This is a genomic window from Pseudomonas sp. S04 (assembly GCF_009834545.1).
Taxonomy (GTDB): Bacteria; Pseudomonadota; Gammaproteobacteria; order Pseudomonadales; family Pseudomonadaceae; genus Aquipseudomonas.
Map to the genome: position 1 here is coordinate 342,050 of NZ_CP019427.1, position 57,671 is coordinate 399,720.

The 57,671-nt window shown below is 61.4% G+C and carries 49 protein-coding genes and 2 pseudogenes (1 of these 51 cut by a window edge); 29 read left to right on the forward strand and 22 right to left on the reverse strand.

Annotation, left to right across the window (positions count from 1 at the left end):
• Positions 1-547, reverse strand: the start of a protein-coding gene (locus PspS04_RS01465; protein WP_095167361.1) for a murein hydrolase activator EnvC family protein. 749 nt of this gene lie to the left of the window's left edge; 547 of the gene's 1,296 nt are visible here — the first part of the coding sequence; its start codon is at positions 545-547; its stop codon lies off the left edge, out of view.
• Positions 548-791: 244 nt separating this feature from the next.
• The gene (gene gpmI, locus PspS04_RS01470) at positions 792-2,321 is read right to left on the reverse strand and encodes a 2,3-bisphosphoglycerate-independent phosphoglycerate mutase (RefSeq protein WP_159993218.1); all 1,530 of its coding nucleotides are present in this window, start codon (positions 2,319-2,321) and stop codon (positions 792-794) included.
• Positions 2,322-2,476: 155 nt separating this feature from the next.
• Between gpmI and PspS04_RS01475 the strand changes: the two genes are divergently transcribed.
• The 3 genes from PspS04_RS01475 to secB are packed head-to-tail and all read left to right on the forward strand — an operon-like array spanning position 2,477 to position 3,668.
• Positions 2,477-2,890: a rhodanese-like domain-containing protein gene (locus PspS04_RS01475; RefSeq protein WP_095167357.1), complete on the forward strand. Its 414-nt coding sequence runs from the start codon at positions 2,477-2,479 to the stop codon at positions 2,888-2,890.
• Position 2,891: 1 nt separating this feature from the next.
• Positions 2,892-3,146, forward strand: coding sequence for a glutaredoxin 3 (gene grxC, locus PspS04_RS01480; protein WP_095167355.1), 255 nt, complete (start codon positions 2,892-2,894; stop codon positions 3,144-3,146).
• A gap of 39 nt (positions 3,147-3,185) precedes the next feature.
• Positions 3,186-3,668 (forward strand): protein-export chaperone SecB, encoded by a 483-nt coding sequence (gene secB, locus PspS04_RS01485; RefSeq protein ID WP_095167353.1) that lies wholly within the window; start codon positions 3,186-3,188, stop codon positions 3,666-3,668.
• A gap of 111 nt (positions 3,669-3,779) precedes the next feature.
• On the opposite strand, the gene PspS04_RS01490 is transcribed toward secB, so the two are convergent.
• On the reverse strand, positions 3,780-4,235 hold the full coding sequence (locus tag PspS04_RS01490) for a tRNA (cytidine(34)-2'-O)-methyltransferase (RefSeq protein WP_032862277.1): 456 nt from the start codon (positions 4,233-4,235) through the stop codon (positions 3,780-3,782).
• On the opposite strand from PspS04_RS01490, the gene PspS04_RS01495 reads away from it, so the two are divergent.
• Positions 4,234-4,674, forward strand: coding sequence for a hypothetical protein (locus tag PspS04_RS01495; RefSeq protein WP_159993220.1), 441 nt, complete (start codon positions 4,234-4,236; stop codon positions 4,672-4,674). The two genes, PspS04_RS01490 and PspS04_RS01495, sit on opposite strands and share 2 nt — an antisense overlap.
• A 511-nt stretch (positions 4,675-5,185) precedes the next feature.
• Here the strand turns inward: PspS04_RS01495 and ntrC are convergent.
• From ntrC to glnA, 4 genes are all read right to left on the reverse strand, one after another.
• Positions 5,186-6,622 carry a nitrogen regulation protein NR(I) gene (ntrC, locus tag PspS04_RS01500; RefSeq protein WP_095167349.1) on the reverse strand — a complete coding sequence of 479 codons (1,437 nt, stop codon included), beginning with the start codon at positions 6,620-6,622 and terminating at the stop codon, positions 5,186-5,188.
• Positions 6,619-7,704, reverse strand: a complete 1,086-nt coding sequence (gene glnL, locus PspS04_RS01505) for a nitrogen regulation protein NR(II) (RefSeq protein ID WP_159993222.1) — start codon at positions 7,702-7,704, stop codon at positions 6,619-6,621. Before glnL ends, ntrC begins: the two co-directional genes overlap by 4 nt.
• 260 nt (positions 7,705-7,964) lie before the next feature.
• Entirely contained in the window at positions 7,965-8,327 is a 363-nt protein-coding gene (locus PspS04_RS01510; protein ID WP_159993224.1) for a hypothetical protein, read from the reverse strand.
• Positions 8,328-8,543: 216 nt separating this feature from the next.
• The gene (gene glnA, locus PspS04_RS01515) at positions 8,544-9,950 is read right to left on the reverse strand and encodes a type I glutamate--ammonia ligase (RefSeq protein WP_095167345.1); all 1,407 of its coding nucleotides are present in this window, start codon (positions 9,948-9,950) and stop codon (positions 8,544-8,546) included.
• A 331-nt stretch (positions 9,951-10,281) separates the two neighbouring features.
• Here glnA and thiI point away from each other — a divergent pair, with 331 nt between their 5' ends.
• A complete protein-coding gene (gene thiI / locus PspS04_RS01520) occupies positions 10,282-11,736 on the forward strand; it encodes a tRNA uracil 4-sulfurtransferase ThiI (protein WP_159993226.1) in 1,455 nt (484 codons plus the stop codon).
• Between the two features lie 139 nt (positions 11,737-11,875).
• A complete protein-coding gene (gene typA, locus PspS04_RS01525) occupies positions 11,876-13,696 on the forward strand; it encodes a translational GTPase TypA (protein WP_095167339.1) in 1,821 nt (606 codons plus the stop codon).
• Positions 13,697-13,900: 204 nt separating this feature from the next.
• Here typA and PspS04_RS01530 read toward each other — a convergent pair whose 3' ends face one another.
• Entirely contained in the window at positions 13,901-14,335 is a 435-nt protein-coding gene (locus PspS04_RS01530) for a YkgJ family cysteine cluster protein (RefSeq protein WP_095167337.1), read from the reverse strand.
• A gap of 216 nt (positions 14,336-14,551) precedes the next feature.
• Between PspS04_RS01530 and PspS04_RS01535 the strand changes: the two genes are divergently transcribed.
• From PspS04_RS01535 to PspS04_RS01565, 7 genes and pseudogenes are all read left to right on the forward strand, one after another.
• The gene (locus tag PspS04_RS01535) at positions 14,552-17,002 is read left to right on the forward strand and encodes a glycogen/starch/alpha-glucan phosphorylase (RefSeq protein WP_095167336.1); all 2,451 of its coding nucleotides are present in this window, start codon (positions 14,552-14,554) and stop codon (positions 17,000-17,002) included.
• A gap of 107 nt (positions 17,003-17,109) precedes the next feature.
• Positions 17,110-20,672, forward strand: a pseudogene (locus tag PspS04_RS01540) (DUF2339 domain-containing protein).
• Entirely contained in the window at positions 20,669-22,039 is a 1,371-nt protein-coding gene (locus PspS04_RS01545; protein ID WP_414861962.1) for a DUF3999 domain-containing protein, read from the forward strand. The pseudogene PspS04_RS01540 and the gene PspS04_RS01545 overlap by 4 nt, the downstream one beginning before the upstream one ends.
• 138 nt (positions 22,040-22,177) lie before the next feature.
• Positions 22,178-23,188 (forward strand): class 1 fructose-bisphosphatase, encoded by a 1,011-nt coding sequence (locus PspS04_RS01550; RefSeq protein ID WP_095167333.1) that lies wholly within the window; start codon positions 22,178-22,180, stop codon positions 23,186-23,188.
• A gap of 3 nt (positions 23,189-23,191) precedes the next feature.
• Positions 23,192-23,794 (forward strand): DUF924 family protein, encoded by a 603-nt coding sequence (locus PspS04_RS01555; RefSeq protein WP_159993228.1) that lies wholly within the window; start codon positions 23,192-23,194, stop codon positions 23,792-23,794.
• A 370-nt stretch (positions 23,795-24,164) separates the two neighbouring features.
• Positions 24,165-24,419 (forward strand): hypothetical protein, encoded by a 255-nt coding sequence (locus PspS04_RS01560; protein ID WP_095167330.1) that lies wholly within the window; start codon positions 24,165-24,167, stop codon positions 24,417-24,419.
• 31 nt (positions 24,420-24,450) lie between these two features.
• Positions 24,451-25,020 carry a lipocalin family protein gene (locus tag PspS04_RS01565; protein ID WP_095167329.1) on the forward strand — a complete coding sequence of 190 codons (570 nt, stop codon included), beginning with the start codon at positions 24,451-24,453 and terminating at the stop codon, positions 25,018-25,020.
• A 79-nt stretch (positions 25,021-25,099) separates the two neighbouring features.
• Here the strand turns inward: PspS04_RS01565 and PspS04_RS01570 are convergent, their stop codons facing one another.
• Positions 25,100-26,464 carry a formimidoylglutamate deiminase gene (locus PspS04_RS01570; protein ID WP_095167328.1) on the reverse strand — a complete coding sequence of 455 codons (1,365 nt, stop codon included), beginning with the start codon at positions 26,462-26,464 and terminating at the stop codon, positions 25,100-25,102.
• A gap of 187 nt (positions 26,465-26,651) precedes the next feature.
• On the opposite strand from PspS04_RS01570, the gene hutC reads away from it, so the two are divergent.
• Complete coding sequence (gene hutC / locus PspS04_RS01575; protein WP_232534619.1) at positions 26,652-27,320, forward strand: histidine utilization repressor; 669 nt, start codon at positions 26,652-26,654, stop codon at positions 27,318-27,320.
• A gap of 14 nt (positions 27,321-27,334) precedes the next feature.
• Entirely contained in the window at positions 27,335-27,907 is a 573-nt protein-coding gene (locus PspS04_RS01580) for a HutD/Ves family protein (RefSeq protein ID WP_159993230.1), read from the forward strand.
• Between the two features lie 6 nt (positions 27,908-27,913).
• Here PspS04_RS01580 and PspS04_RS01585 read toward each other — a convergent pair whose 3' ends face one another.
• The gene (locus tag PspS04_RS01585) at positions 27,914-29,557 is read right to left on the reverse strand and encodes a methyl-accepting chemotaxis protein (RefSeq protein ID WP_159998712.1); all 1,644 of its coding nucleotides are present in this window, start codon (positions 29,555-29,557) and stop codon (positions 27,914-27,916) included.
• 448 nt (positions 29,558-30,005) lie between these two features.
• Between PspS04_RS01585 and hutU the strand changes: the two genes are divergently transcribed.
• From hutU to mdoH, 9 genes and pseudogenes are all read left to right on the forward strand, one after another.
• The gene (gene hutU, locus PspS04_RS01590; RefSeq protein ID WP_159993232.1) at positions 30,006-31,688 is read left to right on the forward strand and encodes a urocanate hydratase; all 1,683 of its coding nucleotides are present in this window, start codon (positions 30,006-30,008) and stop codon (positions 31,686-31,688) included.
• 253 nt (positions 31,689-31,941) lie between these two features.
• On the forward strand, positions 31,942-33,480 hold the full coding sequence (gene hutH, locus PspS04_RS01595) for a histidine ammonia-lyase (RefSeq protein WP_095167320.1): 1,539 nt from the start codon (positions 31,942-31,944) through the stop codon (positions 33,478-33,480).
• Positions 33,481-33,586: 106 nt separating this feature from the next.
• The gene (locus tag PspS04_RS01600; protein ID WP_095167318.1) at positions 33,587-34,996 is read left to right on the forward strand and encodes an amino acid permease; all 1,410 of its coding nucleotides are present in this window, start codon (positions 33,587-33,589) and stop codon (positions 34,994-34,996) included.
• A 17-nt stretch (positions 34,997-35,013) separates the two neighbouring features.
• Positions 35,014-36,219, forward strand: a complete 1,206-nt coding sequence (hutI, locus tag PspS04_RS01605; RefSeq protein WP_095167316.1) for an imidazolonepropionase — start codon at positions 35,014-35,016, stop codon at positions 36,217-36,219.
• A gap of 10 nt (positions 36,220-36,229) precedes the next feature.
• A complete protein-coding gene (hutG, locus tag PspS04_RS01610; RefSeq protein WP_159993234.1) occupies positions 36,230-37,033 on the forward strand; it encodes an N-formylglutamate deformylase in 804 nt (267 codons plus the stop codon).
• Positions 37,034-37,268: 235 nt separating this feature from the next.
• Positions 37,269-38,240 (forward strand): prolyl aminopeptidase, encoded by a 972-nt coding sequence (gene pip / locus PspS04_RS01615; protein ID WP_095167312.1) that lies wholly within the window; start codon positions 37,269-37,271, stop codon positions 38,238-38,240.
• A complete protein-coding gene (gene dtd, locus PspS04_RS01620) occupies positions 38,237-38,674 on the forward strand; it encodes a D-aminoacyl-tRNA deacylase (protein WP_159993236.1) in 438 nt (145 codons plus the stop codon). Before pip ends, dtd begins: the two co-directional genes overlap by 4 nt.
• Positions 38,675-39,008: 334 nt before the next feature.
• On the forward strand, positions 39,009-40,781 hold the full coding sequence (locus tag PspS04_RS01625; RefSeq protein ID WP_371917581.1) for a glucan biosynthesis protein G: 1,773 nt from the start codon (positions 39,009-39,011) through the stop codon (positions 40,779-40,781).
• Positions 40,774-43,364, forward strand: a pseudogene (gene mdoH, locus PspS04_RS01630) (glucans biosynthesis glucosyltransferase MdoH). The gene PspS04_RS01625 and the pseudogene mdoH overlap by 8 nt, the downstream one beginning before the upstream one ends.
• 12 nt (positions 43,365-43,376) lie before the next feature.
• Here the strand turns inward: mdoH and PspS04_RS01635 are convergent.
• Positions 43,377-44,708: an IS4 family transposase gene (locus PspS04_RS01635; protein ID WP_159993239.1), complete on the reverse strand. Its 1,332-nt coding sequence runs from the start codon at positions 44,706-44,708 to the stop codon at positions 43,377-43,379.
• 111 nt (positions 44,709-44,819) lie between these two features.
• The gene (locus PspS04_RS27605; protein WP_237235034.1) at positions 44,820-45,008 is read right to left on the reverse strand and encodes a hypothetical protein; all 189 of its coding nucleotides are present in this window, start codon (positions 45,006-45,008) and stop codon (positions 44,820-44,822) included.
• Here PspS04_RS27605 and PspS04_RS01640 point away from each other — a divergent pair.
• The 5 genes from PspS04_RS01640 (at position 44,964) to PspS04_RS01660 (ending at position 49,463) form a co-directional block, all read left to right on the forward strand.
• Complete coding sequence (locus tag PspS04_RS01640; protein WP_238784297.1) at positions 44,964-46,115, forward strand: ISL3 family transposase; 1,152 nt, start codon at positions 44,964-44,966, stop codon at positions 46,113-46,115. The two genes, PspS04_RS27605 and PspS04_RS01640, sit on opposite strands and share 45 nt — an antisense overlap.
• Positions 46,116-46,286: 171 nt before the next feature.
• On the forward strand, positions 46,287-47,084 hold the full coding sequence (locus PspS04_RS01645) for a transporter substrate-binding domain-containing protein (protein WP_095167516.1): 798 nt from the start codon (positions 46,287-46,289) through the stop codon (positions 47,082-47,084).
• A 155-nt stretch (positions 47,085-47,239) separates the two neighbouring features.
• On the forward strand, positions 47,240-48,199 hold the full coding sequence (locus PspS04_RS01650) for an amino acid ABC transporter permease (protein WP_095167307.1): 960 nt from the start codon (positions 47,240-47,242) through the stop codon (positions 48,197-48,199).
• Positions 48,192-48,926 carry an amino acid ABC transporter ATP-binding protein gene (locus PspS04_RS01655; RefSeq protein WP_095167305.1) on the forward strand — a complete coding sequence of 245 codons (735 nt, stop codon included), beginning with the start codon at positions 48,192-48,194 and terminating at the stop codon, positions 48,924-48,926. The genes PspS04_RS01650 and PspS04_RS01655 overlap by 8 nt, the downstream gene beginning before the upstream one ends.
• Before the next feature lie 66 nt (positions 48,927-48,992).
• Entirely contained in the window at positions 48,993-49,463 is a 471-nt protein-coding gene (locus tag PspS04_RS01660; protein WP_159993244.1) for an HIT family protein, read from the forward strand.
• Between the two features lie 37 nt (positions 49,464-49,500).
• Here the strand turns inward: PspS04_RS01660 and PspS04_RS01665 are convergent, their stop codons facing one another.
• The 10 genes from PspS04_RS01665 to ubiE all read right to left on the reverse strand — a co-directional run bounded on the left by PspS04_RS01665 (position 49,501) and on the right by ubiE (position 57,534).
• Positions 49,501-51,417: a methyl-accepting chemotaxis protein gene (locus PspS04_RS01665; RefSeq protein WP_159993246.1), complete on the reverse strand. Its 1,917-nt coding sequence runs from the start codon at positions 51,415-51,417 to the stop codon at positions 49,501-49,503.
• 85 nt (positions 51,418-51,502) lie between these two features.
• Positions 51,503-52,210, reverse strand: coding sequence for a 16S rRNA (uracil(1498)-N(3))-methyltransferase (locus PspS04_RS01670; RefSeq protein WP_159993248.1), 708 nt, complete (start codon positions 52,208-52,210; stop codon positions 51,503-51,505).
• Complete coding sequence (gene tatC, locus PspS04_RS01675) at positions 52,207-53,001, reverse strand: twin-arginine translocase subunit TatC (RefSeq protein ID WP_095167298.1); 795 nt, start codon at positions 52,999-53,001, stop codon at positions 52,207-52,209. The genes PspS04_RS01670 and tatC overlap by 4 nt, the downstream gene beginning before the upstream one ends.
• Complete coding sequence (gene tatB / locus PspS04_RS01680) at positions 52,998-53,417, reverse strand: Sec-independent protein translocase protein TatB (RefSeq protein ID WP_095167297.1); 420 nt, start codon at positions 53,415-53,417, stop codon at positions 52,998-53,000. The genes tatC and tatB overlap by 4 nt, the downstream gene beginning before the upstream one ends.
• Before the next feature lie 10 nt (positions 53,418-53,427).
• Positions 53,428-53,706 (reverse strand): twin-arginine translocase TatA/TatE family subunit, encoded by a 279-nt coding sequence (locus PspS04_RS01685; RefSeq protein ID WP_095167295.1) that lies wholly within the window; start codon positions 53,704-53,706, stop codon positions 53,428-53,430.
• A 25-nt stretch (positions 53,707-53,731) separates the two neighbouring features.
• On the reverse strand, positions 53,732-54,064 hold the full coding sequence (locus PspS04_RS01690) for a phosphoribosyl-ATP diphosphatase (RefSeq protein ID WP_095167293.1): 333 nt from the start codon (positions 54,062-54,064) through the stop codon (positions 53,732-53,734).
• The gene (gene hisI, locus PspS04_RS01695) at positions 54,057-54,458 is read right to left on the reverse strand and encodes a phosphoribosyl-AMP cyclohydrolase (protein ID WP_095167291.1); all 402 of its coding nucleotides are present in this window, start codon (positions 54,456-54,458) and stop codon (positions 54,057-54,059) included. Before hisI ends, PspS04_RS01690 begins: the two co-directional genes overlap by 8 nt.
• 81 nt (positions 54,459-54,539) lie before the next feature.
• The gene (gene ubiB / locus PspS04_RS01700) at positions 54,540-56,144 is read right to left on the reverse strand and encodes a ubiquinone biosynthesis regulatory protein kinase UbiB (RefSeq protein ID WP_159993250.1); all 1,605 of its coding nucleotides are present in this window, start codon (positions 56,142-56,144) and stop codon (positions 54,540-54,542) included.
• Positions 56,141-56,764 carry a ubiquinone biosynthesis accessory factor UbiJ gene (locus PspS04_RS01705; protein ID WP_095167287.1) on the reverse strand — a complete coding sequence of 208 codons (624 nt, stop codon included), beginning with the start codon at positions 56,762-56,764 and terminating at the stop codon, positions 56,141-56,143. Before PspS04_RS01705 ends, ubiB begins: the two co-directional genes overlap by 4 nt.
• Complete coding sequence (ubiE, locus tag PspS04_RS01710) at positions 56,764-57,534, reverse strand: bifunctional demethylmenaquinone methyltransferase/2-methoxy-6-polyprenyl-1,4-benzoquinol methylase UbiE (RefSeq protein ID WP_095167285.1); 771 nt, start codon at positions 57,532-57,534, stop codon at positions 56,764-56,766. The genes PspS04_RS01705 and ubiE overlap by 1 nt, the downstream gene beginning before the upstream one ends.
• Positions 57,535-57,671 lie beyond the last annotated feature (137 nt).

The following is a 57,671-nucleotide window of genomic DNA, read 5'->3' on the forward strand; positions in this document are numbered from 1 at the left end:
GGCTGCTTTTCTGGACCAGCAGTTGGGCTTGCTGCAGGGCGATGTCCTGCTCGACATTGGCCAGTTGGCGCAGGGTTTCGTTGAAGTTCTTCAACTGCTCCATGCGCGCCTGGCTGAGGTAGTCGTAATAAGTCAGGGTGCGGGCGAATTTCTCCGGGTTCTGCTGGTTGAGCAGCAGCTTGAGATATTCCTGGCGACCGTTCTGATAGGCCGCGCGGGCCTGGGTGGCAATCAGTTGTTGCTGTTCAGTGCGTGCGCTCTGGAGTTTTTTTTTCTCGGTATCGAGTCGCTGCAGCTCGGATTCGCTTTTCTTCAGCTCTTTTTGCAGGGCATCGACCTGCTTCTCGAGCTTGCCCATCTCGGTCTCGGTGCCCTTGAGGTCCTTCTGCACCCCGGACTTTTCTTCCTGCAGCTTGCCCAGCAGCTTTTTCAGCTCGGCAATATCCTGACGCGTGGCGTCCAACTGTTGTTGGGTTTGCGCGCGCTCGTCAGCCAAGGCCGGTTGGAGCAGGCAGGTCAGAGCTAGGGCTATCAGGACGCGGAGCATAGAGGCGGGCGACACCGGGGGAAAAAAGACAGCCTAGTATGCCCGGCAAGCGTTGCAAAAAAAACGCCCAATTAGGGCGGTGTGATAACTGGAGCAGAGTTACCTCTGAAAACACCCCAAAACCAATGTGGGAGCGAGCTTGCTCGCGATGGCGTCATAACATTCAACGTAGATGTTGACTGTCAGATTGCTATCGCGAGCAAGCTCGCTCCCACAGGGTTTTGTCGGTGTTTGATGGGGCGGGTTACACCAGGATCGAGGTGCCGGTCATTTCGGCCGGTTGCTCAAGCCCCAGCAGCTTGAGCATGGTCGGTGCTACGTCGGCCAGGACCCCGCCTTCGCGGACCTTGAGGTCGCGCTTACCGAAGTAGATGAACGGTACCGGCTCGGTGGTGTGGGCGGTGTGGGCCTGGCCGGTGGATTCGTCGGCCATCTGCTCGACGTTGCCGTGGTCGGCGGTGATCAGCGCCTCGCCACCGACTTTTTCCAGGGCTTCGACAATCCGGCCGACGCACAGGTCCAGGCACTCGACCGCTTTCACTGCAGCAGCAAACACGCCGCTGTGGCCGACCATGTCGCCGTTGGCGTAGTTGACCACGATCACGTCGTAACGCTGGTTCTCGATGGCCTCGACGATGCGGTCGGTGACCTCCGGCGCGCTCATCTCTGGCTGCAGGTCGTAGGTGGCGACTTTTGGCGAAGGGATCAGGATGCGTTCTTCACCCGGGAACGGTTCTTCGCGGCCGCCGGAGAAGAAGAAGGTCACGTGGGCGTATTTTTCGGTTTCGGCGATCCGCAGTTGGGTCTTGCCGTTTTTCGCCAGGTAGTCGCCCAGTACGTTTTCCAGGCTGCCCGGGGCAAAGGCCGACGGGGCAGGGATGCTGGCGGCGTATTGGGTGAGCATGACAAAACCGGCCAGTTTCGGCTGGCGGGCACGTTCGAACTCGCTGAAATTGTCCTCGACGAACACCCGGCTCAGCTCGCGCGCACGGTCGGCGCGAAAGTTCATGAACACCACGGCGTCGCCGTCTTCGACCTTGACCGGCTCACCGATGGTGGTGGCCTTGACGAATTCGTCGCTCTCGCCACGCTCGTAGGCGGCTTGCAGGCCTTCCTGGGCGGTCGCGGCGTTGAATTCGCCGTTGCCGTCCACGATCAGGTTGTAAGCCTGGGAGACGCGATCCCAGCGGTTGTCGCGGTCCATGGCGAAGTAACGGCCGATGAGGCTGGCGATCCGGCCTTTGCCCAGGGTCTTGAAGGCTTCATCCAGCAGTTCGATCGACGACTGGGCACTTTTCGGCGGCGTGTCGCGGCCATCGAGGAAAGCGTGCAGGTAGATCTTCTCGGCACCGCGCTTGAAGGCCAGTTCGGCCATGGCGATCAGGTGATCCTGGTGGCTGTGCACGCCACCATCGGACAGCAGGCCCATGAAGTGCACGGCCTTGCCGGCGGCGACGGCCTTGTCCACGGCGGCGCAGATGGTCGGGTTGTCGAAGAACTCGCCGTCGCGGATCGCTTTGGTCACGCGGGTGAAGTCCTGATACACCACGCGGCCGGCGCCGAGGTTCATGTGGCCGACTTCCGAGTTGCCCATCTGGCCGTCCGGCAGGCCGACGTCCATGCCTGAACCCGAGATCAGGCCGTTCGGTACGGTGGCGCACAACCGGTCGAGGACAGGCTTGCGGGCCGCGAACACGGCGTTGGATTCTTCGCTCTCACTGTGACCGAAGCCGTCGAGAATCATCAGGACCAAAGGTTTAGGCGTGGTAGTCATAGATTCCACTCGTGGCTGAGTTAAAAAAGGGGCGATGAAAAAAGGGAGTGGCAGTTTAAAGCTAAGTTCCGGCGGCGTCACCGCCGGACGGGGTTTGGCCCACCATAGTGGCTGTGTATACTGGCCGACATTTTAACGCCCTGGAACCTCCTTCGATGGTTGCTCACCTGATTGAATTTGCCACTAACCACTATCTGCTCGTCGGTATCTTCGTCGTACTGCTGGCGTTGCTGATCGCTTATCAAATGCAGGGCGGCGGTCGCAGCCTGAGCACCGGTGAGCTGACCAGCCTGGTCAACAAGGACGCTGGTGTGGTGATCGACATCCGTGCGGCCAAGGATTTCGCCGCCGGTCACATCGTTGGCGCGCTGAATATTCCACACGACAAACTGACTGCCCGCGTCGGCGAGCTGGAAAAGCACAAGGCCAAGACCATCATCCTGGTCGATGCCATGGGCCAGACAGCCGGTACCCACGCGCGCGAACTGCTCAAGGCCGGCTTCACCGCCGCCAAGCTGTCCGGCGGGATCTCCAGCTGGAAGGGCGATAACCTGCCGCTGGTGAAGTGATATGGCCAGCGTCGTCGTCTACTCCAGCGATTACTGCCCTTATTGCTCGCGCGCCAAGTACCTGCTCGAAAACAAGGGCGTAGCCTTCGACGAGATCAAGGTCGATGGCAAGCCACAGGTGCGTGCCGAAATGGCCAGCAAGGCCGGGCGTACGTCCGTGCCGCAGATCTGGATCGGCAGCACCCATGTCGGTGGCTGTGATGATTTGTTTGCCCTGGACCGCGCTGGCAAGCTCGACGCGCTGCTCAAGGCCTAATTCCTTCCCTATAAGACCCAAGATCAGAAAGGATCTGAGATGACTGACCAACAGAACACTGCAGCTAGCGAAGAAGAAACCGCACCGCAATTCTCCTTGCAGCGCATCTACGTACGTGACCTGTCCTTCGAAGCCCCGAAAAGCCCGGCGATCTTCCGCCAGCAGTGGGAGCCGAGCGTCGGTCTGGACCTCAATACCCGTCAGAAAGTACTGGAAGACAACTTCCACGAAGTGGTGCTGACCCTGTCCGTGACCGTGAAGAACGGTGACGAAGTGGCCTTCATCGCCGAAGTCCAGCAGGCCGGTATCTTCCTGATCAAGAACCTCGACGAAGGTTCGATGAGCCACACCCTGGGCGCGTTCTGCCCGAACATCCTGTTCCCGTACGCTCGCGAAGCCCTGGACAGCCTGGTGACCCGTGGTTCGTTCCCGGCCCTGATGCTGGCCCCGGTCAACTTCGACGCGCTGTACGCGCAAGAAGTGCAACGCATGCAGCAGGACGGCGCTCAGACCGTTCAGTAAGCAGCGCGGCTGACAACATCGCGGGCAAGCCCGCTCCCACAGGATTGTGCAAAACCTGTGGGAGCGGGCTTGCCCGCGATTGTTTTGGCCAGGCGAAAAATCGCCGGTGGGTTACTTGAAGCCCAACTGCCGCCAGCCTTCGTACACGGCGACCGCCACGGTATTGGACAGGTTCAGGCTGCGGCAGCCTTCGCGCATCGGCAGGCGCAGGCGTTGGCCGTCGGGCAGGGCGTCTAGCACCTCGGCCGGCAGGCCACGGCTTTCCGGGCCGAACAGGAACGCATCGCCCTCGGCGAAACTGGCGTCGTGAAACGGCCGCGAACCCTTGGTGGTGAATGCGAACAGGCGTGGATGGCCAAGGCTTTCCAGGCAGCTGGCAAGGTCGGCATGCCGTTGCAAGGTGGCATACTCGTGATAGTCGAGGCCGGCCCGACGCAGGCGCTTGTCATCCATCTCGAAGCCCAGTGGCTCGATCAAGTGCAGGTGGCAGCCGCTGTTGGCGCACAGCCTGATAACGTTGCCGGTATTCGGCGGAATTTCTGGTTGAAAAAGGATGACGTGAAACATGCACGGCTCCGAAGGTAAAGATGGACGGCATTCTACGCCGGAAGTGGATCGGCGATCGAAGCTATTGCCGCGGGTGATGGCCTCGCTGGCGATTGTCGGCCTGATGGTGGGATTGATGATCGGTCGCCTGACCAGCCCCGAGCCGACCGAGCTGCAGCAGGTCGAGGTCACCGGGGATGGCCTGGTGGTGTGGTTCAACCACGCGCCCAAGACCCATGGTGAACTGATCGACGGCAGCCTCGCGCTGCTGTTCGAGGCCCAGGGGCAGGCACAGAAAGGCCAGCTCAAGCTCAACGATAAGGATGTGAACTGGCGGGTGCGTTTGAGTGACAAGGGGTTGTTGCTGACGCTGGTGGCGGCCCGGCCGCTGAAGGGCGATTGGGCCGGCAGCGAGGTGGACGATCGCTGGCGGTTGGAGATCCATCTCCAGGAGCAATAAAAGAGGAATCCCCGGCCTGCCTGTACCAAGGACCCCGAAACGGCAGGGCTCACGCGTTGCGTCGTGAGCCCGGTGTAAAGAAGGAACCCCTGACCTGCCTGTATCAAGGGCCCCAAAACTGCTTGGGCTCGTCGCTTGTGCGGTGTGAGCCCGATGTAAAGAGGGGAATCCCCGGCCTGCCTGTACCAAGGTCCCCGAAACCGGGTAGTGAACTGAATCACTGAATGAACTATTGCAGGGGGCGTGCCAGGTTTTAACGAGCTGAAACAAAATGTTGTGTTGAAACGTCGAAAGCCCCGTATTCCGGGGCTTTGGTGTTTTTTTGATAGGGGTTTTATTGCAGGTGCAGGTGGGATTTCGGATCTGTTGCCGTGCGCGATCGCGGGTCACGGTGCATTCAGGCGGTGCACGCTGGCCCTGAAAGCATCGCGGGCAAGTCCGCTCCCACAGGATTGTGCAAAACCTGTGGGAGCGGACTGCCCGCGAATGGATCTACAGGTCGGTGAAGGATCTAACCCTCATCCCCTTCATCATCGTCCCCACCATCAACTTTCATCCCCAGCTCCTTGATCTTGCGCGTCAGGGTATTACGCCCCCAACCCAGCAAAACCGCAGCATCGCGGCGGCGGCCGGCGGTGTGCTTGAGGGCGGTTTCGATCATGATGCGCTCGAACGCCGGCACCGCGCTGTCCAGCAGGCTCGACTGGCCGCGAGCCAGCGCCTGGTCGGCCCATTGGCGCAGGGCCTGTTCCCAGTTGGTCACCGGTGCCGAGTCCTGCGGCAGGCTCAGCAACTCCGGCGGCAGGTCGCCGATGTGCACTTCGCGCCCCGAAGCCATCACCGTGATCCAGCGGCAGGTGTTCTCCAGCTGGCGCACGTTGCCTGGCCACGGCAGGTTCTTCAGGTATTCCTCGGTTTCGCTTTTCAGCAGCTTTGGCTCCACCGCCAGCTCTTGTGCGGCGCGGGCCAGGAAGTGCTTGGCCAGGGTCGGAATGTCTTCGCGACGGTCCGACAGGCGTGGGATGTGGATGCGGATCACGTTCAAGCGGTGGAACAAGTCCTCACGGAACTTGCCGGCGTGGACCAGGGTTTCCAGGTTCTGGTGGGTCGCGGCGATGATGCGCACGTCGACCTTGACCGGTACATGGCCGCCGACCCGGTAAAACTCGCCGTCGGCCAGGACCCGCAGCAGGCGGGTCTGGGTGTCGGCCGGCATGTCGCCGATTTCATCGAGAAACAGCGTGCCGCCATCGGCTTGCTCAAAACGTCCACGGCGCAGGTTGGCGGCGCCGGTAAATGCACCTTTCTCGTGGCCGAACAGCTCGGACTCCATCAAATCCTTGGGGATCGCCGCCATGTTCAGGGCGATGAACGGCGAGGCCGCCCGTGGGCTGTGGCGGTGCAGGGCGTGGGCCACCAGCTCTTTACCGGTCCCGGACTCGCCGTTGATCAGCACGGTGATGTTGGAGTGGCTCAGGCGCCCGATGGCGCGAAACACTTCCTGCATCGCTGGCGCTTCGCCGATGATTTCCGGGGTACGGGTCAGGGCGACGGGCACTTCCAGGCCCTGTTGTTCCTGGGCGTGCTGGTTGGCGCGCTTGACCAATGACACCGCCTCGTCGACGTCGAACGGCTTGGGCAGGTACTCGAACGCGCCGCCCTGGTAGGACGCGACAGCGCTGTCCAGGTCGGAGTGCGCGGTCATGATAATCACCGGCAAGCGCGGGTGCTGTTCGCGAATCCGTGCCAGCAGATCCAGGCCACTGGCACCCGGCATGCGGATGTCAGAGATGATCACGTCCGGTTGCTGGCGCGCCAGGCGGCTCATCACGCCATCGGCGCTGTCGAAGCTCTGCGTGGTCATGCCTTCCTGCTGCAAGGCTTTTTCCAGGACCCAACGGATAGAACGGTCGTCATCGACGATCCACACGGTTTCACTACGGCTCATGTCGATGTGGCTCCTTGTTCCAGTGGCAGAAAGATCGAGAAGGTGGTGTGGCCTGGATGGCTGTCACATTCGATCAGGCCCTGGTGCTGGCTGATGATGTTCTGGGTTATGGCCAGGCCCAGCCCGGTACCGTCCGGACGACCGCTGACCATGGGAAAGAAGATGGTTTCCTGCAGGTCTGCGGGAATCCCGGGGCCGTTGTCGATGATCTCGATCTTGGTCACCAGGCGATGGCGCACGTGGCCGATGGTGAACTGGCGCATGGCCCGCGAGCGCAGGGTGATGCGGCCCAGGCGCAGCTCGTTCTGGCTGCTGATGGCTTGCATCGCGTTGCGCACGATGTTGAGGACGGCCTGGATCATCTGTTCGCGGTCGATCAGCACGTCCGGGATGCTCGGGTCGTAGTCGCGCACCAGAGTGATGCAGCCTTGGCTTTCCGCTTCCACCAGGCTGCACACGCGCTCAAGAACTTCGTGGATGTTGCACATGGCCAGCGATGGCAGTTTGTTCGAGCCGAGCATGCGGTCGACCAGGTTACGCAGGCGATCCGCTTCCTCGATGATCACATTGGTGTAGTCCTTGAGGCTTTCCTCCGGCAACTCGCGGGCCAGCAACTGGGCCGCGCCGCGAATCCCGCCCAGCGGGTTCTTGATCTCGTGGGCCAGGCCGCGCACCAACATCTTGCTGGTTTCCTGCTTGGACAACTGCGCTTCTTCCTTGGTGATCCGCAGCAGTCGGTCGCGCGGGTGTACCTCAAGCAGCAGCAGGGTGGCACCGTTGCTCAGGATCGGCGTCACCGCGTAGTCGACGGTCAGGGTCTGGCCGGTCAGGGCGGTGAGCATCGCCTCGCGCTTGGTAAAGGGGTGGGCCTGTTCGACCGCCTGACGCAGGGAGTTCAGCGCTTCGGTCGACTCGGTGAACAGCTCGCTGATGAATTGCCCATGACTGCGCTGGCCGCTGATGGCCAGGAGCATTTCCGCCGCCGGGTTCATGTACTCAAGGCGCAGTTCGGCATTGAGCAGGATGGTGGCAGTGGTCAAGTTGTCGAGTAGCAAGCGGTGCAGTGCGTCGCTGATGGTCATGAGGACCTCTTTTGGAGCAGGCGCGCGCGAGAAGGAGGCGCTGTTGCGAGGAAAATGCAAAAACCAAACCAAGGCTCCGAAAAGAAGCAATAACTCCCTGAAATGGGCGCTTTAAGTTGCCTTGCGTGGCGTTCTGCCAGCTTTGCCGGGTATTTTCGAACCAAAATGGGTTGATAAGTGGCAAGCGTGCAAGTCGTTGCACCAATATAGTGCGCAAACCTGAATGGCGCCTCAATGGCTGCAAAATGAGTTTGCCTGCTCTAGCGCTTGCGTACTCGCAGCACGGTGAACCTGAGGGTTGGGCTCTGTTGGATCACCTCGTCTGCGGCCAACACCTGCACTGCGAGGCTGTGCTCGCCGCGATCGATGTTCAGCAGGTGCAGTCGGGTGGTTTCGCTCGCTGGGCCGTAGGGCTGGCCATCGAGCAGCAGGCGCAAGCGATGAGTGGCCTGCAGCGGTGGCTGGATCTGTACGCCAACGCTGAATGAACCGTTATTGGCGCGCAGGGCCTGGCCGTCGGTCAGCTCGCTGAGGGCCAGTACGCAGTAGGTGGGGCGCGGTGCGCTCAGCGCGGCGGCAGACAGGGCGAGCCATATAAGCAGGCACCACCTCAATGAGCGCATGGCAGATTCCTTTTTGACGTAAGGGGAAGGGCGGGCGAGCTGGGGTGTTGCGGTGCGGCCTTGTGAAAGACTAAGTGCCCGGGCCTGCACTGGATGTCAGGCGCGACGCTGAATCAGCGAGCAGTCGATGTTTCGTGGTGTCGGAATTTTCCATAGAAAAGGCCTCCCGTAGGAGGCCTCTTTCATCGTCACGCCGCTTGCGCTGGCGCTACTGGATTAGCAGCTGTAGTACAGCTCGTATTCCAGTGGGTGTACGAAGGTCCGAACCTTGATTTCTTCTTCGCTTTTCAGAGCGATGTAAGCGTCGATGAAGTCATCGGAGAACACGCCGCCTTTGGTCAGGAACGCGCGACCTTTGTCCAGCTCTTCCAGGGCTTCTTTCAGGCTGCCGCAAACTTGTGGGATCTCTTTCGCCTCTTCAGGCGGCAGGTCGTACAGGTTTTTGTCAGCAGCGTCGCCAGGGTGGATCTTGTTCTGGATGCCGTCCAGGCCAGCCATCAGCAGTGCGGCGAAGCACAGGTACGGGTTGGCAGCCGGATCCGGGAAGCGAGCTTCGATACGGCGAGCGCGTGGGCTGGACACGTAAGGAATACGGATCGAAGCGGAGCGGTTGCGAGCCGAGTAGGCCAGCATCACTGGAGCTTCGAAACCTGGCACCAGACGCTTGTAGGAGTTGGTCGCCGGGTTGGTGAAGCCGTTCAGGGCCTTACCGTGCTTGATGATACCGCCGATGAAGTACAGGGCGGTGTCGGACAGGCCGGCATAACCTTCGCCAGCGAAGGTGTTCTTGCCATCTTTGGCGATGGACAGGTGAACGTGCATACCCGAGCCGTTGTCGCCGTACAGAGGCTTAGGCATGAAGGTAGCGGTGCGGCCGAAAGCTACAGCCACGTTGTGTACGCAGTACTTGAGGGTCTGAACTTCGTCAGCCTTGGCAACCAGGGTGTTGAACTTCACACCGATTTCGTTCTGGCCGGCAGTCGCCACTTCGTGGTGGTGAACTTCGATGGTCAGGCCCATCTCTTCCATGGCGTTGCACATGGAGGTACGGATTTCGTGGTCGTGGTCGAACGGTGGAACCGGGAAGTAGCCGCCCTTGATACCTGGGCGGTGGCCATGGTTGCCGCCTTCCACGTCCTGGTCGGACATCCACGAACCTTGTTCGGAGTAGATCTTGAACATCGAACCGGAGATATCGGACTTGAACTTGACCTGGTCGAAGATGAAGAACTCAGGCTCAGGACCGACGAATACGGTGTCACCGATAGCGGTGGACTTCAGGTAGTCCTCGGCACGCTTGGCGATCGCACGTGGGTCGCGGTCGTAGCCTTGCATGGTCGAAGGGTCGATCACGTTGCAGACGATGATCAGGGTTGGGTCTTCGGTGAACGGATCGAGGACAGCGGTGCTGTCGTCCGGCATCAGGATCATGTCGGAAGCTTCGATGCCTTTCCAGCCAGCGATGGAGGAACCGTCGAACATTTTGCCTTCTTCGAAGAAAGCATCATCCAGCGCATCGCGAGCCGGCATGGTCACGTGGTGCTGAGTGCCCTTGGTATCTGTGAAGCGCAGATCAATCCATTTGACGTCATGATCTTTGATGAGTTGAACCGACTTCGACATAGTGTCCTCCGGGTGGCTTCGGGCTTGAGTAGTGGATGCCCTTAGAATGTGGGTGATGCCGGCGCGAATACTCTGCCAAGGCAACCTGCCTCACAAGGGAGCAAATTGCATGCCAGTGCCCCGAGTTGGGTTTTTTGCCCCAATATCACGCTTATAAAGGTGCAAAGCGTGGAAAATGGCAAAATCGCGCCCCCTAATGTAGCGCTCAAAAGCATAAATGACCCGTTTTGGTGCACTGAAAACCTTCTGCACATTAACTGGTTAAACCTTGAGCAATTTCCGCTATAATCCGCGCCCCCCTTTTTCGGCTGGCCCAGCGCGCGCTGTTTTCATGAAACTAATCGTAAAAGTCTTCCCCGAGATCACCATCAAAAGCCGCCCGGTACGGATGCGTTTCATCCGTCAGTTGGCCAAGAACATCCGTGCCGTGCTCCGCGATCTGGACCCGGCTGTGGTGGTGAACGGTGTATGGGACAATCTCGAGCTGGAAACGCAGCTGACTGACCCCAAAGCCTTGAAGGACATGACCGAGCGCCTGAGCTGCATGCCGGGCATCGCGCATTTCCTGCAGGTCGACGAGTACCCGCTGGGTGACTTCGACGACGTGGTCGCCAAGTGCAAGCAGCACTTTGGCGAGGCGCTGGCCGGGAAGATTTTCTCGGTGCGCTGCAAGCGCGCCGGCAAGCACGAATTCAGCTCCATGGATGTCGAGAAATACGTCGGCAGCCAACTGCGTCGCCAGTGCGGCGCCGCCGGAATTTCCCTGAAAGACCCGGAAATTGAAGTCCGCATCGAAATTCGCGACAAACGGTTGTTTGTGATCCACAACCAGCACAGCAGCATCGGCGGTTACCCGCTGGGCGCCCTGGAACAGACCCTGGTACTGATGTCCGGCGGTTTCGATTCCACAGTGGCGGCCTACCAGATCATGCGGCGCGGGCTGATGGCGCACTTCTGCTTCTTCAATCTCGGCGGGCGTGCCCACGAATTGGGCGTGATGGAAGTGGCGCACTTCATCTGGAAGAAGTACGGCAGCTCGCAACGCGTGTTATTTGTCAGTGTGCCGTTCGAGGAAGTGCTGGGAGAAATTCTCGGCAAAGTAGATAACAGTCATATGGGCGTCGTATTGAAGCGTATGATGTTGCGCGCTGCTTCGCGAATCGCCGATCGACTGGAGATCGAGGCGCTGGTGACCGGTGAGGCGATCTCCCAGGTTTCCAGCCAGACGCTGCCGAACCTGTCGGTGATCGACTGTGTGACCGAGAAGCTGGTGTTGCGCCCGCTGATCGCCAGTCACAAGCAGGACATCATCGACCTGGCCAACGAAATCGGCACCGCCGACTTCGCCAAGCACATGCCAGAGTACTGCGGGGTCATCTCGGTGAACCCCAAGACCCACGCCAAGCGTCCCCGCGTGGAGCATGAAGAGAAAGAATTCGACATGGCAGTCCTTGAGCGTGCGCTCGAGAACGCCAAACTGGTGCCGATCGATCGGGTAATCGACGAGTTGGGCCAGGACGTGCAAATTGAAGAAGTCAGCGAAGCGCTGGCAGGTCAGATCGTCATCGACATCCGTCACCCGGATGCTGCTGAAGACGACCCGCTCGCCCTGGCTGGCGTCGAGGTACAAACGATGCCGTTTTATGCACTGAACGCTCGTTTCAAGGAACTGGACCCTACTCGCCAGTACCTGCTGTATTGCGACAAAGGCGTGATGAGTCGCCTGCATGCCCACCATTTGCTCAGTGAGGGGCATGCCAATGTGCGCGTTTATCGACCGAGCTAAGAGCCCGGGGCTGTTTGCCTGTGGCCTGCGTCACCGGCCCCCCGACTCTGCCGTCAAGCTGTAACGGCAAGGCCTGACTCTACTGTAAATCGCTGCCACGACCTGTCAGCACACCGAATCCTCTGATCGAGATACACAAGTGATCGAAAATCTACGCAACATCGCCATCATTGCTCACGTTGACCATGGTAAGACCACCCTGGTAGACAAACTCTTGCGTCAATCCGGCACCCTGGAGCGCAACGAGCTCAACGACGAGCGCGTGATGGACTCCAACGACCAGGAGAAAGAGCGCGGTATTACCATTCTGGCGAAAAACACCGCCATCAACTGGAACGGCTACCACATCAACATCGTGGACACCCCGGGCCACGCCGACTTCGGCGGCGAAGTTGAACGTGTAATGTCGATGGTTGACTCCGTTCTGCTGCTGGTTGACGCTCAAGACGGCCCTATGCCGCAAACCCGTTTCGTGACCAAGAAGGCTTTCGAAGCCGGCCTGCGTCCAATCGTGGTAATCAACAAGGTTGACCGTCCAGGCGCACGTCCGGACTGGGTTCTGGACCAGATCTTCGACCTGTTCGACAACCTGGGTGCTACCGAAGAACAGCTGGACTTCAAAGTGGTTTACGCCTCTGCCCTGAACGGCATTGCAGGTCTGGACCACACCGACATGGCTGAAGACATGACCCCGCTGTACCAGTCGATCGTCGACAACGTACCAGCGCCGAAAGTCGACCGTGACGGTCCGTTCCAGATGCAGATCTCCGCTCTGGACTACAACAGCTTCCTGGGTGTTATCGGCGTTGGCCGTATCGCTCGTGGTCGCGTCAAGCCGAACACTCCGGTCGTGGCTATCGATGCCGACGGCAAGAAGCGTAACGGTCGTATCCTCAAGCTGATGGGTCACCACGGCCTGCACCGCATCGACGTTGAAGAAGCAGCTGCCGGCGACATCGTCTGCATCAGCGGCTTCGACCAGCTGTTCATCTCCGACACTCTGTGCGACCCACTGAACGTCGAAGCAATGACTCCGCTGACCGTTGACGAACCAACCGTTTCCATGACCTTCCAGGTAAACGACTCGCCTTTCTGCGGTAAAGAAGGCAAGTTCGTGACCAGCCGTAACATCAAGGAACGTCTGGACAAAGAGCTGCTGTACAACGTTGCTCTGCGCGTTGAAGAAGGCGACTCGGCTGACAAGTTCAAAGTATCCGGCCGTGGTGAGCTGCACCTCTCGGTACTGATCGAAACCATGCGTCGCGAAGGCTTCGAAATGGGTGTTGGTCGTCCGGAAGTGATCATCCGCATGGTTGACGGCGTCAAGCACGAACCGTACGAAAACGTGACCATCGACCTGCCGGAAGAATCGCAAGGTTCGATCATGGAGCAGATCGGTATCCGTAAGGGCGACCTGACCAACATGGTTCCGGATGGCAAGGGCCGTGTGCGCCTTGAGTACAACATCCCGGCCCGTGGCCTGATCGGTTTCCGTAACGAGTTCCTGACCCTGACCTCCGGTGCAGGCATCCTGACCTCGATCTTCGACCGTTACGACGTGATGAAGTCCGGCGACATGTCCGGCCGTCAGAACGGCGTGCTGGTATCGGTTGCTACCGGTAAGGCGCTGACCTACTCGCTGGAAACCCTGCAGTCGCGTGGCAAGCTGTTCATCGAACACGGCCAGGACATCTACGAAGGTCAAATCGTTGGCTTGAACAGCCGCGACAACGACCTGGGTGTTAACCCGACTAAAGGCAAGAAGCTCGACAACATGCGTGCTTCGGGTAAAGACGAAACCATCGCTCTGGTTCCGCCTGTACGTTTCACTCTGGAGCAAGCTCTGGAATTCGTACAAGAAGACGAGCTGTGTGAAGTCACTCCTAAGTCCATCCGTCTTCGTAAGAAGATCCTGGGCGAAAGCGAGCGTACCCGCGCTGCCAAGAAGTCCAATAACTAAGTCATTTAGTTAGCGGGCAAAAAAAACGCCCCCGACCGCAAGGTCGGGGGCGTTTTTGTTCGTCTGGGATTATGTGATGACTGTGTGGGCCTTATCGCTGGCAAGCCAGCTCCCACAATTTACCGCGTTCAGCCAGGCAACTCGGTCCGTGTGGGAGCCGGGCTTGCCCGCGATGAGGGCCTTTGGAGCCATACAAAATCCAGATCAGAACTTGTCCAGCGTCCGCCGTTGGGTATCGCGCACCACTTCCTTGGGCTTGTAGGCGCAGTAGCCTGGTCGTGGGCCGATCTTGGGGTGATTGCGGCAGGTATCCGGGCGCTTGTCATAAATAGTGCAGAAACGGCTCTTACGATCCAGATACAGGCAATCGTTGTTGCTCATGCGCTGGAGCGTGAAGATTTCCGATTTCTGGTTGTAACGCTCGACGATCCCTTCCTTTTGCAGGCGCTTGGCGATGTTCTTCGGCGGGTCGCCGCGTTCGAATTCATCGACGATGCCGATGCGGATCAGATCCTTGATCTTGACCTCCACTGGCAGCGTGCAGCAGCTGGACACGCAGCCGCCGCACATATGGCTGGAGTATTTCTGCCAGGTCTCGAGACGGTCGAGTTCCGCGGCGGCGATCAGTTGAGGCTTCATCAGGGTTCCAAGGGGGAGCGTTGTATCCGGGCGCGGGATGATACGGGATTGGTGGTTTTTTGAACAACTTTTTCAAGGATCCGGCACGCCCCCTGCATCCTTTTGTTTCTGAACCGCTCAATTCAGGTGATTGTGCAAAACACCCGAACCAGCGACTGCACCGTTTGTCAGACCGTCTAGGCTCAGTCAATTCCATGCTCGCCCGAGGCCCTATCGATGACTCAAGAACCACTTGTTCGCGAAGCTGAGGTGGCCGCATTTCGCGAAGCCGTCCTGACCAAACTCACCTATGCCGTCGGCAAGGATCCGGATCACGCCTTCGACCACGACTGGTTCGAGGCCATTGCGCTGGCAGCGCGCGATCACATGGTCGAGCACTGGATGGACCATACGCGGCAGATTTACCGCAAAGGCCAGAAGCGGGTGTACTACCTGTCGCTGGAATTCCTCATCGGCCGCCTGCTCTACGACAGCCTGAGCAACCTGGGTCTGCTCGACGTAGCCCGCGAGGCCTTGACCGAGCTGGGGGTCGACCTGGAGCGGATCCGCCTGCTGGAGCCGGACGCCGCTTTGGGCAACGGTGGTCTCGGCCGCCTGGCCGCGTGTTTCATGGAAAGCATGTCGACCCTGGGCATCGCCGGGCATGGCTACGGCATTCGTTATGAGCACGGCCTGTTCCGCCAGGCGATTGTCGATGGCTGGCAGCAGGAGCAGACCGAGCACTGGCTGGATTTCGGCAACCCCTGGGAGTTCGAGCGGCCGGAGGTGATCTACCCGATCGGGTTTGGCGGCAGCGTCGAGACCGTCATCGATGCCGGCGGCAAGAGCAAGCAAGTCTGGACGCCTTCGGAAACGGTGCGCGCGGTGGCGTACGACACGCCCGTGGTCGGTTGGCGCGGGGCCAGCGTCAACACCTTGCGCCTGTGGCGGGCACGGGCCATGGAGGACCTGCACCTGGAGCGCTTCAACGCCGGTGATCACTTGGGCGCGGTGGCCGAAGTGGCCCGGGCCGAAAGCATCTCCCGGGTGCTTTACCCGGCCGACAGCACCGAAGCGGGGCAGGAACTGCGCCTGCGCCAGGAGTACTTTTTTGTCGCCGCGTCCCTGCAGGACCTGCTCCGGCGCCATCGCAACATGCACAGCTCGGTGCTGACCCTGGGCGATCATGCGGCGATCCAGCTCAACGATACGCACCCCTCGATTGCCGTGGCCGAGCTGATGCGCCAACTGGTCGACATCTACGACGTGGAGTGGGATGCGGCCTGGCAGGTCACGGTCGATACCCTGTCCTACACCAACCACACGCTGTTGCCCGAAGCGCTGGAAACCTGGCCGGTAGGGCTGATGGAGCGGATGCTGCCGCGGCATATGCAGATCATCTACCTGATCAACGCCCAGCACATCGACTCATTGCGGGCCAAGGGCATCCACGACTTCGACGTGCTGCGCGCAGTGTCGCTGATCGAGGAAGACAACGGCCGTCGGGTGCGCATGGGCAACCTGGCGTTCCTCGGCTCCCATAGCGTCAACGGCGTGTCCGGCCTGCACACGCAACTGATGCGCAGCACGGTATTTTCCGAACTGCACAAGCTCTACCCCGAGCGGATCAACAACAAGACCAACGGCATCACCTTCCGCCGCTGGTTGTACCAGGCCAACCCGGAACTGACCTCGATGATGGTCGATGCCCTGGGGCCGGAGCTGCTGGATAACCCCGAGCAACTGTTGCAGGGCCTGGAGCCGTTTGCCGAGAAAGCGGCGTTCCGCAAGCAGTTCGCCGAGCAGCGGCTGCACAGCAAGAAAGCCCTGGCCTATTTGATTCACGAGCGCCTGGGGATTGCGGTCAACCCAGCGGCGCTGTTCGACGTGCAGGTCAAGCGGATCCACGAGTACAAGCGCCAGTTGCTCAACCTGTTGCACACGGTGGCGCTGTACCAGGCGATTCGCGCCGAGCCTGAGACCGACTGGGTGCCGCGGGTGAAGATCTTCGCCGGCAAGGCGGCGGCCAGTTATCACCAGGCCAAGCTGATCATCAAGTTGACCAACGACATCGCCCGCACAGTGAACAACGACCCGACCGTGCGCGGCCTGCTGAAAGTGGTGTTCCTGCCCAACTACAACGTCAGCCTGGCCGAAAGCATCATTCCGGCGGCCGACCTGTCGGAGCAGATCTCCACCGCCGGCTTCGAGGCGTCCGGCACCAGCAACATGAAGTTCGGCCTCAATGGCGCCCTGACCATCGGCACCCTGGACGGGGCCAACGTGGAAATGTGCGAGCGCATCGGTGCCGAGCACATGTTCATCTTTGGCCTGAGTGCCCAGCAGGTCGAGGCGCGCAAGCAGAACCACGAGTTCCACGCCGCCCCGGACATTGCCGCCTCGCACCGGCTCAATGACGTGTTGCAGGCAATTCGCAGCGGGGTGTTCTCGCCGGATGATCCGGCGCGCTACACCGGCCTGATCGACTCCTTGATCGAGTACGACCGCTTCCTGGTCTGTGCCGACTTCGACTCCTACTGGGCCGCGCAGATGCGCGTCGAGACCCTTTGGCACGACTCCAAGGAGTGGTGGCGTTCAGCGGTGCTCAACAGTTCGCGGATGGGCTGGTTTTCCTCGGATCGGACCATTCGTGAGTACGCCACGGATATCTGGAAGGCGCTGGAGTAGGGGAGGCCTTTAAGAAAAGTCTCGTAGTTCGGGTGGGAGGGATCGATATACTGGTGTAGCGGGCCAATCGCAGCCTGCGGCAGCTCCTACGCGAAGGGATATCGACCATGCAATGGATGTTCATGCTGATTGGGCTGGTGCTCGGCTGGCTGCTCGATGAGTCGTTCAGCGACGCCTTGATCGGTGCGCTGATCGGGCTGGGTGCTGGCCAGGCGTTTGTGCTGCAACGCTTGAATGCGCAAGCTTTGCAGCAGGGGCGTGAATTGAAGCTGGCCCAGGTGGCCTTGGGTGCGGTCGAGCAGCGCCTGGCCTCGCTGGAGGGCGGGGGCGTTGCTGCCGAGCCGCTCTCCCATGCCGAGGCTGTCCCGGCGCCAGCGCCTCAACTCGAGCCAACGCCTGCCGCGTCCGAGCTGGTCTGGGAGCTACCGCCTGAAATCAGCATGGCCCAAGCCAGTGTCGAGCCTGCACCGGTCGACCTGTGGACGCCCCAGCCTGAGCCATTCGCCGCTCCCCAGCCCCCGGCGCCTCGCGCGCCCAACTTGTTCGACCGCGCCATCGCCGGTGCGCGTGACTGGCTGTTTGGCGGCAACACGGTGCTGCGAGTGGGTGTGGTGCTGCTGTTCTTCGGCCTGGCGTTTCTGCTGCGTTACGCCACCGAGGGCATGGTGGTGCCGATCGAGTTGCGCTATGCCGGCGTTGCGGCGGCGGCCCTGGCCTTGCTGGGGCTGGGGTGGTGGCTGCGGCTGCGCAACACCCAGTACGCGTTGATCCTCCAGGGCACCGGGATTGCCGTGTTGTACCTCACCGTGTTCGCCGCCATGCGCTTGCACCCTTTGCTCGATCCGACGGCGGCCCTCGGCCTGCTGGTGGCGGTGACGGTGTTTTCGGCGATCCTGGCGATCACCCAGGACTCCCTGGCCCTGGCCTGCGCCGCGGCATTGGGCGGATTCGCCGCACCCATCCTGACCTCCACCGGTGCCGGCAACCATGTCGCGCTGTTCAGTTACTTCGCCCTGCTCAACGCCGGCATCCTCGGCATCGCCTGGTTCAAGGCCTGGCGCCTGCTGAACCTGATTGGCTTCGTCGGCACCTTCGGCATCGGCCTGGCCTGGGGCTTGCGCTCCTATACCCCGGAACTGCTGTGGAGCACCGAGCCGTTCCTGATGCTGTTCTTCCTGATGTACCTGGCCATCGGCCTGCTGTTCGCCCGGCGCAAGTTGCTGGAGATCAGCGACGCCCCGCTGGACGGCGACCGCGAAGCACTGCTGCATTGGTCGGCGCGCAAGGGCGACTACGTCGACGGCACGCTGCTGTTCGGCCCGCCGCTGGTGGGCTTTGGCTTGCAGTTCGCGCTGGTGCATCACCTGGAGTTCGCAGCGGCCTTCAGTGCGCTGCTGCTGGGTTTTATCTACATGGGCCTGGCCCGCGTACTCAGTGGCGGGCGCGCGCTGTTGCTGGGTGAGACGTGCCTGGCGCTGGGGGTGATCTTTGCCAGCCTGGCCATTCCCCTGGGTCTGGATGCACGTTGGACGGCCGCCGCTTGGGCCGTCGAAGGCCGGGTATCTATTGGCTCGGCTTGCGCCAGCAGCGGCCGCTGGCACGGGCCTTTGCCTTGCTGCTGCAGTTGGGCTCGGCGCTGGCATTTCTCAGCGAGCTGGATGTCGGCGTCAGCAGCCTGATCGAGGGGGCACCGCTGGGCGCCTTGATGCTCGGCCTGGCGTTGTTGTTCACCTTCTATCAGCTACGCGCTGCGGCACCTGGGCACAGCCATGCCTGGGAGCGCCAAGGCATGCCGGTATTGGCCTGCGCCGGCCTGACGTTCCTTTATCTGTTGGCACCGCTGTTCTTCTTCACCCAGGGCACGGCCATCAGTTGGGCCCTGGCGGGATTGGCGACCTTGTTCGTCGGCCTGCGCCTGCAATCGCGCACTTTCCTGTTCACCGCGTTTGCCGTGCAACTGCTCGGTGGCGTGCTGTTCCTGCTACGGCTGCAGGGTGCCAGCGGCGATTCGACGGCGGTGTTCAACACCGGCTGGAGCGGTCTGCTGGCCGCATCGTTGATTGGCCTGGCATTGATCGGCGGGATGCTGTTTGCCGCCCGCGACAGCATGGTGCGCAGCGATCTGCGCTTGCTGCGCGGCTTGTCACTGGTGTTGTTGGCGGGCCTGGCGCTGATCAACCTGGCGGTGTTGTTTGTCCTGCCCTGGCAAACTGCGAGCGCGGTGTGGGCCGCCAGTGGGGTGTTGATCATCTGGTTGAGCCTGTACTTGCAGCAGCGCCTGAGTTTTGTCTTTGGCCTGGTGCTGCAGGTGATCGGCGGCGCGGCGTTCCTGATCGCCGGCCCGGACTTGCTCGGGCCTCTGGATCACCAAGGCTTGCGGCCGCTGGCCCATGGCGGGTTCTGGACGCCCATGGTGCTGGGGCTGGCGGCGATGGTCGGGGCCTGGCGCTTGCAGGTGGGCAACCATGCCAGTGCGTTTGATGCCTTGAGCCTGCGGCGCTTGTCCGAGTTGCTGTTGGCGTGGGGCGCGGCCTGGTGGGCATTGGCCCTGCTGACCGAGGTGTTGCGTTTTGCGCCGGTGCAGTTGTCTGGCGCGCTGTTGCTGGGCTGCGCAGCGTTGAGTGTGGCGCTGTGGACTTGGCTGGCCTTGCGCCTGAACTGGTCGGCCCTGGGCATCCTGTGCACGCTGTTGATCCCGGCGGCCAGTCTGTTGTTGTGGGCGGCGTCCCATGGGCGTTATCACCCGGCGGCGAATTTCGGCTGGCTGGCGTGGGCGGCGGTGTTCGCCGTGCATTTCGTTTCGTTGCGGCGTCTGGCGCCGATGCTCGTGCAACCGGTGGCGAGCGTGGCTCATGTGCTGGGTTGCTGGCTGTTGATCGGGGTGTTGGCGCTGGAGTTACGCTACGGCCTGCTGGTGCTGTCCGAGCAGTACAATGCCTGGCGTTGGTTGGGCTGGGCGATTCTGCCGAGCCTGTACCTGGTGCTGATGGCCGCGCCACGTGCCTGGCCGTGGCCGGTGTCGGCCTATGCCCGCGAGTACCGGCTGTATGCCGCGCTGCCCTTGGCGGTGCTGATGCTGGGCTGGTTCTGGTTGGCCAACACGGTCAGCTCCGGCAACGCCGAGCCGTTGCCCTACGTGCCGCTACTGAACCCACTGGATATCGGCCTGCTGTTCGCCTTGTTCGGCGTCTATGCGTGGACGCGCAGTGCCCAGGGCCAATTGGCCATCCGCTTCGAGCACGCGGGGCTCGCCAGCGATGTTGTGGTTGGGGTGTCGCTGTTCGCGTTCTTCACCGCCGTGGTGATGCGCAGCGCCCACCATTGGGGTGGCGTGCCATATGAGCTGGATGCATTGCTCGGGTCGATGCTGGTGCAGGCCAGCCTGTCGCTGGTCTGGACCCTGATCGCCCTCGGCCTGATGATCGGCGGGCACCTGCGCAAACGTCGGGAAGTCTGGCTGGTGGGCGCGGCGCTGATCGCGCTGGTGGTGGCCAAACTGGTGTTTGTCGAGTTGAGCAACCGCGGTGGGCTGGCACGCATCGTGTCGTTCATTGGCGTTGGCGTATTGCTGCTGGTGGTCGGCTACTTTGCGCCGCTGCCGCCCAAACGAATCGAAGCTGCGCCTGAGCCGCATGAAGCGGCCAATGAATCTGAAGGAGTGTCGTCTTGAACATGATGTTGAGCCCGCGCTGGCTGGCTGTGCTTGGATGCTGCATGGTGCTGTCGGCGCAGGCCGCGCAAACCGCGGCGAACTTCGCCACTCACGTGCCGCTGACCCTCAGCGGCGAAGGCCCCTGGTACCGCCTCGATTTGCCCCTGGCCGTGCAACTGCACGCCCATCAGAGCGATCTGGCGGATGTGCGAGTGTTCAATGCCGCCGGTGAAGTGCAGGCCTATTCGCTGACGCGCGAGCAAGCGCCCAGTGGTGAGAGCCTGCAACTGCATGAGGTCAAGTGGTTCCCGTTGTACGACTCGGCCGATGCCGGCTCGGCGGTGCCGAACGTGCGTGTGTTGTCCAATGCCGCCGGCACCCTGGTGCAGGTGCAACCGTCCAGCCAGCTGGAGGCCGGTGAGGAAGTGCGCCGTGGCTGGCTGCTGGACGCCAGTGCAATCAAGGCGCCGTTGCAGCAATTGATCCTCGACTGGTCCAGCGAGCAGGACGGTTTCCAGCGATTCAGTATCGAAGCCAGTGACGATTTACAGAACTGGCAGGCCTGGGGCGAAGGGCAAGTGGCGCGCCTGTCGTTTGCCGACGAACGGGTTGAGCAGCATGAAGTCGCGCTGCCCGGTCAACGGGCGCGTTACCTGCGATTGCTGTGGCAAACCCCGCAGGCGGCCCCGGTACTGACCTCGGCGCTGTTGCAGAGCCTGACCACCAGCAGCCCGGCGCAGCCCCTGGTGTGGTCCGAGCCGGTGGCCGGCAGCCGTACCCCGGCCGGTGAATACACCTGGCAGTTGCCGATGGGCCTGCGTGTCGAACGCCTCCAGGTGCAATTGACCGAAGCCAACAGCCTGGCGCCGGTGTCGCTGGCCGGGCGTCGCGACGCCAGCCTGCCTTGGCAGACCGTGAGCAGCGGTTTGCTCTACCGCCTGACCCAGAACGGCCAGGACGTGGTGCAAGACCAGTTGCAACTGCCAGGGCAGGTGGTGCAGCAGTTGAAATTGACCGTCGATGATCGCGGTGGCGGTTTGGGTGCCGAGGCGCCCAGCGTGCGTTATGCGGTGCGCGCGACCCAGTTGGTATTCCTCGCCCGGGGTGCCGGGCCTTACCGCCTGGCACTGGGCAGCAGCAGTGAAAAAACCGCGAGCCTGCCGTTGGCTACCCTGATCCCGGACATCAGCCCCAAGCGCCTGGAGAGTCTCGGCCAGGCCCGGATCGAGGAGGGGACGCTGGTGACTCCGCCGATCGTAGCGCCGCCTCTGGCCCAAGGAACCGACTGGAAGAAGCTGGGCCTGTGGGCTGTACTGTTGCTCAGCGTGCTGTTCCTGGCGGCCATGGCCTTCAGTTTGTTACGCAAACCGGCGGTCAAGCCCTGATCCCAATCTACGTTTTTGCTACTACGCTCAACCCGGCGCATGAACTCTGTCAGGCGAATCTCGTCTGATAAGAGCAATTGCGTAACGACTCGCGTTAAACTGCGCGGGTTTTTAGCCCCCACTTCTCCGGAGCCTTACATGTCCCGCGTTACCCTGAGTCGCTATTTGATCGAGCAGACCCGTAGCAACAACACTCCTGCCGATCTGCGTTTCCTGATCGAAGTAGTGGCGCGAGCTTGCAAGGAAATCAGCCACGCCGTCTCCAAAGGCGCCCTGGGCGGTGTTCTGGGCAGCATGGGCACTGAAAACGTGCAAGGCGAAGTGCAGAAGAAGCTCGACGTGATCTCCAACGAGATCCTGCTCGAAGCCAACGAATGGGGCGGTCACCTGGCCGGCATGGCGTCCGAAGAAATGGACAATGCCTACCAGATCCCGGGCAAGTACCCGAAAGGCGCATACCTGCTGGTATTCGACCCACTGGACGGTTCGTCGAACATCGACATCAACGCCCCGGTCGGCACGATCTTCTCGGTACTGCGTTGCCCGAACGAGTACCTGACCCAGAACGAACCCCTGAATGAAAAAGCCTTCCTGCAGCCAGGCACCCAGCAGGTAGCTGCCGGTTATGCCATCTATGGTCCACAGACCATGCTGGTGCTGACCCTGGGCGACGGCGTCAAGGGCTTCACCCTGGACCGCGAAATGGGCAGCTTCGTCCTGACCCACGAAGACATCACCATTCCTGCGGCCACTCAGGAATTCGCCATCAACATGTCCAACCAGCGTCACTGGGAAGCTCCGGTACAACGCTACGTGGAAGAGTTGCTGGCTGGCGAAGAAGGCCCGCTGAAAAAGAACTACAACATGCGTTGGGTTGCCGCGATGGTCGCGGACGTGCACCGCATCCTGACCCGTGGCGGTCTGTTCATGTACCCGCGCGACAGCCGCGAGCCGTCCAAGCCGGGCAAGCTGCGCCTGATGTACGAAGCCAACCCGATGTCGTTCCTGGTGGAACAGGCTGGCGGTGCGTCCACCGACGGTCACCAGCGCATCCTCGACATCCAGCCCGATGGCCTGCACCAGCGCGTAGCGGTGTTCCTCGGTTCGAAAGAAGAAGTCGAACGCGCCACGGCTTACCACAAGGAATAAACCATGACCGCGCCTTGGTTGCCGTTGCTCCAATGGTGGTTCGGTACAGCCGACAACCCCAACGAAGTGGCGGCGCAACAGGGCGGTCTGTGGTTCGGCAAGCGTGACAGCCAGGACCGTGAGGCGCGTGAGCGTTTTGCGGACCTGGTGGACCAGGCACTGGCCGGCGGATTGACCGAGTGGACGCAACGTCCCGAAGGTTGGCTGGCCCTGGTGTTGTTGCTCGACCAATTGCCGCGCATGATCTATCGCGATACCCCCGCTGCATTTTCCGGTGACCTGCGTGCCCAGCAGCTTGTGGCGCAAGGCATAGCCGCGGATTTCGATCGGCAGTTGCCAGCGATCCAGCGCGTCTTTATCTACCTGGTGTTCGAGCACTGCGAGCATCTGGCGGTGCAGAACGAGGCGATTTCGCGTTTTGCCGACTTGCTGGCCGAGCAGCCCCAGGCACAGCGCGAGGTGTTTGCCGATAACCTCGATTACGCCGAACGGCATCAAAAGATCATCTCGCGGTTTGGCCGCTTTCCCCATCGCAATGCGATCCTGGGGCGTGAGAGTACGCCCGAAGAGGTCGCGTTTTTGCGTGAGCCGGGGTCGCGGTTCTAGCTTTTTGTTGTTGCTGATGCCGCCATCGCGGACAAGCCGCAAGCGGGCGCCCGCTCCCACAGAGATCCCTGTGGGAGCGGGCTTGCCCGCGATGAGGTCGGTGACAGCACCCTGGATCCGCAAACTCCCCACCAATTGCTGAAGCTCTTCGATCATCTTTTGCACTGACTGCGCCACGACGGCAAAGATGAGACGGGTTTGGCAAAAAACGACGAAATGTCGTACACCGCAAAAAGGTGTCCGATTCGAGCCTTGAGCGTCGATCTGACCGTTCAAGAAATACCCGCCTGCGGTGGGAACCAGATGGGCGATTTCTCTTCTAAGCTTTTGGTTGGCAGCCATGCCAGCGTCTCTTTCCAGGAGTTTCACCATGTCGCTGCGATCTATCGCCTTGCTGTCGTTTTGCGTGCTGTTGGCCGCATGCAGCAAGGTCAACCAGGAAAACTACTCGAAACTTTCGGCGGGCATGCCCAAGGCCGAGGTCGAAACCCTGCTGGGCAAACCGGCCGATTGTTCTGGCGCATTGGGGATGTCCAGCTGCACCTGGGGCGACAAGAACAGCTTTATCAGCGTGCAGTTTGCCGGTGACAAAGTGTTGATGTTTTCCGGGCAAGGCCTGAAGTAAACCGGGGCCAAGCGCCCACGGGAGAAAAATAATGATGCGGTTTGTATTAGTTCTTTTAGCCGGTCTGTTCTTGGCCGGCTGTGCCACCTCTGGCGATGATTCGCTGGCACCGAAAACGGCCAATAACGTCAACCTCAAGCGTTACCAGGGCAAATGGTACGAGTTGGCGCGCATGCCCATGTACTTCCAGCGCAACTGCGCCCAGTCCGAGGCCCATTACGCCCTCAAGCCTGACGGCGACATGGACGTGCTCAACCGCTGCCTGACGCCAGAATGGACCTGGGAAGAAGCCCGGGGCACGGCGACGCCGCAGGTGCCGGGCAAGACCGACAAGCTGTGGGTGAATTTCGATAACTGGTTTACCCGCCTGTTGCCGGGAGTGGTCAAGGGCGATTACTGGGTGCTGTACGTCAGCGATGACTATCAGACCGCGATCGTCGGCAACCCCAACCGCCGCTACCTCTGGCTGCTGTCACGCAAGCCGGAGGTCAACGCCGAGACCCGTGAAGAACTGCTGAGCAGGGCGCGTCAGCAGGGCTACGACACCACTCGCCTGATCTGGCGTGTGTCGGATACGCGGATGGCCAAGACCTCGAAGTAACCGTAGAAACGAGGCTTGCCCGCGATGGCGAATGTGTCGCCGCCATCGTGGGCAAGCCTTGCTCCTGCAAGAGCGGGTATCAGCCCAGCAGGTCGCGCAACACCTGGGTAAACGCCCGGTTGCTCTCTTCTTCGCCAGCATGATGGCCGTCACGCACCACCCACTTGCCGTTGACCAGCACGTCGCGGACCTGACGGTCGCCGCCAGCAAACAGCCAGCGGTTGAGAATGGCGTCGCCACTGGCGGTCGCCAGGTAAGGATCATTGCCATCGAGCACCAGCCAATCGGCGCGCTTGCCGACCTCAAGGGCGCCAATCGGTTGGCCCAGCGCCTGCGCGCCGCCATCGAGCGCGGCGTCGTACAGGGTGCGACCGACCATCGGTTGCTCGGCGCCATACAGGCGGTTACGGCGTTGATCGCGCAGGCGCTGGCCGTATTCCAGCCAGCGTAATTCCTCGACCACACTCAACGACACATGGCTGTCGGAACCGATACCCATGCGTCCGCCCTGGGCGAGGAAGTCCACGGCCGGGAAAATTCCGTCGCCCAGGTTGGCTTCGGTGGTCAGGCACAGGCCGGCGATGGCGCGGCTTTTCGCCATCAAACTGACTTCTTCCGGATTGGCATGGGTCGCGTGCACCAGGCACCAGCGCTGATCGACCTCGGTGTTTTCATACAGCCATTGCAGCGGTCGGCGACCGCTCCAGGCCAGGCAGTCGTCGACTTCCTTCTGCTGTTCGGCGATGTGGATATGTACCGGGCACTGCTGGTCGCTGGCGGCCAGCACGTCGCTGATCTGCTGTGGTGTCACCGCACGCAACGAGTGGAAACACAAACCCAGGCGCTGTGCCGGCTGTTGCGCCACGATCGGCTGCAAGCGAGCCTGCAGGTCGAGGTAGTTTTGCGTGCTGTTGATAAAGCGGCGCTGGCCGTCGTTCGGCGCCTGGCCACCAAAACCGGAATGGCTGTACAGCACCGGCAACAGGGTCAGGCCGATACCGGCGGCGCTGGCGGCCTGGCTGATCTGCAGCGACAGCTCGGCCGGGTCGGCATACGCCTGGCCATTGTGATCGTGGTGCACATAGTGGAATTCGGCGACCGAGGTGTAGCCGCACTTGAGCATTTCGATGTACAGCTGGCGGGCAATCACACCCAACTGATCGGGGCTGATTTTTCCGACGAGGCGATACATCAGGTCGCGCCAGGTCCAGAAACTGTCGTTCGGATTGCCCGCTACTTCTGCCAGCCCAGCCATCGCCCGCTGGAACGCATGGGAGTGCAGGTTGGGCATGCCCGGCAGCAGCGGGCCACTCAGTTGCTCCGCGCCTTGTGCGCTTGCATCGGCCTGGATGTGGGTCAGCAGGCCATCGGCGCCGACCTCAAGACGTACATTGTTGGCCCATCCGTTAGGCAGTAGCGCGCGCTCGGCAAAGAAGGCGGACATGGTTCAGCACCCCATCGTGTGTTATTTGTATATACATATACAGACGTTTGCCTGCTCGGTAAACTCCGGCAAGCTAGTGACTTTCATCCATCAACAAGGATTTCCTGTGCCGACTCCGCCCGCAGTATCGACGCTGAGTGCCAACCTGGGCGACAGTCCGGCGCCCTTGTACGCACGCGTCAAACAGATGATCACCCAGCAGATCGACAGTGGAAACTGGCCGCCGCACTACCGTGTGCCGTCGGAAAGCGAGCTGGTCAGCCAGTTGGGTTTCAGCCGCATGACCATCAACCGCGCCCTGCGCGAGATGACGGCCGACGGCTTGTTGGTGCGCATGCAGGGCGTCGGCACCTTTGTCGCCGAACCCAAGAGCCAGTCCGCTCTGTTTGAAGTGCACAACATTGCCGATGAGATCGCCTCCCGTGGCCACCGCCACACCTGCAAGGTGATCACCCTGGAAGAAGAGGCTGCCGGTTCCGAGCGTGCGCTGGCGCTGGACATGCGCGAAGGGCAGAAGGTCTTCCACTCGCTGATCGTGCATTTCGAGAACGATATTCCGGTGCAGATCGAAGATCGCTTCGTCAACGCCCTGGTGGCGCCGGACTACCTCAAGCAAGACTTCACCCAACAAACGCCATACGCCTACCTGAACCAGGTGGCGCCCCTGACCGAGGGCGAGCACGTGGTCGAGGCGATCCTGGCCGAGTCCAGCGAGTGCAAGTTGCTGCAAATCGAAAAGGGCGAGCCCTGCCTGCTGATTCGTCGGCGCACCTGGTCGGGCCGCCAGCCGGTGACTGCCGCTCGCCTGATCCACCCCGGTTCCCGTCATCGCCTGGAAGGGCGGTTTCATAAATAAGACACGAGGCACCCATGAGTCAGTTGAAGGTCTTGCGCGCGGCCGACTATCCGCGCATGCCGTGGAAGAATGGCGGCGGTAGCACTGAAGAAATCACCCGCGATGCGGGCACCGGCCTGGACGGTTTCGGCTGGCGCCTGTCGATTGCCGATATCGGCGAGTCGGGCGGCTTCTCTACCTTCGCCGGTTATCAGCGGGTGATTACCGTGCTGCAAGGCGCGGGCATGCGCTTGACGGTCGACGGCGAGGACACGCGCCCACTGTTACCGCTGGATCCCTTTGCCTTCAGCGGCGAGAGCCAGGTGTCGTGCACCCTGCTGGGTGGCGCGATCCGCGACTTCAACCTGATCTATGCGCCGCAGCGTTATAGTGCGCGGCTGCAGTGGTTGGAGGGTGAGCAGCGTTTCTTTACTGCAGCGGGCAGCGTGTTGGTGTTCAGTGTCACCGAGCAACTTGAAGTCAGGCTGAGTGAAGGTCCCCAGCAACTGGGTCGCCATGATTGCCTGCAACTGGACGCTAACCGCGGCTTGCTGGAAATTTCCGTCAATGGCCCCTGCTGCGTGATCGAGTTGACGCAGCACCGGTAATGCCGGTTATTCCCGTTCGAGGGTGAAGCCTCGAACGGTGTCTTCCAGCTCACTCGACATCCGTTTGAGCGCATGAGTGGTTGTCACGACGTCCTGTTGTGCCGAGACATTTTCCTCAACACGCTGGGCGACGGTTTCCACATTGCGCGCGACGTCCTCACTGGCTACACGTTGCTCCTGCAAGGCGTGGGAAATCTGCCTGACCGCGTCGAGTGACTGATCCAGCGCGCCTTTTACATCATTCATCGATGCGCCAGCACTGTCGATCAGTTGCTGGCCCTGAAGCACCCGCTCACGACCGGCGCTCATGCTGTTGTTCGCTTTGCGCATGCCGCTCTGGATCGTACTCACCAGCTTCACGATCTCGGCGGTGGAGCGGGTCGTGCGGATCGCCAGCTCGCGTACTTCTTCGGCGACTACGGCAAACCCGCGGCCTTGGTCCCCGGCCCGGGCGGCCTCGATGGCGGCATTGAGTGCGAGCAGGTTGGTTTGTTCGGCGATGCTGTGGATCACGTCGACGATTTTCCCGATGGAATTGGAATGCAGGGTCAGTTGATCGAGATCGCTCGATGTCTGGGTCACCAACTGCGCGATTTGCTGCATTTCGATGATGGATCGGTCCATGGTGGCAATGCCCTGGACGGTGATCTGTTCGGCTTTTTGCGTGGTATCGCGCGCTTGTACGGCACTCTCGGCGATGTGGGTGATGTTGGCCGACATCTGTTCAGCGGCCGCGGCAATCGAAGACGCTGCACTGGTTTGTTCGGCGGCCTGTTTCAGGCCTTGCTCGGACGAGGTGCCGAGGCTTTTCGTCGAGGCCTCGATGTGCCGCGAGGCCTCGCGAATTTTGCCGATCATGGTACGCAGGCTGCGCCGCATCGCCTCGACGGACTGCATGACCCCCGTAGTGGTTGCGGTGATGGTTGGCGGATCGAAGAGCTGGCCCTGAGCGATGTGCGTGCTGATGGCGGCCAGTTCGTGAGGCTCGGCACCGAGGTAGCGCAGCAGTCTGGCGCAAAATATCGCGGCGTAGAGGCTGGCGAACAGCAGCGTCAGCGCCAGGACTATAGCCTCCAGCTTCATATAGAAATCGTAGCGGGCGTGACTGAACTCGTACTGTTTTCGGGCCTCTTGCAGTTGAACGTCGGTCAGTTGCGAAAACAGTGAGGTCAACGGGTCGATCAAGGGGTAGAGCTGTCGGGCGGCGAAGCGCTCCAGGTTCGGGTTTGAGATTGAGAGGTCCCTACTGTTCAGTAGCGCCTGCAAATGCCGCAGCGGAGCTTCGGTTGCCTGCATCAGCGGGGTGATTTCGTCGATCAGTTGCACTTCGTCGGCAATCAAGTGCGTCGACTGGTAGTTGAGCCAGAGTTGTTCGATCTCCGGCAGCGCCAGGCTGATCTGCTCCGCCGCTTGTGCTGCGGTGTAGATGCCGTCCCGGGCCTTGTGTATGGCGTCGACGATCTGCACGGAATACAGCGCGGAAATTTTCTTCAAGTCTTGCAGCGGGATGACCCGGTCGAGGTAGACCGTCTCCAGTCCCTGGACTGTGGAGCGCATCCCGTACAGCCCGAGTGCGCCGATGCACATCAAGCTGGTCAGCAGGGTGCCGGCAAGCAGTAGGAGATGGGTTCTGACTTTCCACTGTTTCATTGCGGGTTCTCGCAGGAGTGACTTCAGGGGGTGGTCATGAAGTCGGCGGGGATCAGCGGCGGTAGAGTCGGACGCATCTAATGAGGTTGTAGGGTGTTTCTGGAATGCGCTGAATTGGGCACTACGTGTTACCGAACGCCCCACCGTGGCGAAAAACCATGTTGCAGTAACATCGGGCATGCCCTCGAAAAACTCCCCACGAAAAAAATCATCCGCGCCAGAGCCCTTGTTCCTGGCGCTCTCCAGCCATTTCAGGGTTTTTCTTGAATGCTTGTCCAGCAAGTTGGCCGCTCGATTGCATATGCTTGTATGTACAAGTAAAGACGTATGCGTATGAGTCACGAAGACTCGACCATCGTCCACAGATTCGCTGGTGTGCATCGTTGTTCGCCGGCTTGCTCGCCCGCCGCCTGGGTTGGTTTGGATTGATTGCTGAGGAGTTCTGTTCGTGACCGAGAATAAGCCTACGAAATACCGTGACGTTGAAATCCGCGCTGCCCGCGGTAACAAGCTGACCGCCAAGAGCTGGCTGACTGAAGCGCCGCTGCGCATGTTGATGAACAACCTCGACCCGGAAGTTGCCGAGAACCCTAAAGAACTGGTGGTTTACGGCGGTATCGGTCGCGCAGCGCGTAACTGGGAATGCTACGACAAGATCGTCGAAAGCCTGACCAACCTGAATGACGACGAGACCCTGCTGGTGCAATCCGGCAAGCCGGTCGGCGTATTCAAGACTCACGCCAACGCCCCGCGCGTACTGATCGCCAACTCCAACCTGGTGCCACACTGGGCCAGCTGGGAACACTTCAACGAACTGGATGCCAAGGGCCTGGCCATGTACGGCCAGATGACCGCCGGCAGCTGGATCTACATCGGCAGCCAGGGCATCGTCCAAGGCACCTACGAAACCTTCGTCGAAGCCGGCCGCCAACACTACAACGCTGACCTCAAAGGCCGTTGGGTGCTGACCGCAGGCCTGGGCGGCATGGGTGGCGCCCAGCCTCTGGCTGCAACCCTGGCTGGCGCTTGCTCGCTGAACATCGAATGCCAGCAAGTGAGCATCGACTTCCGCCTGAACAGCCGTTATGTCGATGAGCAAGCCACCGACCTCGACGACGCGCTGGCACGCATCGAAAAATACACCAAGGAAGGCAAGGCGATTTCCATCGCGCTGCTGGGCAACGCGGCAGAGATCCTGCCGGAACTGGTCAAGCGTGGCGTACGCCCGGACATGGTCACCGACCAGACCAGCGCCCACGACCCACTGAACGGCTACCTGCCGGCCGGCTGGACCTGGGAAGAGTACCGCGCCCGTGCCAAGACCGAGCCGGCTGCCGTGGTCAAAGCCGCCAAGCAATCGATGGCGGTGCACGTCAAGGCGATGCTCGACTTCCAGAAAATGGGGATTCCGACCTTCGACTACGGCAACAACATCCGTCAGATGGCGCAAGAAGAAGGCGTGGAAAACGCCTTCGACTTCCCAGGCTTCGTACCGGCCTACATCCGTCCGCTGTTCTGCCGTGGCATCGGCCCGTTCCGTTGGGCTGCACTGTCGGGCAACGCGCAAGACATCTACAAGACCGACGCCAAGGTCAAGGAACTGATCCCGGACGACGCGCACCTGCACAACTGGCTGGACATGGCGCGCGAGCGCATCAGCTTCCAGGGTCTGCCGGCACGTATCTGCTGGGTTGGCCTGGGCCTGCGCGCCAAGCTGGGCCTGGCGTTCAACGAAATGGTGCGCAGCGGCGAGCTGTCGGCACCGATCGTGATCGGCCGCGACCACCTGGACTCCGGTTCGGTATCGAGCCCGAACCGCGAAACCGAATCGATGCAGGACGGTTCCGATGCCGTGTCCGACTGGCCACTGCTCAACGCCCTGCTCAACACCGCGAGCGGCGCGACCTGGGTTTCCCTGCACCACGGCGGCGGCGTCGGCATGGGCTTCTCCCAGCACTCGGGCATGGTGATCGTCTGCGACGGTACCGACGAAGCGGCTGAGCGTATCGCTCGTGTCCTGCACAACGACCCGGCCACTGGCGTAATGCGCCACGCCGACGCCGGTTACCAGATCGCGATCGACTGCGCCAAAGAACAGGGCCTGAACCTGCCGATGATCACCGGCCAGTAACGCACTACCCGCAGGAGCCGGCGGGCAGCCAGCTCCTGCATCAGTGATGTCGGCAGAGATTGCTTGTGCAGGCTGAAAACCGTGGATTAATGACCATGCTGTTGAAAGACCCGGCCTCGCTGCAAGAGACATTTGCCGATTTGTACTGACTTCTAACCAAGACCAGCGTGCCAAGGCGCCACCCCTCAAAAGCGGGAAGCGACGGACAACGGATACTTCCGGAGCGTCTGGTTAATAAACTCTCAAAAGGAGAATGAATGTGACTGCGCTGAACCTAATCCCAGGCCAACTGAGCCTTGCCCAACTGCGTGCCGTGTATCAGCAGCCGGTGCGTGTGACCCTGGACGACAGTGCTTCGGCACAGATCGACGCCAGCGTGGCCTGCGTGGAACAGATCCTCGCGGAAAACCGCACCGCCTACGGCATCAACACCGGTTTCGGCCTGCTGGCCTCGACCCGCATTGCCAGCGAAGACCTGGAAAACCTGCAGCGCTCCCTGGTGCTGTCCCACGCCGCCGGTGTTGGCGAGCCGATCAGCGATGCGCTGGTGCGCCTGATCATGGTGCTCAAGGTCAACAGCCTGAGCCGTGGTTTCTCCGGTATTCGCCGGGTGGTGATCGACGCCTTGATCACCCTGATCAATGCCGAGGTGTACCCGCACATCCCGCTCAAAGGCTCGGTCGGTGCATCCGGTGACCTCGCGCCCCTGGCCCACATGTCGCTGGTCCTGCTGGGCGAAGGCAAGGCCCGTTACAAGGGTGAATGGCTGGAAGCGACCGAGGCGCTGAAAGTCGCCGGCCTGGCGCCGCTGACCCTGGCTGCCAAAGAAGGCCTGGCGCTGCTGAACGGCACCCAGGTATCGACGGCCTACGCCCTGCGTGGTCTGTTTGAAGGTGAAGATCTGTTCGCCGGTGCCCTGGCACTGGGCGGCCTGACCGTGGAAGCCGTGCTGGGTTCGCGCTCGCCGTTTGACGCACGCATCCACGCTGCCCGTGGCCAGAAGGGCCAGATCGACGCGGCCGCAGCCTACCGCGACCTGCTGGGCGAGCGCAGTGAAGTGTCTGATTCGCACCAGAACTGCGACAAGGTCCAGGACCCGTACTCCCTGCGTTGCCAGCCGCAAGTCATGGGCGCCTGCCTGACCCAGTTCCGCCAGGCCGCTGAAGTGCTGGCCGTCGAAGCCAACGCCGTGTCCGACAACCCGCTGGTTTTCGCCAGCGAAGGCGATGTGATCTCCGGCGGCAACTTCCACGCCGAGCCAGTGGCGATGGCCGCTGACAACATGGCCCTGGCCATCGCGGAAATCGGCTCCCTGAGCGAGCGCCGCATTTCGTTGATGATGGACAAGCACATGTCGCAACTGCCGCCGTTCCTGGTGGCCAACGGTGGCGTCAACTCCGGCTTCATGATCGCCCAGGTGACTGCGGCGGCCCTGGCCAGCGAAAACAAGGCCCTGGCGCACCCGCATTCGGTAGATAGCCTGCCGACTTCGGCCAACCAGGAAGACCACGTGTCCATGGCCCCGGCGGCAGGTAAGCGCCTGTGGGAAATGGCTGAAAACACCCGTGGCGTTCTCGCAGTCGAGTGGCTGGCTGCCTGCCAGGGCCTGGACCTGCGCGACGGCCTGAAAACCTCGTCGAAACTGGAAAAAGCCCGCAGCACCTTGCGCGCCAAAGTGCCGTTCTACGAGAAGGACCGCTTCTTCGCGCCGGACATCAACGCCGCCAGCGAGCTGCTGGCTTCGCGTTGCTTGAATGAACTGGTGACGGCGAAGTTGCTGCCGAGCCTGTAAGCGCCCCATCGCGGGCAAGCCGGCTCCCACAAGGATTGCGCTGAACCTGTGGGAGCAGGTTTGCCTGCGAATCGATTTGCTTCGACAAAAATAATAGGGACGAGCAATGCAACAGCCAGACAAAGGCTTGAAACGCGGGCTATCCGCCCGACATATTCGCTTCATGGCACTGGGGTCGGCGATCGGCACCGGGCTTTTCTACGGTTCCGCCTCGGCCATCCAGATGGCCGGGCCGGCCGTGCTGCTGGCCTACCTGATTGGTGGCGCAGCGGTGTTCATGGTCATGCGCGCCCTGGGCGAGATGGCCGTGCACAACCCGGTCTCGGGTTCCTTTGGCCATTACGCCAGCACCTACCTGGGGCCCATGTCCGGCTTCATCCTGGGCTGGACCTACGCCTTCGAGATGATCATCGTCTGCCTGGCCGACGTCACGGCCTTCGGCATCTACATGGGCTTCTGGTTCCCGGAAGTCGCGCGCTGGATCTGGGTGCTGGGCATCGTGCTGCTGATCGGCGGGCTGAACCTGTGCAACGTCAAGGTCTTCGGCGAGATGGAGTTCTGGCTGTCGCTGCTGAAAGTCGCCGCCATCGTCGCGATGATCCTCGGCGGTTTTGGCATCATGCTCTTCGGCATCGGCACGGCCAGCACTGAAACGGCTCCCGGCCTGAGCAACCTGTGGGCCCACGGTGGTTTCATGCCTAATGGCATCGGCGGTGTGATTGCCTCCCTGGCGGTGGTGATGTTCGCATTCGGCGGCATCGAGATCATCGGTATCACTGCCGGTGAAGCCAAGGACCCACAACGGGTGATTCCACGGGCGATCAATGCGGTGCCCCTGCGGATCCTGCTGTTCTACGTGCTGACCCTGTTTGTGTTGATGGCGATCTACCCATGGCCACAGATTGGCAGCCAGGGCAGCCCGTTCGTGCAGATCTTCGACAGCCTGGGCATCGGCGCGGCGGCAACTGTGCTTAACATCGTGGTGATCTCGGCGGCAGTATCGGCGATCAACAGCGATATCTTCGGTGCCGGACGCATGATGTACGGCCTGGCGCAGCAGGGCCACGCACCCAAGGGGTTTGCCCAGCTGTCGAAACAGGGCGTGCCGTGGATGACCGTGGTGGTCATGGGCGCAGCGTTGCTGGGCGGCGTGGTGTTGAACTACCTGATCCCCAAGGATGTGTTCCTGGTGATCGCCTCGATCGCGACTTTCGCCACCGTCTGGGTATGGTTGATGATCCTGGTGACCCAAGTGGCCATGCGTCGTTCGATGACCCGCGAGCAAGTCGCCGAGCTGAAATTCCCGGTACCGTTCTGGCCTTATGCGCCGGCGGCCGCGATAGTGTTCATGCTGTTTGTATTTGGTGTGCTGGGTTACTTCCCGAGCACCCAGGCAGCGCTGGTAGTCGGTGCGGTGTGGATCGTCTTGCTGGTGATTGCTTATAAATTGTGGGTCAAGCCGGCTGCCCCAACGGCGGTCGAGGTGAGTCGCGACCCTTCCATGTCCCATCGATAACCTAACGGAGGCCTGGGATGAAAACTCTCTGGCAACACTGCCACGTTGCAAGCATGGCCCAAGGCACTTACTCGATCATCGAGGATGCCGCCATCGTGACGTCAGGTGCGCACATTGAGTGGATCGGCCCACGTAGCGAGCTGCCGTCCGATTATTACCCCGAGGTCCATGACCTCGCGGGGGCCTGGGTGACCCCGGGCCTGATCGACTGCCACACGCACACGGTGTTTGGCGGCAACCGCAGCGGCGAATTCGAACAGCGCCTGCAAGGGGTCAGCTATGCCGAGATCGCTGCCGCCGGCGGGGGTATCGCCAGCACCGTGCGCGCGACCCGTGCCGCAACGGAGGACGAACTGTTCGCCAGTGCCGCCAAGCGCCTGAAAAGCCTGCTGCGCGACGGCGTCACCAGCATCGAGATCAAGTCTGGCTACGGTCTGGACCTGGTCAGCGAGCGCAAGATGCTGCGTGTCGCCCGGCGCCTCGGTGAGGCGTTTGCGGTCAGCGTGCGCACTACCTGCCTGGCGGCCCACGCCTTGCCACCGGAGTACGCCGATCGCAGCGACGACTACATCGAGCATATCTGCAACGAGATGCTCCCGGCCCTGGCGGCTGAAGGGCTGGTGGATGCGGTAGATGCGTTCTGCGAATACCTGGCGTTCTCGCCGGCGCAGGTGGAGCGGGTGTTCATTGCTGCGCAGAAGCTGGGTCTGCCAGTGAAGCTGCACGCCGAGCAGTTGTCGTCGTTGCATGGCTCCAGCCTGGCGGCGCGTTATCAGGCGTTGTCGGCCGATCACCTGGAGTTCATGACCGAAGACGACGCCATCGCCATGGCCGCGGCCGGTACGGTAGCCGTACTGCTGCCTGGGGCGTTCTACTTCCTGCGCGAAACCCAGTTGCCGCCGATGGATGCCCTGCGCAAGCACGGCGTGAAAATCGCCATCGCCAGCGACCTCAACCCCGGCACGTCGCCGGCCCTGTCGGTGCGCCTGATGCTGAACATGGCCTGCACCTGCTTTCGTATGACACCGGAGGAAGCCTTGGCTGGCGCGACAATCCACGCCGCCACTGCGCTGGGCATGGCCGACACCCACGGTTCGCTGGAAGTGGGTAAGGTTGCCGACTTCGTCGCCTGGCAGATCGATCGTCCGGCCGACCTGTCGTACTGGTTGGGTGGTGACCTGGAAAAACGCGTCGTGCGTCACGGCGTTGAAGTCGAGATTTAGGAGAGCAGCTGTGGATAAGGTTCTGAACTTCCAACAAGGCCGGGTGCCGCTGCTGATCAGCATGCCGCACGCCGGTGTGCGCCTGACGCCAGCCGTCGAGGCCGGGTTGATCCCCGCCGCGCAAAGCCTGCCGGACACTGACTGGCACATTCCGACACTCTACGAGTTCGCCCAGGAACTGGGCGCCAGCACCCTGGCGGCGGAGTATTCGCGGTTCGTCATCGATCTCAATCGTCCGTCTGACGACAAGCCGCTGTACGTCGGCGCGACCACCGGCCTGTACCCGGCGACCCTGTTCGACGGCGTGCCGTTGTTCCGCGAAGGGCTGGAGCCGTCTGCCGAGGAGCGCGCACGTTATCTGGAGCAGGTCTGGACCCCGTACCACCGCACGCTGGCGCAGGAGTTGGCGCGGCTCAAGGCCGAGTTCGGCTATGCCATGCTGTTCGATGCGCACTCGATTCGCTCGGTGATCCCGCACCTGTTCGAAGGCAAGCTGCCGGACTTCAACCTCGGCACCTTCAACGGTGCCAGTTGCGATCCGACGCTGGCCACCGAGCTGGAAGCGATCTGTGCTGGCCACAGCGATTACAGTCACGTGTTGAACGGGCGCTTCAAGGGCGGCCACATCACCCGTCATTACGGCAACCCGGACGAAAACATTCATGCGGTGCAACTGGAGTTGGGGCAGTGCACCTATATGGAAGAGTTCGAGCCGTTCCGCTACCGCCCCGACCTGGCCGCTCCGACCCAGGTGGTGCTCAAGCAACTGCTGCAAGGGATGTTGGCCTGGGGGCGGCAGCGCTATAGCGCATAACCCGACTCACTCCCACAGTGAATTTGGGTGCTGGCTGATTTTGCCCCCCAATAAAAATTCCTGTGGGAGCCGGCCGGGCGGTGCTCCGCTTGCCCGCGACAGCGCCCACACAGGCGTCGCAAAAACCGTATTTTCTTCAGGGACATGCTCATTGCGCTATTCGGGTTTATGATGCCCAACGGCAGAATAATAGAAGTCCCCCCAGGGATGACCTCGACCCCTTACGGAGCGCGCAATGCAGACTTTGTACCCGCAGATCAAACCTTACGCCCGGCACGATCTGGCCGTCGATGAAACCCATACCCTGTACGTCGACGAAAGCGGATCACCGGAAGGTTTGCCGGTGGTGTTCATTCATGGCGGCCCGGGGGCGGGTTGCGATGCACAGAGCCGGCGCTACTTCGATCCGAATCTGTATCGCATTGTCACCTTTGACCAGCGCGGTTGTGGCCGCTCCACACCCCACGCCAGCCTGGAAAACAACACCACCTGGGACCTGGTTGCCGACCTGGAGCGGATTCGCCAGCACCTGGGCATCGACAAGTGGGTGCTGTTCGGTGGCTCCTGGGGTTCGACCCTGGCCCTGGCCTACGCACAAACCCACCCAGAGCGCGTGCACGGCCTGATTGTGCGCGGGATTTTTCTCTGCCGCCCGCAGGAAATCGAATGGTTCTACCAGGCCGGCGCCAGCCGTCTGTTCCCTGATTACTGGCAGGACTACATCGCGCCGATTCCCCAGGACGAACGCGACGATCTGCTCAACGCCTTCCACAAGCGCCTGACCGGCAACGACCAGATTGCCCAGATGCATGCGGCCAAGGCCTGGTCGCTGTGGGAAGGCCGCACCGCGACCCTGCGCCCGAATCCGTTGGTGGTCGATCGCTTTTCGGAGCCGCAGCGCGCGCTGTCGATTGCCCGGATCGAATGCCACTACTTCACCAACAACGCCTTCCTGGAACCCAACCAGCTGATTCGCGACATGGGCAAGATCGCCCACCTGCCTGGCGTCATCGTGCATGGCCGCTACGACGTGATCTGCCCGTTGGACAATGCCTGGGAGTTGCACCAGAACTGGCCCAACAGTGAACTGCAGGTGATCCGCGACGCCGGGCACGCTGCCTCCGAGCCGGGTATCACCGATGCCCTGGTGCGGGCTGCCAACCAGATGGCGCGGCGCCTGCTCGACCTGCCGCCTGAAGAAGCATGAAGGGCCTGTTGCAGCGCGTGCGTGGCGCGCGCGTCGAGGTAGCGGGGGAGGTTGTCGGCTCGATCGACCAGGGCTTGCTGGTCCTGGTGGCCGTTGAACCCGACGATACCCGGGCCAGCGCCGACAAACTTGTGCAGAAGCTGCTTAACTATCGGGTATTCAGCGACGCGGAGGGCAAGATGAACCTGTCCTTGGTCGATGTCGGCGGGGGGTTGCTGTTGGTCTCGCAGTTCACCCTGGCCGCCGACACCAAAAATGGCCTGCGCCCGAGCTTTTCGACCGCTGCCCCTCCGGCACTGGGCGAAGAGCTTTTTGACTATTTATTAGGCAAAGCACAGCAGTTGCATGGCAATGTGGCATCAGGCAGATTTGGCGCGGATATGCAGGTGCATCTGGTCAATGATGGCCCGGTGACCTTCCTGTTGCAGACCTGAAAGCGTTTGAAACATCTTTTCAGGGCTGTTTCGGGGTGAAACAGGGGTTTTTCGCAATAAATACTTTGTTACCCCTGATGCGTTGTAACGCGGGCTACTAGATAATCCCGCGCTACGGGGATCAGCGTTCGTTGGCCCATTTTTGACTTAGGTAGAGACTTGTTCACGACCGTTTGGGGAATCATTTTGCCCCATCGGAGTCGGAACAATGCTCGCCAACCTGGCATATAGATAGCTGGCCGTTGGTTTTTTGATCTGTTTTCGGCGAGGGTTGCTCGTGATTGTTAGTCCCTGTACTGCACCAAAATTGTCTGCCAAACGGTTACGAAACGCACTGGCGACAGGCTCTGCCCTGTTTTGCCTGCTCAGCGCCGGCCAGCTTTGGGCATTCAATCTGAACGATGTGTCGGCCAAGGCAAAAGAGCTGGCTGGGCAGAAATACGAGGCTCCGCGCAGCAATCTGCCGAACGAATTTCGCGAAATGAAATTCGCCGACTATCAAAAAATTCGTTTCCTGACCGAAAAAGCTGAATGGGCCGATAAAAAGACCCCGTTCAAGCTGTCGTTCTATCACCAGGGCATGCATTTCGATACGCCGGTGAAAATCAACGAAATCACGGCCAACACCGTCGAAGAGATCAAGTACGACCCAAGTCGTTTCGATTTCGGCGACGTCAAGTTTGATCCCAAGGCCACCGAACAACTGGGTTATGCCGGTTTCCGTGTGCTTTACCCGATCAACAAGGCCGACAAGCAAGACGAAATCATGACCATGCTCGGCGCGAGCTATTTCCGCGTCGTCGGCAAGGGCCATACCTATGGGCTGTCGGCCCGTGGCCTGGCGATTGATACCGCGCTGCCGTCGGGTGAAGAATTCCCGCGTTTCACCGAGTTCTGGATCGAGCAGCCGAAGCCGGGCGACAAGCATCTGGTGATTTTCGCCCTGCTGGATTCGCCACGTGCCACCGGCGCCTACCGCCTGACCCTGCGTCCTGGCAGCGACACCATTGTCGACGTCAAGGCGCAGATGTTCCTGCGTGACAAGGTCAGCAAGCTGGGCATCGCCCCGCTGACCAGCATGTTCCTGTTCGGCGCCAACCAGCCATCGAAGGTCCTCAACTACCGTCGCGAGCTGCACGACTCCAGCGGCCTGGCGATCCATGCCGGCAACGGCGAGTGGATCTGGCGTCCGCTGAACAACCCGAAACACCTGGCCGTGAGCAACTTCTCGGTAGAGAACCCACGTGGTTTTGGCCTGCTGCAACGTGGCCGCGACTTCAGCCACTATGAAGACCTCGACGACCGCTACGACAAGCGCCCAAGCGCCTGGATCGAGCCAAAAGGTGATTGGGGCAAGGGTTCGGTCGACCTGGTGGAAATTCCTACCGCCGACGAAACCAACGACAACATCGTGGCTTTCTGGAGCCCGGAAAAACTGCCTGAGCCTGGCCAGCCACTGGATGTAGCCTATCGCCTGCACTGGACCATCGACGAAGCAGCCCTGCACGCCCCGGATAGCGCGTGGGTCAGCCAGACCCTGCGTTCCACCGGCGACGTCAAGCAGTCCAACCTGATCCGTCAGCCAGATGGCAGTGTTGCCTACCTGGTGGATTTCGAAGGTCCATCCCTGGCGGCCCTGCCGCCGGAGGCCGACGTTCGTAGCCAGGTCAGCGTGGGTGACAATGCCGAGCTGGTCGAGAACAGCGTGCGCTACAACCCTGAAACCAAGGGCTGGCGCCTGACCCTGCGGATGAAGATCAAGGACCCGAGCAAGTCGACCGAGATGCGTGCGGCCCTGGTGCAGCCCATCGTGCCGGCGGACCTGACCAAGACTTCGCTGCCAAGCTCCAATTCCTCGGTGGCCAAGGCCGACAAAGTGGCCGCCAAGCAGCAAGAGAAAGCGGACAAGGAAGCCAAGCAGGCAGAAGCCAAGCAAGCGGACGCCAAACAGGCTGACGCCAAGCCCGCTGCCGAGAGCAAGACCAAGGACAACAAAGACGCCAAGCAGCCAGTTGCTGCCGAAGCGGCCCCAGCCACACCGGAATCGGCGCCGACTGAAGAAGTCTTGACCGAGACCTGGAGCTATCAGTTGCCTGCCGATGAGTAATTCCCAAGCACAGCCAGAGTCGCTCAGCGAGTATCTGGCGCATTTGCCGATGACCGATGAGCAGCGCGCCGAGTTGGCGGGCTGCAAATCCTTCAGCGAACTGCATGAACGCCTGTCCTCGTCGACCTTCGACGCACCGAGCGAGGCCGCACAGGCCTCGGTCGGCCGTCGCCTGACCCTCAACTCCGCCGAGGAGCTGGAAGAGGCCGAGATGCTGGTGCTCGACGCCAGCGGCCGGGTGTGCCTGAAAGCCACCCCGCCGATCCGTCGGACCAAGGTCGTGCCCGAGCCGTGGCGTACCAATATCCTGGTGCGCGGCTGGCGTCGGCTGACCGGTCGCACCAATCCGCCGGCACCGCCCAAGGATGAGCGTGTGCTGCCGGCCGCGCGCTGGCGCACCGTCGGTTCGATTCGCCGCTACATCCTGCTGGTGCTGATGCTCGGCCAGACCATCGTTGCCGGCTGGTACATGAAAGGCATCATGCCGTACCAGGGCTGGTCGTTCGTCGACCTGAACGAAGTCCTGCATCAACCGCTGATGCAGACCGCCACGCAAGTGCTGCCATACGCCTTGCAGACCAGCATCCTGATTCTGTTCGGGATTCTGTTCTGCTGGGTCTCGGCCGGTTTCTGGACCGCGCTGATGGGCTTTCTCGAGCTGCTGACCGGTCACGATAAATACCGCATCTCCGGTAAAAGTGCCGGCAACGAGCCGATTCCCAAAGACGCCCGCACCGCCTTGGTGATGCCGATCTGCAACGAAGACGTGCCCCGGGTATTTGCCGGTTTGCGCGCCACGTTCGAATCGGTGGCCGCCACTGGCGATCTCGATCGTTTCGATTTCTTCGTCCTCAGTGACAGTAACGACTCCGATATCTGTGTCGCCGAGCAACAAGCCTGGCTGGATGTCTGCCGCGAAGCCAAGGGCTTTGGCAAGATCTTCTATCGCCGCCGTCGCCGTCGGGTCAAACGCAAGAGCGGTAACCTCGACGACTTCTGCCGTCGCTGGGGGGGTGACTACAAGTACATGGTGGTCCTCGACGCCGACAGCGTGATGAGCGGTGAATGCCTGACCAGCCTGGTGCGCTTGATGGAAGCCACGCCGGACGCCGGGATCATCCAGACCGCGCCACGGGCGTCGGGCATGGACACCCTGTATGCGCGCATGCAGCAGTTCGCCACCCGGGTCTACGGCCCGCTGTTCACCGCCGGCCTGCACTTCTGGCAGTTGGGCGAATCCCACTACTGGGGGCACAACGCGATCATCCGCATGAAGCCGTTCATCGAGCACTGCGCCTTGGCGCCGTTGCCCGGTAAAGGCGCGTTTGCCGGTGCCATCCTGTCCCACGACTTCGTTGAAGCCGCGCTGATGCGCCGTGCCGGCTGGGGCGTGTGGATTGCCTACGACCTGCCGGGCAGCTACGAAGAACTGCCGCCCAACCTGCTGGACGAACTCAAGCGTGACCGTCGCTGGTGCCACGGCAACCTGATGAACTTCCGCCTGTTCCTGGTCAAGGGTATGCACCCGGTGCACCGTGCGGTGTTCCTGACGGGCGTGATGTCCTACCTGTCGGCACCGCTGTGGTTCTTCTTCCTGGTGCTGTCGACAGCGCTGCTGGCGGTCAACACGCTGATGGAGCCGCAGTACTTCCTGGAACCGCGCCAGTTGTATCCGCTGTGGCCACAATGGCACCCGGACAAAGCCATCGCGCTGTTCTCGACCACCATCGTGCTGCTGTTCCTGCCGAAGTTGTTGAGCATCATCCTGATCTGGGCCAAGGGCGCGAAAGAGTTCGGCGGCAAGTTCAAGGTCACCCTGTCGATGCTCCTGGAGATGCTGTTCTCCATGTTGCTGGCGCCGGTGCGGATGATTTTCCACACCCGGTTTGTGCTCGCCGCGTTCCTCGGTTGGGCCGCGACCTGGAACTCGCCACAGCGTGACGATGACTCCACGCCCTGGAGCGAGGCAGTCAAGCGTCACGGTCCACAGACCCTGCTGGGCTTCTTCTGGGCCTTGCTGGTGATCTGGCTGAACCCGAGCTTCCTGTGGTGGCTGGTGCCGATCGTCGGTTCGTTGATGCTGTCGATCCCGGTGTCGGTGATCTCCAGCCGTGTGGGCCTGGGCCTGAAGTCCCGTGACGAGAGCCTGTTCCTGATTCCTGAGGAATACAATCCGCCACAGGCCTTGCTGGCGACCGACCAGTACACCCACGAGAACCGCTGGCACGCCCTGAACGACGGCTTCATCCGCGCCGTGGTCGATCCGCAGCAGAACGCCCTGGCGTGTGCGTTGGCGACTTCGCGTCACGGTCAGGCCGAGCCGATCGAGTGGTTGCGCACCGAGCGGGTACGCCATGCGTTGAAAGTCGGCCCGGCCGGCTTGAACAACCATGAGCGCCTGCAGTTGCTTAGCGACCCGGTCGCCCTGGCTCGCCTGCATGAGCAGGTCTGGAGCGAAGGCCACGCCGACTGGCTGGACGCCTGGCGGGCTTCGGTGAAAGCCGACCCCCATGCGCCGCTGTTGCCGCTCAAGCCCTTGAGCTTGCAGGCACAACCGGCCTGATAAAAAAAGCCCAGCACTAAGCTTAATGCTGTTCACTTAAGCGGAGCAGCCTTACGGTCCACTGGGAACCGGGTCTTTGAAATCTTCACCGTCCTTGGCCTCGAAGGCCTGGGGCGGTGATCCAGAAACAATCCCCCGATACCTGCCCTCAGTTCCGCCAAGCGTCTCCCTGTCGCTGAAACTGGATTGGCTGCTGCCATCACGATCAATTGCACGGCGATGTACTGACAGGCCGGTTTGAAACGGATGTCCGAAGGCGCTCGACCAAACGCCACCGCCGCTTGGCTCGCTTCCCGGCGAATCACGTTGTAAGCCAGCAACAGCCCCCACACTTCCTGATAGATCAGCTCGATTTTTTTGCTGCGCAAGGTCATTGCGTTCTGTTGCATTGAACTCTTGATGTCCCTGAAACCCAACTCGATCTCCCAACGCTCCTGATAAAGTTTGGCAACAGCCTTAGTGGTGTAGGTCTTGGCCGGCAAGGACGTCATGACGGTTTTCACTTTGCCTTGAATTTCATAGCTGACTTCGCGTACCTCCCAGTGCGAGGGAAGAGTCGGATTTCGCTTTCTGGCCTGTGGCGAGACTTTCATACGCACCAAACGGTCGCGCTGGTTGTAGCGGGCCACTTCCTCGCAGACCAGTCCCTTTTTTGCCGGGATCAACCAATGACGGCTGGTGCCCGTTCTACTTAGGCTCAACAGCAGCTCCGCGCCCCAGAACCCTTTGTCGAACAGCGTCACCGAGTGGTCGGGAATCTGCTGCAAAAACTCGTCGGCCAGGCGCATTTCACTGCGTCGGTAGGGGCTCAATTGTGCATCTAGGATCACGTGCGAACGCACATTCATTAGCGCCACCAGGCGCAGCATCGGAAACGGTGTCTGGCGATCGCTGGGGGTGTTTCCCGACCCGAAGTGATCTCGAAGCTCGGGCGTATCCGGGGTGCGAAAAAGCGCACCGTCCACCGCGAAAACCTGCAAATTATGCCAGGCATCATCGTCATAGCGCTCTGCGCCCCAATGGTTGCCGGTCTTACGGAACAACCACTCAACAGGATCGGCGCCGAGCCGTTTACGAGCTTCGGTTACACCACTGCGCGCCAGCAAATGGTCAGAGGCCAGGCCTTGGGCGCAGATGTTCAAACGCCTGGCCACCTCGTGAACCGGCTCGTCACGAAATAACGCCATGCCAAGCACTAGCCACAGCACTTGATCAGCGGGCAGGCGCCGCCGGCGAATGGTCGCCTGACTGGAGAGGTCGAGCGCAGACGCTACCCACTCGATGGGAATGTTTTGGGTGAAGGTGCTCAGGTCGCAGAAGTTAAAAAGGTCGTCGAGGTCGAGCAGGTCCTGTTGAACAGACATAAAAAATCCGATGCCAGAGGTCTGGCATCGGATTTTCTAGGAAGCCCGGCGTGAGCTCAAATGCTTAAGTGAACAGCATTACGCCGAACCGCGGGGCTTTTTTTTGGTTCTTCACGGAATCCCGGGAAACACAGAAACAAGAACGCCGATTTGATTGATGATGTTCGTGCGAGCAAACACATCTAACAAAACGGCGTTCTTATGCGCGATATTAATACTTTCCTTCCTTTTTGGGAGGGCTTTTCTGTCGTCACCATCAAGCCTGATGGCGACGCGCTTCAGATCGACCTGATTCCCCACGCCACCCGGTTCCCTTCCTGTAGCGGCTGCCAAAAACCCTGTTCAACCACGCATGAGTATTGCGAGCGGACCGTCCGCGATTTACCGATTCTCGGCCGTGCGGTGCGCCTCAGCGTGTTGCTCAGGCGTGTTGGCTGTCGTGACTGCGGTAAACGTATGGAGGCCGTCAGTTGGCTGGACCGCTATGCCCGCATGACGCGGCGTCTGGCCGAGGCGGTCATTCAAGCCTGCGAGCGCCTTCCCACACTGCACGTGGCTCAACTGTTTGGGCTGCACTGGGACACCGTTCGGTTGCTGGAGCGTCGAGCCTTGCAAGCGGCGTTGAGCGTTTTGCCAAAGGCGCAACCGCGACGTCTGGTGATGGACGAGTTCGCCCTGTTCAAAGGTCATCGTTACGCCAGCGTGGTGCTGGATGCGGATACACGACGAGTGCTGTGGATCGGTGAAGGTCGCAGCCGAGCAGCGATCAGGCCTTTCTTCGAAGAACTGGGGCCAGAGGGTTGTGCTCGAATCGAAGCGGTGGCGATGGACATGAACACCGCTTTTGACCTGGAGGTTCGTCAGCACTGTCCCAACGCGCGAGTGGTCTACGACCTCTTCCATGTGGTGGCCAAATATGGCCGAGAGGTGATTGATCGGGTCCGCGTCGACGAGGCTAACCGGTTGCGTCACGACAAGCCTGCCCGCAAGGTCATCAAGCAGGCGCGATGGCTGTTGCTGCGCAATCCGCAGAACTTGAAAACGCCGGAACAACAGGTCCGCCTGGAGGATCTACTGGCGGCCAACCAAGCGTTGATGACGGTCTACTTGATGAAGGCTGAACTCAAAACACTCTGGACCCCGAGTACTGCCTGGGGTTGGCGATCGGCCTGGAAGCAATGGCTGCGCCATGCGCACGAAAGCGAAATACCAGCTCTGATCCAGTTCGCCAAACGGCTAAAGGGTTACTGGCGGGGCATCGTCAGCCGGGTTCGCTGGCCGATGCACACCGGTCAGTTGGAAGGAATAAACAATCGAATAAAGGTCATCAAGCGGATGGCGTACGGTTACCGGGACAGCGAATTCTTTTTCATGAAGATCAAGAGCGTCTTTCCCGGTAATCCGTGAAGAACCTTTTTTTTGCCTGAAACTTCGTAACCACTTGTGCAAACGGCCGAGTGCGTTAGCATCGCTCCCTTCTTTGGTGTGCCCGGACAACCTTTGTGTCCGTATCGGTCGTTTTCCACAAGAAAGCGTTCGATTGCGCGCCTTACTACAAAAAGATTGGGGACTTTGATGATGAAGAAGTATCTCTCGATGCTGATGCTCGGCGTCTCGGCACTGGTAGCAGTCAACGCGGCGCAGGCCGGCGCCATCGACGATGCAGTCAAGCGTGGCACGTTGAAAGTCGGCATGGATCCGACCTACATGCCGTTTGAAATGACCAACAAGCGCGGCGAAATCATTGGCTTCGAAGTCGACCTGCTCAAAGCCATGACCAAGGCCATGGGCGTCAAGCTGGAACTGGTATCCACCGGTTACGATGGCATCATCCCGGCCTTGCTGACCGACAAGTTCGACATGATCGGCAGCGGCATGACCCTGACCCAGGAACGCAACCTGCGCCTGAACTTCAGCGAACCCTTCATCGTGGTCGGCCAGACGCTGCTGATCCGCAAGGAGCTGGAAGGCACCATCAAGTCCTATAAAGACCTGAACAGCGCTGACTACCGCATCACCTCCAAGCTCGGCACCACGGGCGAAATGGTCGCCAGGAAGCTGATGTCCAAAGCCAAGTACCACGGCTACGACAACGAACAGGAAGGTGTGCTCGACGTGGTCAACGGCAAGGCTGACGCCTTTGTCTACGACGCACCGTACAACGTGGTGGCAGTGAACAAGGTCGGCAACGGCAAGCTGGTGTTCCTCGACAAGCCGTTCACCTACGAGCCACTGGCTTTCGGCCTGAAGAAGGGCGACTACGACAGCCTGAACTTCATCAACAACTTCCTGCACCAGATCCACGAAGACGGCACCTACGATCGTATTCATGACAAGTGGTTCAAAGACACCGCTTGGCAGAAAGACATGGAATAAGGCTTGGTCAGATAGACCGAGTCGCCTCAATCGCTGGCAAGCCAGCTCCCACAGGTTCAGCGTTGGACACAAAAATGCTGCTCACCTGGACCATTGTGGGAGCGGGCTTGCCCGCGATGACGGCCTGACAGGCAACATACATCCCGGAACCCGCAATGAAACATAAAAAAGCCCAATGGCCCTGGCACGTCCTGACCGTGCTGGTGCTGGTCGGCATGGCCGGCGCGTTGTACTACGCCACCTCGCTGATGTCCTACGAATGGCGCTGGAACCGCGTGCCGCAGTACTTCGCCTATCACGCCGAAGACACCCAGCGTGCCGCCGACATCTCCACCGTCAGCGAACTGGTGCGCAAAGGTGACAAAGCTGAGGTGACCCTGCGCAACGACGCCGGCACCGAGCAAGTGCTGACGGTCGACGACAACAGCCTGCAAGTGGCCCGTGGCGACGATGTGGCCGAAGGCGATGTGATCGGTGTCACCCGGCATTGGGCCGCAGGACCGCTGCTGTGGGGCTTGTGGACAACCTTGTGGCTGTCGCTGGTCTCGGGTGTGCTTGGGCTGTTGATCGGCCTCGCAACCGGCCTGTGCCGGCTGTCGAACAACCCGACCCTGCGTGACCTGTCGATCGTCTACATCGAGCTGGTGCGCGGTACGCCGCTGCTGGTGCAGATCTTCATTTTCTACTTCTTCATCGGCACGGTGCTCAACCTGTCCCGCGAGTTCGCCGGGATCGCTGCGCTGTCGCTGTTCACCGGTGCCTATGTGGCCGAGATCATTCGTTCCGGCGTACAGTCGATTGCCCGTGGGCAGAACGAAGCCGCGCGCTCCCTGGGCCTGAATGCCAGCCAGTCGATGCGCCATGTGGTGCTGCCGCAAGCATTCAAGCGGGTGCTGCCGCCACTGGCCGGGCAATTCATCAGCCTGGTCAAGGACACCTCGCTGGTGTCGGTCATCGCCATCACCGAGCTGCTCAAGAGTGGCCGTGAAGTCATCACCACCTCGTTCTCGCCGTTCGAAATCCTGTTCTGCGTGGCCGGGCTGTACCTGTTGATCAACCTGCCGCTGTCGAAAATGGCCAGCCGGCTTGAGCGGAGGCTCGCGCAAAGTGATTGAAGTCCGCGATCTGATAAAAGTCTTCGACACCCGTGGCCAGGTGGTTCGCGCGGTGGACAACGTCACCACCCAGGTGGCCAAGGGCGAGGTGCTGGTGGTCATCGGTCCGTCCGGTTCCGGCAAATCGACTTTCTTGCGCTGCCTCAATGGCCTGGAAGAGTTCGATTCCGGCTCGGTGAGCATCGACGGCCTGCAACTGGCCGACCCGAAAACCGACGTGAATGCCTACCGGCGTGAAGTCGGCATGGTGTTCCAGCACTTCAACCTGTTCCCGCACATGACCGTGCTGGAGAACCTGTGCCTGGCGCAGAAGGTCGTGCGCAAGCGCGCCAAGAAGGAGCGCGAAGCCAAGGCCATGGCGCTGTTGGAGAAGGTCGGCATTGCGCAGAAGGCCCACGAGTTCCCGTCGCGCCTGTCCGGCGGCCAACAACAGCGGGTGGCAATCGCCCGGGCGCTGGCCATGGAGCCCAAGGTCATGCTGTTCGACGAACCGACCTCGGCACTCGACCCGGAAATGGTCGGCGAAGTGCTGGACGTGATGAAGACCCTGGCTGTGGAAGGCATGACCATGGTTTGCGTGACGCACGAAATGGGCTTTGCCCGCGAAGTGGCGGACCGGGTGCTGTTCTTCGATCACGGCAAGTTGCTGGAAGATGCTTCGCCAGCCGAGTTCTTTGATGCGCCGAAGGATCCACGGGCGCAGGCGTTCTTGCGTCAGGTCTTGTAAGGGCGCGACTAAATAACTGGTCGGCAGAAACGTTTATCAAGGACTCCACGGACGGGCTTGAACAACATGGACTGTATCTTTTGCAAAATGCTCGCCGGCCAGGCACCCATGCACCTGATCTGGGAGGACGAAGCCCACGTGGCATTCCTCTCCAGCCGTCCCAATACACCGGGCTTCTCGGTGGTCGTGCCCCGGCAGCACGTTGGCAGCTACGCGTTCGCCCAGTCGGATGAGGTGTTGTCAGGCTTGATGATCGCCGCGAAAAAAGTCGCGCTGCTGATCGACCGCGCGCTGCCGGACGTCGGCCGCACGGGCTTGATGCTGGAAGGCTATGGCATCGACCATTTGCACGCCAAGCTCTTCCCCATGCACGGGACGGGCGACTCCAGCGCCTTCAAACCCATCAGTTCCAACGTCGACAGGTTCTTCGAGCGCTACGAAGGCTATATCTCGTCCCATGACTTCAAGGGTGAGCTCAACCACGACCTCGCGGCCCTGGCGCAGCACATTCGCCAGGTTGGCGGGTACGACGCCTGAACCGGGAGGCTGTTGCCAGCCTCGCGTGTGCCACCGATCAGACCCTGAATTTACCCACCAGCATCTGCAGATGAGTACCCAACCGCGCCAGCTCGACGCTGGAGGCGGCGGTCTCCTCACTGGCGGCCGAGGTCTGCTCGGACACATCACGCACATTCAGCACGCTGCGGTTGATCTCTTCGGCCACGGCGCTTTGTTGCTCGGCCGCGGCGGCGATCTGCTGGTTCATTGCCTGAATCGCTGAGACGGTGCGGGTGATGTTGTCCAGCGAACCGCCCGCGCGGCGGGTGAGCTCGACGCTGCTGTCGGTCAGGCTGCGGCTGTTGTCCAGGATGGTGGCGACCTGCTGGGTGCCGCTCTGCAGGCCAACGATCAGTTCCTCGATCTCTTCGGTGGACTTTTGGGTGCGTTGCGCCAGGCTGCGCACTTCATCGGCGACCACGGCAAAACCTCGGCCGGCCTCACCGGCCCGCGCGGCCTCGATTGCGGCATTGAGGGCCAGCAGGTTGGTTTGCTGGGCCACGGACTTGATCACGTCCAGCACGCTGCCGATCTTGTCGCTCTCGCGCTTCAGATCGCCCATGGCGACCGTGGAGTGGCCGACCTCGGTGGCCAGGCGCTCGATCTGGGCGATGGCTTCGCCGACCACTTTGTCGCCTTCACGGGCCTGCTGGTCGGCCGCGACGGCGGCCTCCGAGGCCTCTTCGGCGTTACGCGCGACTTCCTGCACGGTGGCGGCCATTTCGTTCATCGCGGTGGCGACCTGATCGGTCTCGACCTTCTGGCTGTTGACCCCGGCGCTGGTCTGCTCGGTCACCGCCGACAGCTCTTCGGCAGCGCTGGCGATTTGCGTGACGCCATCGCTGATCCCGCCAATCAGCTCGCGCAGGCCGACGATCATGCTCTGGATCGCGCGCTGCAGTTGGCCCAGTTCGTCGCGGCGCTGGGAGATCAGGTTGTGCGTCAGGTCGCCGGCGGCCACCCGCTCGGCGGCCTTGAGGGCCTGGTTCAGCGGGATGATGATCTGCCGGGTGATGGCCCAGGCAGCGATCAGGCCGAACACCAGGGCCAGCACCGTGCTCAGCAATAGGGTGTTCTTGGCGTGGGCGGCGTCGGTGTCGCGGACGACCGTCTGCGACAGCGTGAGTTTTTTGCTCAGTTCCAGCAGGACGTCGCCTTGATGGGCCATGTCCTTGAGTGCGGTGGCGCTGGCCACCTGGGCATCGCGGTACTGGCTGACCGCCGCGCGGTAGCCGATCAGCGAGTCGCTGGCCTGTTGCAGGTTGCCGACGTGCTGCTCGGGCAGTTGCGCGGGCAGGGCCTTGAGGTAGTCGAGGGCTGCGTCGATGGCGGCCAGGGCCGGCTGTTCGGCCTCGGCCTTGCCGCTGTAGGTGTAGCCGCGGACCTGGAAGCGCGCCTGCTGGAGCAGTTTGCTGAGGTCGATGACGCTGTTGAACTGCGCCACGTTGTCGCCTTGCAGCAGGGCTTTCTCCACTTCGTTGACGCGGGCCACGGCAGCGTCAGCGGTCGCGCCCAGCTTGGCTCTGGCGGCTTCACGATGGGTGGTGGCCTGGGTCATGTCGGCGAAGGCGTGCCGGTACTCGCTGAGGGCTTCCAGTTGCTCATTGAGTATGGCGGCGTCGGCGGGCTGCTCGATCATCGTCAGGGCGCTCTTGAGGCCCTGGTCGAGGTTGTTCAGCACCTCGTTCACCGCCGCCGGTCCTTGCTCGCCGTGACGCATGTCATAGTCCAGGCGGGCAATGCGCAGGTCTTTGGTCAGTGCGGCGAGGCTGGAGATGAAGCCGAGCTTGTCGCCCCGGCTGATGATGCTGCTCATGCCCGACCAGCCGTTGACGGTGATCAGCAGGGTCATCAGCAAGACCAGGCCGAAGCCGATGCCCAGCTTGCGATTTACGCTCACATTGCCAAGGTTCTCGGCTAACCATCGGTACATGCTGCAGACTCCCCATTGATTCGAATTATGGAGAGTCTATCGGCCGACTAAAGAGAATCTGTAGGTGCTCCTACGATCCTGGGGATCAGAATAGGCGAGCGAGCAGTGCGGTGACTGCGGTTTCGACTCGCAGGATGCGCTCGCCGAGCTGTACCGGTTGCAGTCCGGCCTTGCCCAGCAGGTCGATTTCGTAGGGGATCCAGCCGCCTTCCGGGCCGATGGCCAGGGTCACGGGCTCGGTCAGCCCGCGAGGGCAGGGTGGGTGGTTGCCAGGGTGGCCGACCAGCCCGAGGGTGCCCTCGACGATGGCCGGCAGGCGGTCTTCGACGAAGGGCTTGAAGCGTTTTTCGATGACGATTTCCGGCAGCACGCTGTCGCGGGCCTGCTCCAGGCCGAGGATCAATTGTTCGCGAATCGCCTCGGGCTCGAGGAAGGGGGTCTGCCAGAAGCTCTTTTCGACCCGGTAGCTGTTGACCAGCACCACCTTGGGCACGCCCATGGTGGCCACGGTCTGGAACACCCGGCGCAGCATCTTCGGCCGAGGCAGGGCGAGGACCAGGGTCAGGGGCAGCTTGGCCGGCGGTGGCTGGTCAAGGCTGACCCGCAACTCGGCTTCGCCGGGTTCCAGGCGCAGCACTTGGGCCGCACCCATCAGCCCGCCGATGCGTCCGACGCGCATGCTGTCACCGACTTCGCAGCGGTGCACTTCCTGCATGTGGGTCAAGCGCCGATCGCGCAGCACGACCCGGTCGGGCGCAATGAAATCGGCCTCTTCGAGGAGCAGCAGGTTCACGGTTGGGTCGCTGGCGGCTGGTCGTTGTGATCGTCAGCCGGCTGGTCGTCCGGATGCTCGCCACGTTTGCTGATCAGGCTGCCGAACAGGATGCCGATCTCGAACAGCATCCACATCGGCACGGCCAGCAGGGTCTGGGAGAAGATGTCCGGCGGGGTGAGGATCATGCCCACCACGAAGCAACCGATGATCACGTACGGGCGGATCTTGCGCAGGTACTTGACGTCGACCACGCCGATCCATACCAGCAGGACCACGGCCACCGGGATCTCGAACGCCACGCCAAAGGCGAAGAACAGCGTCATGACGAAATCCAGGTAACTGGTGATGTCGGTCATCATCTCCACGCCGGCCGGGGTGGCAGCGGCGAAGAACTTGAAGATCAGCGGGAACACCAGGAAGTAGGCGAACGCCATGCCGGCATAAAACAGCACGATGCTCGACACCAGCAATGGCACGGCAATGCGCTTCTCGTGCTTGTACAGGCCCGGTGCGATGAAGCCCCAGATCTGATGCAGGATCACCGGGATCGCCAGGAACAGCGAGACCATCATGGTCAGCTTCAATGGCGTCAGGAAGGGCGACGAGACGTCGGTGGCGATCATCGTCGCACCCGCCGGCAAGTACGCCCGCAGCGGTGTCGAGACGAAGGTGTAGATCTGCTGGGTGAAGGCAAACAGCCCGGCGAAGATCAGGAAGATCGCCGCGACACAGCGCAGCAGGCGGGTACGCAACTCGGTGAGGTGCGAGACCAGCGGCATGTGTTGGTCGTTCTCTGGAATATCGCTCATGGGGCTCGCGGCGCCGGTGTTGGGTCGTGGGGAGCAGGCGCAGCGGTGGCCGCCGGCTCGGTGACAGGTGCGCTGACGGTGGCCGCTGCTGGCTCGACTGCCGCGGTGCTCACCGCTGGGGCAGGCGTGGCTGGGGAGATCGGCGTTTCAGTTGGCGTCGGCTGCTGCTGGAGCGGATTGAGGATTTTGCGCGCCTCCTGCTCCAGCGACAGAATGTGCTCGTTGTGCAATTGCCGACGGATTTCGTCGGCACCGATTTCACGCTCAACTTCCTGTTTGATCGCGTTGAAGCTGCGCTTCAGGCGCCCGACCCACAGGCCGGCGGTGCGCGCAGCGCCCGGCAGGCGCTCGGGGCCCAGCACCAGCAGGGCAACGAGGCCGACAAGCAGCAGTTCAGAGAAGCTGATACCAAACATTAGTCTGTGCTCACGAGTCTTTGCGGGTCGGCTCTTCGACTTTCTGGGCCTGCACGTCAATGGTGTGCGGCTCGTTCAGGGTCGAAGCCTGTGGCTGCACGGGCGGTGCTGGCTGTGCGGTCGGTGGGACCACCGGTTCGGCGGGTTTTTCGTCATCGTTCATGGCCTTGCGAAAGCCCTTGATCGATTCGCCAACGTCGGTGCCGAGGTTTTTCAGTTTTTTGGTGCCGAATACCAGCACTACCACCACCAGAATGACGACCCAGTGTTTCCAGTCAAAAATGCCCATCTTGCTGCTCCTCTCTAATCGTTATTCAGTTGGCTGGACGCGAGGCTTTCTCGTCGTGCCCGGACAGGCCGAAGCGGCGGTCCAGTTCGTCGAGTACCGCCTGCGGATGCTGCCCTAACTGGGCCAGCATGACCATGCTATGGAACCACAGGTCGGCGGTTTCGTAGATGACATCGCTGCAATCTCCGCTGACGGCGGCGTCTTTGGCGGCAATGATGGTCTCGACCGACTCTTCGCCGACTTTCTCCAGAATCTTGTTCAGGCCCTTGTGGTAAAGGCTGGCGACATAGGAGCTGTCGGCGGCGGCGCCTTTACGCTCTTCCAGCACCTGGGCCAGGCGGGTCAGGGTGTCACTCATGGCTGTGTCCTGCAGAGTAAATGGCGTGCGGGTCCTTGAGCACCGGGTCGACGGTTTTCCAGTCGCCGTTCTCGAATACGCGGTAGAAGCAGCTTTGGCGCCCGGTATGACAGGCGATGTCGCCGATCTGCTCGACCATCAGGATGATCACGTCGGCGTCGCAGTCCAGGCGCATCTCATGCAGGGTCTGCACGTGGCCGGACTCTTCGCCCTTGCGCCACAGCTTGCCACGCGAGCGTGACCAGTAGATGGCGCGGTTCTCGGCAGCGCTGAGCTCCAGTGCTTCGCGGTTCATCCAGGCCATCATCAGCACGCGCCCGGTCTTGTGGTCCTGGGCGATCGCCGGCACCAGGCCGTCACTGTCCCATTTGATCTCGTCCAGCCAGTTTTTCATCTTCGACTCCGACAGCCGGGCCCAGCATCTGCGCTGGGCCTGGGCGATTTGAAACAGTGTGCCAGCCGACAACCCGGCTGGCTATCGGCGAACGACCAGATACAAACCCACCGCGAGCATAATTGCGCCCGGCCAGTGGCCCAGTTCGTTCAGCGGACCACCGGCCAGCAGGATCGCACCGCCGGCCAGGTGGGCGGCACCGAGCAGGCGCAGGAACCAGTCGTCCGAGCGCCGATGCCAGGCCACGGGCGGGTTGGCGGCGTGGGGTTGGGTCATGCGTTCGAGCAGGTCGCGGGTCATGTTGGCCAGGTGCGGCAGTTGCTCGACCTGGTTGTGCAGGTTGCCCAGCAGGGTTTTCGGGCTGACGCGTTCACGCATCCAGCGTTCGAGGAACGGCTGGGCGGTGTTCCACAGGTCCAGGTCCGGGTACAGCTGGCGGCCCAGGCCTTCGATGTTGAGCAGGGTCTTTTGCAGCAGGACCAACTGCGGCTGGACTTCCATATTGAAGCGCCGAGCCGTCTGGAACAGGCGCATCAGCACCTGGCCGAAGGAAATATCTTTTAACGGTTTTTCGAAGATCGGTTCGCATACCGTGCGGATCGCCGCTTCGAATTCGTTGAGTTTGGTTTCCGCCGGTACCCAGCCCGAGTCGATGTGCAATTGGGCGACACGCCGGTAATCGCGCTTGAAGAAGGCGAACAGGTTGCGCGCCAGGTAGTCCTGGTCTTCCGGGGTCAGGCTGCCGACGATGCCGCAATCGATGGCAATGTACTGCGGGCTCCACGGGTTGACCGTGCTGACGAAGATGTTGCCCGGGTGCATGTCGGCATGGAAGAAGCTGTCACGGAACACCTGGGTGAAGAAGATCTCCACGCCGCGTTCGGCGAGCATCTTCATATCGGTGCGCTGGTCGGCCAGGGTTGCCAGGTCGGTGACCTGGACCCCGTAGATGCGCTCCATCACCAGTACTTTTGGCCGGCACCAGTCCCAGTAGACCTGGGGCACGTACAGCAGGGGCGAGCCGTCGAAGTTACGCTTGAGTTGGCTGGCGTTGGCCGCTTCGCGCAGCAGGTCGAGTTCGTCGTAGATGGTTTTTTCGTAGTCCTGGACCACGTCCACCGGGTGCAGCAGGCGTGCATCGGCGGAGAGTTTTTCCGCGGTGCGGGCGAGGATGAACAGCCACGCCAGGTCTTGCGCGATGATCGGCTTGAGGCCTGGGCGAATGACCTTGACCACCACCTCTTCGCCGCTTTTCAGTTGCGCGGCATGCACCTGGGCTACCGAGGCCGAGGCCAGGGGCTCGATGTCGAAGCGGCTGAACACCTCGCTGATCTTTTTCCCCAGTTGCTCTTCGATCAGCTTGACGGCCAGTTGCGAGTCGAAGGGTGGTACTCGGTCCTGCAGCAGCATCAGCTCATCGGCGATGTCTTCGGGCAGCAGGTCGCGGCGAGTGGAGAGGATCTGCCCGAACTTGATGAAGATCGGCCCCAGGTCCTGCAGGGCCAAACGCAGGCGCACGCCCCGGCTCAGTTCCAGGGTCTTGCGCGGGAACCAGCGCCACGGCAGGGCATAACGCAGTGCCAGGAGGAACCAGGGCAATGGCAGGGCGAACAGCAGGTCATCGAGGCGGTAGCGGATCACGACGCGCTGGATGCGCAACAGACGGCGGACGGCGAGCAGCTTCATGCGTTATCGCTTGAGTCGAGGGATCGGGAGAGACGCTCCAAGCGCGCCTCAAGACGTTCCAGATCGAGTTTGATCTGGTCCAGCTCACTGAACCGCGCTTCGGCTTCGCGTTGCCCGACCAGGGTACGCGACTCTTCGGCGAGGTATTCGGCCAGGTTCTGGTTCAGGCTGGTGAAGCCTTGTTGATACCAGCGCGCGCGGCTGCGCAGGTGGCCGCCGAGCAGTTGCGTGGCGACTGGGCCCAGCCAGCGTGCGAGTTCGTACTCCCAGTCCAGCTCCAGGTCCTGCAGCACGCCAGCCAGCTCCAGCAGCACGCCGCTGTCACCGTCCAGCTCGACTTGCGGGCTGTGCAGCACTGCGGTCTTGTCCTTGCTGATGGCCAGCTTGAGCAAGCTGGCCGCCGGTGCGCGCAGGGTGCAATCGGCTTCGGCTGCCCAGTGGGCCGCCAGCATCAGGCCCTCATCGCTGGGCAGGATGAACAGCTGCAACGCCGGGCTGCGGCACTCGACGGCAATGACCTTGCCGTTCAAATGGGCCAGGCGCGGCAGCGCCGTGCTGTCGAGCCGCAGGACCCGGTTCAGGCCGAGTTCGACGCTGGCGAGCAGGCCGGCGAGCAACATCAGGGCTTGATGCCGCGGTGCAGGGCAACGATGCCTGAGGTCATGTTGTGGTAGGTCACTCGGTCGAAACCGGCCTCGACCATCATCGACTTCAGGGTTTCCTGGTTCGGGTGCATGCGGATCGACTCGGCCAGGTAGCGATAGCTTTCCGGATCATTGAGGATCAGTTTGCCGACCATCGGCATGAAGGCGAACGAGTAGGCGTCGTAGACCTTGGACATCAGGGCGTTGGTCGGTTTGGAGAACTCCAGCACCAGCAGGCGGCCGCCAGGCTTGAGTACACGCAGCATCGAGCGCAGGGCGTCTTCCTTGTGGGTGACGTTGCGCAGGCCGAAGGCGATGGTCACGCAATCGAAGTGGTTGTCCGGGAACGGCAGCTTTTCCGCGTCGGCCTGGACGAACTCGATGTTGCCGGCCACGCCTTTGTCCAACAGGCGGTCACGACCGACCTTGAGCATGGATTCGTTGATGTCGGCCAGCACTACCTGGCCGGTCGGGCCGACCAGATGGGAGAACTTGGCAGCCAGGTCACCGGTACCGCCGGCGATGTCCAGGACCCGATTGCCTGCGCGCACACCCGACAGCTCAATGGTGAAGCGCTTCCACAGGCGGTGCATGCCGCCGGACAGCACGTCGTTCATCAGGTCGTACTTGGCCGCTACCGAGTGGAACACCTCAGCGACTTTTTCCGCTTTCTGGCTTTGCGGAACGTTTTTGAAGCCGAAGTGTGTGGTGGGTTCGGCATCGCTGCCTTTGCGCTGATCAGTCATATCGCCGTCACCAAAAGAGAATGCGCGACATTCTAATCCCCAGGGCCTGCTTTGTCTTGGCAAGGCTGAATGTAAGATAGGCAACCGCCGGGACCTTTTGACGCAGTCGGGGTCAAGATGTCTTGAGCAAGTCCCGA

Bases quoted from the DNA above. Each gene is read 5' to 3' on its own strand.
- hutC (WP_232534619.1), top strand. From the start codon at position 26,652: ATGATCACCCAGCAGATCGACAGTGGAAACTGGCCGCCGCACTACCGT.
- glnL (WP_159993222.1), bottom strand. From the start codon at position 7,704: ATGACCATCAGCGACGCACTGCACCGCTTGCTACTCGACAACTTGACC.
- PspS04_RS01645 (WP_095167516.1), top strand. From the start codon at position 46,287: ATGAAGAAGTATCTCTCGATGCTGATGCTCGGCGTCTCGGCACTGGTA.
- PspS04_RS01565 (WP_095167329.1), top strand. From the start codon at position 24,451: ATGATGCGGTTTGTATTAGTTCTTTTAGCCGGTCTGTTCTTGGCCGGC.
- tatB (WP_095167297.1), bottom strand. From the start codon at position 53,417: ATGTTTGGTATCAGCTTCTCTGAACTGCTGCTTGTCGGCCTCGTTGCC.
- PspS04_RS01510 (WP_159993224.1), bottom strand. From the start codon at position 8,327: ATGCGCTCATTGAGGTGGTGCCTGCTTATATGGCTCGCCCTGTCTGCC.
- secB (WP_095167353.1), top strand. From the start codon at position 3,186: ATGACTGACCAACAGAACACTGCAGCTAGCGAAGAAGAAACCGCACCG.
- PspS04_RS01560 (WP_095167330.1), top strand. From the start codon at position 24,165: ATGTCGCTGCGATCTATCGCCTTGCTGTCGTTTTGCGTGCTGTTGGCC.
- PspS04_RS01490 (WP_032862277.1), bottom strand. From the start codon at position 4,235: ATGTTTCACGTCATCCTTTTTCAACCAGAAATTCCGCCGAATACCGGC.
- gpmI (WP_159993218.1), bottom strand. From the start codon at position 2,321: ATGACTACCACGCCTAAACCTTTGGTCCTGATGATTCTCGACGGCTTC.
- PspS04_RS01600 (WP_095167318.1), top strand. From the start codon at position 33,587: ATGCAACAGCCAGACAAAGGCTTGAAACGCGGGCTATCCGCCCGACAT.
- PspS04_RS01535 (WP_095167336.1), top strand. From the start codon at position 14,552: ATGACTCAAGAACCACTTGTTCGCGAAGCTGAGGTGGCCGCATTTCGC.
- PspS04_RS01580 (WP_159993230.1), top strand. From the start codon at position 27,335: ATGAGTCAGTTGAAGGTCTTGCGCGCGGCCGACTATCCGCGCATGCCG.
- pip (WP_095167312.1), top strand. From the start codon at position 37,269: ATGCAGACTTTGTACCCGCAGATCAAACCTTACGCCCGGCACGATCTG.
- PspS04_RS01635 (WP_159993239.1), bottom strand. From the start codon at position 44,708: ATGTCTGTTCAACAGGACCTGCTCGACCTCGACGACCTTTTTAACTTC.
- PspS04_RS01650 (WP_095167307.1), top strand. From the start codon at position 47,240: ATGAAACATAAAAAAGCCCAATGGCCCTGGCACGTCCTGACCGTGCTG.
- ubiB (WP_159993250.1), bottom strand. From the start codon at position 56,144: ATGAAGCTGCTCGCCGTCCGCCGTCTGTTGCGCATCCAGCGCGTCGTG.
- PspS04_RS01530 (WP_095167337.1), bottom strand. From the start codon at position 14,335: ATGAAGCCTCAACTGATCGCCGCCGCGGAACTCGACCGTCTCGAGACC.
- hisI (WP_095167291.1), bottom strand. From the start codon at position 54,458: ATGAAAAACTGGCTGGACGAGATCAAATGGGACAGTGACGGCCTGGTG.
- PspS04_RS01690 (WP_095167293.1), bottom strand. From the start codon at position 54,064: ATGAGTGACACCCTGACCCGCCTGGCCCAGGTGCTGGAAGAGCGTAAA.
- PspS04_RS01685 (WP_095167295.1), bottom strand. From the start codon at position 53,706: ATGGGCATTTTTGACTGGAAACACTGGGTCGTCATTCTGGTGGTGGTA.
- thiI (WP_159993226.1), top strand. From the start codon at position 10,282: ATGAAACTAATCGTAAAAGTCTTCCCCGAGATCACCATCAAAAGCCGC.
- PspS04_RS01555 (WP_159993228.1), top strand. From the start codon at position 23,192: ATGACCGCGCCTTGGTTGCCGTTGCTCCAATGGTGGTTCGGTACAGCC.
- hutI (WP_095167316.1), top strand. From the start codon at position 35,014: ATGAAAACTCTCTGGCAACACTGCCACGTTGCAAGCATGGCCCAAGGC.
- dtd (WP_159993236.1), top strand. From the start codon at position 38,237: ATGAAGGGCCTGTTGCAGCGCGTGCGTGGCGCGCGCGTCGAGGTAGCG.
- PspS04_RS01550 (WP_095167333.1), top strand. From the start codon at position 22,178: ATGTCCCGCGTTACCCTGAGTCGCTATTTGATCGAGCAGACCCGTAGC.
- ubiE (WP_095167285.1), bottom strand. From the start codon at position 57,534: ATGACTGATCAGCGCAAAGGCAGCGATGCCGAACCCACCACACACTTC.
- hutH (WP_095167320.1), top strand. From the start codon at position 31,942: ATGAATGTGACTGCGCTGAACCTAATCCCAGGCCAACTGAGCCTTGCC.
- PspS04_RS01665 (WP_159993246.1), bottom strand. From the start codon at position 51,417: ATGTACCGATGGTTAGCCGAGAACCTTGGCAATGTGAGCGTAAATCGC.
- ntrC (WP_095167349.1), bottom strand. From the start codon at position 6,622: ATGAGCCGTAGTGAAACCGTGTGGATCGTCGATGACGACCGTTCTATC.
- grxC (WP_095167355.1), top strand. From the start codon at position 2,892: ATGGCCAGCGTCGTCGTCTACTCCAGCGATTACTGCCCTTATTGCTCG.
- PspS04_RS01585 (WP_159998712.1), bottom strand. From the start codon at position 29,557: ATGAAACAGTGGAAAGTCAGAACCCATCTCCTACTGCTTGCCGGCACC.
- PspS04_RS01570 (WP_095167328.1), bottom strand. From the start codon at position 26,464: ATGTCCGCCTTCTTTGCCGAGCGCGCGCTACTGCCTAACGGATGGGCC.
- PspS04_RS01660 (WP_159993244.1), top strand. From the start codon at position 48,993: ATGGACTGTATCTTTTGCAAAATGCTCGCCGGCCAGGCACCCATGCAC.
- PspS04_RS01495 (WP_159993220.1), top strand. From the start codon at position 4,234: ATGCACGGCTCCGAAGGTAAAGATGGACGGCATTCTACGCCGGAAGTG.
- tatC (WP_095167298.1), bottom strand. From the start codon at position 53,001: ATGAGCGATATTCCAGAGAACGACCAACACATGCCGCTGGTCTCGCAC.
- PspS04_RS01475 (WP_095167357.1), top strand. From the start codon at position 2,477: ATGGTTGCTCACCTGATTGAATTTGCCACTAACCACTATCTGCTCGTC.
- glnA (WP_095167345.1), bottom strand. From the start codon at position 9,950: ATGTCGAAGTCGGTTCAACTCATCAAAGATCATGACGTCAAATGGATT.
- PspS04_RS01705 (WP_095167287.1), bottom strand. From the start codon at position 56,764: ATGTTGCTCGCCGGCCTGCTCGCCAGCGTCGAACTCGGCCTGAACCGG.